Annotated in this window: 57 protein-coding genes and 3 pseudogenes (2 of these 60 running past the window's edge); 36 read left to right on the forward strand and 24 right to left on the reverse strand. The window is 46.9% G+C overall.

Annotated elements, in window-relative coordinates; genetic code table 11:
* The 4 genes from GA693_RS01295 to GA693_RS01310 all read left to right on the forward strand — a co-directional run.
* Positions 1 to 263, forward strand: partial view of a zinc ribbon domain-containing protein YjdM gene (locus GA693_RS01295; RefSeq protein ID WP_160241564.1) — the 3' portion only. Its footprint begins 82 nt before the window's first position; the window shows 263 of its 345 coding nt (coding positions 83-345); the start codon falls outside the window, past its left edge; its stop codon occupies positions 261 to 263.
* Between the two features lie 93 nt (positions 264 to 356).
* Complete coding sequence (locus GA693_RS01300) at positions 357 to 722, forward strand: 5-carboxymethyl-2-hydroxymuconate Delta-isomerase (protein WP_160241563.1); 366 nt, start codon at positions 357 to 359, stop codon at positions 720 to 722.
* A gap of 181 nt (positions 723 to 903) precedes the next feature.
* Positions 904 to 3,369, forward strand: coding sequence for an AI-2E family transporter (locus GA693_RS01305; protein ID WP_160241562.1), 2,466 nt, complete (start codon positions 904 to 906; stop codon positions 3,367 to 3,369).
* 78 nt (positions 3,370 to 3,447) lie between these two features.
* Positions 3,448 to 3,852, forward strand: a complete 405-nt coding sequence (locus GA693_RS01310; protein ID WP_005175886.1) for an NUDIX hydrolase — start codon at positions 3,448 to 3,450, stop codon at positions 3,850 to 3,852.
* A gap of 82 nt (positions 3,853 to 3,934) precedes the next feature.
* Here the strand turns inward: GA693_RS01310 and GA693_RS01315 are convergent, their stop codons facing one another.
* Positions 3,935 to 4,879, reverse strand: coding sequence for a tRNA dihydrouridine synthase (locus GA693_RS01315; protein WP_180036863.1), 945 nt, complete (start codon positions 4,877 to 4,879; stop codon positions 3,935 to 3,937).
* Between the two features lie 438 nt (positions 4,880 to 5,317).
* Between GA693_RS01315 and GA693_RS01320 the strand changes: the two genes are divergently transcribed.
* From GA693_RS01320 to GA693_RS01345, 6 genes and pseudogenes are all read left to right on the forward strand, one after another.
* Complete coding sequence (locus GA693_RS01320; RefSeq protein ID WP_000071892.1) at positions 5,318 to 5,533, forward strand: cold-shock protein; 216 nt, start codon at positions 5,318 to 5,320, stop codon at positions 5,531 to 5,533.
* Between the two features lie 97 nt (positions 5,534 to 5,630).
* Positions 5,631 to 5,858 carry a hypothetical protein gene (locus GA693_RS01325; RefSeq protein WP_004745640.1) on the forward strand — a complete coding sequence of 76 codons (228 nt, stop codon included), beginning with the start codon at positions 5,631 to 5,633 and terminating at the stop codon, positions 5,856 to 5,858.
* Positions 5,859 to 5,924: 66 nt separating this feature from the next.
* Positions 5,925 to 6,122: a hypothetical protein gene (locus GA693_RS01330; protein WP_160241561.1), complete on the forward strand. Its 198-nt coding sequence runs from the start codon at positions 5,925 to 5,927 to the stop codon at positions 6,120 to 6,122.
* A 186-nt stretch (positions 6,123 to 6,308) separates the two neighbouring features.
* Positions 6,309 to 6,629 (forward strand): annotated as a pseudogene (locus GA693_RS01335) (type II toxin-antitoxin system RelE/ParE family toxin).
* Positions 6,622 to 6,894 carry a NadS family protein gene (gene nadS / locus GA693_RS01340; RefSeq protein WP_005108769.1) on the forward strand — a complete coding sequence of 91 codons (273 nt, stop codon included), beginning with the start codon at positions 6,622 to 6,624 and terminating at the stop codon, positions 6,892 to 6,894. The pseudogene GA693_RS01335 and the gene nadS overlap by 8 nt, the downstream one beginning before the upstream one ends.
* A gap of 599 nt (positions 6,895 to 7,493) precedes the next feature.
* A complete protein-coding gene (locus tag GA693_RS01345) occupies positions 7,494 to 8,012 on the forward strand; it encodes a tetratricopeptide repeat protein (protein ID WP_160243721.1) in 519 nt (172 codons plus the stop codon).
* A gap of 196 nt (positions 8,013 to 8,208) precedes the next feature.
* Here the strand turns inward: GA693_RS01345 and GA693_RS01350 are convergent, their stop codons facing one another.
* Positions 8,209 to 9,018, reverse strand: a complete 810-nt coding sequence (locus GA693_RS01350; protein WP_016659852.1) for a cytochrome C assembly family protein — start codon at positions 9,016 to 9,018, stop codon at positions 8,209 to 8,211.
* Between the two features lie 138 nt (positions 9,019 to 9,156).
* Here GA693_RS01350 and ffh point away from each other — a divergent pair, with 138 nt between their 5' ends.
* Positions 9,157 to 10,566: a signal recognition particle protein gene (gene ffh / locus GA693_RS01355; RefSeq protein WP_005175901.1), complete on the forward strand. Its 1,410-nt coding sequence runs from the start codon at positions 9,157 to 9,159 to the stop codon at positions 10,564 to 10,566.
* A gap of 171 nt (positions 10,567 to 10,737) precedes the next feature.
* The gene (locus GA693_RS01360; RefSeq protein ID WP_160241560.1) at positions 10,738 to 11,304 is read left to right on the forward strand and encodes an RBBP9/YdeN family alpha/beta hydrolase; all 567 of its coding nucleotides are present in this window, start codon (positions 10,738 to 10,740) and stop codon (positions 11,302 to 11,304) included.
* Here GA693_RS01360 and GA693_RS01365 read toward each other — a convergent pair.
* Both GA693_RS01365 and GA693_RS01370 read right to left on the reverse strand, forming a co-directional pair.
* The gene (locus tag GA693_RS01365; protein WP_016659855.1) at positions 11,291 to 12,049 is read right to left on the reverse strand and encodes a type III pantothenate kinase; all 759 of its coding nucleotides are present in this window, start codon (positions 12,047 to 12,049) and stop codon (positions 11,291 to 11,293) included. The genes GA693_RS01360 and GA693_RS01365 overlap by 14 nt on opposite strands.
* Before the next feature lie 9 nt (positions 12,050 to 12,058).
* Entirely contained in the window at positions 12,059 to 12,817 is a 759-nt protein-coding gene (locus GA693_RS01370) for a biotin--[acetyl-CoA-carboxylase] ligase (RefSeq protein ID WP_104489319.1), read from the reverse strand.
* 29 nt (positions 12,818 to 12,846) lie between these two features.
* Between GA693_RS01370 and GA693_RS01375 the strand changes: the two genes are divergently transcribed.
* The 11 genes from GA693_RS01375 to bioD all read left to right on the forward strand — a co-directional run bounded on the left by GA693_RS01375 (position 12,847) and on the right by bioD (position 26,799).
* Positions 12,847 to 13,656 carry a sulfite exporter TauE/SafE family protein gene (locus GA693_RS01375; RefSeq protein WP_075167580.1) on the forward strand — a complete coding sequence of 270 codons (810 nt, stop codon included), beginning with the start codon at positions 12,847 to 12,849 and terminating at the stop codon, positions 13,654 to 13,656.
* 148 nt (positions 13,657 to 13,804) lie between these two features.
* Positions 13,805 to 14,500 carry a GntR family transcriptional regulator gene (locus GA693_RS01380; protein ID WP_005175922.1) on the forward strand — a complete coding sequence of 232 codons (696 nt, stop codon included), beginning with the start codon at positions 13,805 to 13,807 and terminating at the stop codon, positions 14,498 to 14,500.
* Positions 14,501 to 14,510: 10 nt separating this feature from the next.
* A complete protein-coding gene (smc, locus tag GA693_RS01385; RefSeq protein WP_160241559.1) occupies positions 14,511 to 17,963 on the forward strand; it encodes a chromosome segregation protein SMC in 3,453 nt (1,150 codons plus the stop codon).
* Position 17,964: 1 nt separating this feature from the next.
* The gene (locus GA693_RS01390) at positions 17,965 to 19,053 is read left to right on the forward strand and encodes a cell division protein ZipA C-terminal FtsZ-binding domain-containing protein (RefSeq protein ID WP_160241558.1); all 1,089 of its coding nucleotides are present in this window, start codon (positions 17,965 to 17,967) and stop codon (positions 19,051 to 19,053) included.
* Between the two features lie 93 nt (positions 19,054 to 19,146).
* Positions 19,147 to 21,186, forward strand: coding sequence for an NAD-dependent DNA ligase LigA (gene ligA / locus GA693_RS01395; RefSeq protein WP_005175932.1), 2,040 nt, complete (start codon positions 19,147 to 19,149; stop codon positions 21,184 to 21,186).
* A 346-nt stretch (positions 21,187 to 21,532) separates the two neighbouring features.
* Positions 21,533 to 21,997, forward strand: a complete 465-nt coding sequence (gene ftn / locus GA693_RS01400) for a heteropolymeric bacterioferritin subunit Ftn (protein WP_005175934.1) — start codon at positions 21,533 to 21,535, stop codon at positions 21,995 to 21,997.
* Positions 21,998 to 22,121: 124 nt separating this feature from the next.
* Complete coding sequence (locus GA693_RS01405) at positions 22,122 to 22,841, forward strand: alpha/beta fold hydrolase (RefSeq protein ID WP_016659861.1); 720 nt, start codon at positions 22,122 to 22,124, stop codon at positions 22,839 to 22,841.
* A 97-nt stretch (positions 22,842 to 22,938) separates the two neighbouring features.
* Complete coding sequence (gene bioA, locus GA693_RS01410; RefSeq protein WP_016659862.1) at positions 22,939 to 24,222, forward strand: adenosylmethionine--8-amino-7-oxononanoate transaminase; 1,284 nt, start codon at positions 22,939 to 22,941, stop codon at positions 24,220 to 24,222.
* Positions 24,219 to 25,373: an 8-amino-7-oxononanoate synthase gene (locus tag GA693_RS01415; protein WP_160241557.1), complete on the forward strand. Its 1,155-nt coding sequence runs from the start codon at positions 24,219 to 24,221 to the stop codon at positions 25,371 to 25,373. The genes bioA and GA693_RS01415 overlap by 4 nt, the downstream gene beginning before the upstream one ends.
* A 14-nt stretch (positions 25,374 to 25,387) precedes the next feature.
* Positions 25,388 to 26,158: a malonyl-ACP O-methyltransferase BioC gene (bioC, locus tag GA693_RS01420; protein ID WP_228718978.1), complete on the forward strand. Its 771-nt coding sequence runs from the start codon at positions 25,388 to 25,390 to the stop codon at positions 26,156 to 26,158.
* Positions 26,158 to 26,799 carry a dethiobiotin synthase gene (gene bioD / locus GA693_RS01425; protein WP_160241556.1) on the forward strand — a complete coding sequence of 214 codons (642 nt, stop codon included), beginning with the start codon at positions 26,158 to 26,160 and terminating at the stop codon, positions 26,797 to 26,799. Before bioC ends, bioD begins: the two co-directional genes overlap by 1 nt.
* 49 nt (positions 26,800 to 26,848) lie before the next feature.
* Here the strand turns inward: bioD and rluB are convergent, their stop codons facing one another.
* The 6 genes from rluB to GA693_RS01455 form a co-directional block, all read right to left on the reverse strand.
* Entirely contained in the window at positions 26,849 to 27,889 is a 1,041-nt protein-coding gene (gene rluB, locus GA693_RS01430) for a 23S rRNA pseudouridine(2605) synthase RluB (protein ID WP_005175954.1), read from the reverse strand.
* A 41-nt stretch (positions 27,890 to 27,930) separates the two neighbouring features.
* Complete coding sequence (scpB, locus tag GA693_RS01435) at positions 27,931 to 28,497, reverse strand: SMC-Scp complex subunit ScpB (RefSeq protein WP_373683643.1); 567 nt, start codon at positions 28,495 to 28,497, stop codon at positions 27,931 to 27,933.
* A gap of 20 nt (positions 28,498 to 28,517) precedes the next feature.
* On the reverse strand, positions 28,518 to 29,312 hold the full coding sequence (locus GA693_RS01440) for a segregation and condensation protein A (RefSeq protein ID WP_016659867.1): 795 nt from the start codon (positions 29,310 to 29,312) through the stop codon (positions 28,518 to 28,520).
* A 268-nt stretch (positions 29,313 to 29,580) separates the two neighbouring features.
* Positions 29,581 to 29,862, reverse strand: coding sequence for a hypothetical protein (locus GA693_RS01445; RefSeq protein WP_160241554.1), 282 nt, complete (start codon positions 29,860 to 29,862; stop codon positions 29,581 to 29,583).
* Positions 29,863 to 29,894: 32 nt separating this feature from the next.
* Entirely contained in the window at positions 29,895 to 30,512 is a 618-nt protein-coding gene (locus GA693_RS01450; protein WP_160241553.1) for an L-threonylcarbamoyladenylate synthase, read from the reverse strand.
* 84 nt (positions 30,513 to 30,596) lie between these two features.
* A complete protein-coding gene (locus GA693_RS01455) occupies positions 30,597 to 31,259 on the reverse strand; it encodes an elongation factor P hydroxylase (RefSeq protein ID WP_160241552.1) in 663 nt (220 codons plus the stop codon).
* A 97-nt stretch (positions 31,260 to 31,356) separates the two neighbouring features.
* Between GA693_RS01455 and GA693_RS01460 the strand changes: the two genes are divergently transcribed.
* The 6 genes from GA693_RS01460 (at position 31,357) to lysM (ending at position 35,071) form a co-directional block, all read left to right on the forward strand.
* Positions 31,357 to 31,914: a YceD family protein gene (locus GA693_RS01460; RefSeq protein WP_005175975.1), complete on the forward strand. Its 558-nt coding sequence runs from the start codon at positions 31,357 to 31,359 to the stop codon at positions 31,912 to 31,914.
* A 76-nt stretch (positions 31,915 to 31,990) separates the two neighbouring features.
* On the forward strand, positions 31,991 to 32,176 hold the full coding sequence (gene rpmF, locus GA693_RS01465; protein ID WP_005175977.1) for a 50S ribosomal protein L32: 186 nt from the start codon (positions 31,991 to 31,993) through the stop codon (positions 32,174 to 32,176).
* A 192-nt stretch (positions 32,177 to 32,368) separates the two neighbouring features.
* Positions 32,369 to 33,346, forward strand: coding sequence for an ACP S-malonyltransferase (gene fabD, locus GA693_RS01470; RefSeq protein WP_075167567.1), 978 nt, complete (start codon positions 32,369 to 32,371; stop codon positions 33,344 to 33,346).
* The gene (gene fabG, locus GA693_RS01475) at positions 33,343 to 34,077 is read left to right on the forward strand and encodes a 3-oxoacyl-ACP reductase FabG (RefSeq protein ID WP_045796367.1); all 735 of its coding nucleotides are present in this window, start codon (positions 33,343 to 33,345) and stop codon (positions 34,075 to 34,077) included. Before fabD ends, fabG begins: the two co-directional genes overlap by 4 nt.
* A gap of 83 nt (positions 34,078 to 34,160) precedes the next feature.
* Entirely contained in the window at positions 34,161 to 34,397 is a 237-nt protein-coding gene (gene acpP, locus GA693_RS01480) for an acyl carrier protein (protein WP_001279871.1), read from the forward strand.
* 197 nt (positions 34,398 to 34,594) lie between these two features.
* The gene (lysM, locus tag GA693_RS01485; protein ID WP_005175989.1) at positions 34,595 to 35,071 is read left to right on the forward strand and encodes a peptidoglycan-binding protein LysM; all 477 of its coding nucleotides are present in this window, start codon (positions 34,595 to 34,597) and stop codon (positions 35,069 to 35,071) included.
* A gap of 149 nt (positions 35,072 to 35,220) precedes the next feature.
* Here the strand turns inward: lysM and GA693_RS01490 are convergent, their stop codons facing one another.
* The 3 genes from GA693_RS01490 to GA693_RS01500 all read right to left on the reverse strand — a co-directional run bounded on the left by GA693_RS01490 (position 35,221) and on the right by GA693_RS01500 (position 39,757).
* Positions 35,221 to 36,504, reverse strand: a complete 1,284-nt coding sequence (locus tag GA693_RS01490) for a ribonucleotide-diphosphate reductase subunit beta (RefSeq protein WP_005175999.1) — start codon at positions 36,502 to 36,504, stop codon at positions 35,221 to 35,223.
* Between the two features lie 141 nt (positions 36,505 to 36,645).
* The gene (locus tag GA693_RS14860; protein ID WP_075167566.1) at positions 36,646 to 36,777 is read right to left on the reverse strand and encodes a preprotein translocase subunit YajC; all 132 of its coding nucleotides are present in this window, start codon (positions 36,775 to 36,777) and stop codon (positions 36,646 to 36,648) included.
* A 148-nt stretch (positions 36,778 to 36,925) separates the two neighbouring features.
* Positions 36,926 to 39,757, reverse strand: coding sequence for a ribonucleoside-diphosphate reductase subunit alpha (locus tag GA693_RS01500; protein WP_075167565.1), 2,832 nt, complete (start codon positions 39,755 to 39,757; stop codon positions 36,926 to 36,928).
* 598 nt (positions 39,758 to 40,355) lie between these two features.
* Here GA693_RS01500 and bfmR point away from each other — a divergent pair.
* Both bfmR and bfmS read left to right on the forward strand, forming a co-directional pair.
* Positions 40,356 to 41,072, forward strand: coding sequence for a response regulator transcription factor BfmR (bfmR, locus tag GA693_RS01505; protein WP_005176018.1), 717 nt, complete (start codon positions 40,356 to 40,358; stop codon positions 41,070 to 41,072).
* Positions 41,073 to 41,105: 33 nt separating this feature from the next.
* Complete coding sequence (gene bfmS / locus GA693_RS01510; RefSeq protein ID WP_045795835.1) at positions 41,106 to 42,761, forward strand: sensor histidine kinase BfmS; 1,656 nt, start codon at positions 41,106 to 41,108, stop codon at positions 42,759 to 42,761.
* Positions 42,762 to 42,968: 207 nt separating this feature from the next.
* Here bfmS and putP read toward each other — a convergent pair whose 3' ends face one another.
* The 5 genes from putP to GA693_RS01535 form a co-directional block, all read right to left on the reverse strand.
* A complete protein-coding gene (gene putP, locus GA693_RS01515) occupies positions 42,969 to 44,462 on the reverse strand; it encodes a sodium/proline symporter PutP (protein ID WP_160241551.1) in 1,494 nt (497 codons plus the stop codon).
* A gap of 205 nt (positions 44,463 to 44,667) precedes the next feature.
* Entirely contained in the window at positions 44,668 to 45,522 is an 855-nt protein-coding gene (locus tag GA693_RS01520) for an SPFH domain-containing protein (RefSeq protein ID WP_005176027.1), read from the reverse strand.
* A 10-nt stretch (positions 45,523 to 45,532) separates the two neighbouring features.
* A complete protein-coding gene (locus tag GA693_RS01525) occupies positions 45,533 to 46,012 on the reverse strand; it encodes an NfeD family protein (RefSeq protein ID WP_005176030.1) in 480 nt (159 codons plus the stop codon).
* Positions 46,013 to 46,122: 110 nt separating this feature from the next.
* Positions 46,123 to 47,040: a patatin-like phospholipase family protein gene (locus GA693_RS01530; RefSeq protein ID WP_005176032.1), complete on the reverse strand. Its 918-nt coding sequence runs from the start codon at positions 47,038 to 47,040 to the stop codon at positions 46,123 to 46,125.
* A gap of 63 nt (positions 47,041 to 47,103) precedes the next feature.
* Positions 47,104 to 47,730: a 1-acyl-sn-glycerol-3-phosphate acyltransferase gene (locus tag GA693_RS01535; protein WP_005176034.1), complete on the reverse strand. Its 627-nt coding sequence runs from the start codon at positions 47,728 to 47,730 to the stop codon at positions 47,104 to 47,106.
* 154 nt (positions 47,731 to 47,884) lie between these two features.
* On the opposite strand from GA693_RS01535, the gene GA693_RS01540 reads away from it, so the two are divergent.
* Both GA693_RS01540 and GA693_RS01545 read left to right on the forward strand, forming a co-directional pair.
* Positions 47,885 to 49,141 (forward strand): MFS transporter, encoded by a 1,257-nt coding sequence (locus GA693_RS01540; protein WP_104484518.1) that lies wholly within the window; start codon positions 47,885 to 47,887, stop codon positions 49,139 to 49,141.
* Positions 49,142 to 50,063: 922 nt separating this feature from the next.
* Positions 50,064 to 50,801 (forward strand): annotated as a pseudogene (locus GA693_RS01545) (carbonic anhydrase).
* Positions 50,802 to 50,866: 65 nt separating this feature from the next.
* Here GA693_RS01545 and GA693_RS01550 read toward each other — a convergent pair.
* The 4 genes from GA693_RS01550 to GA693_RS01565 all read right to left on the reverse strand — a co-directional run bounded on the left by GA693_RS01550 (position 50,867) and on the right by GA693_RS01565 (position 54,041).
* Entirely contained in the window at positions 50,867 to 51,592 is a 726-nt protein-coding gene (locus GA693_RS01550) for an amino acid ABC transporter ATP-binding protein (protein ID WP_171293328.1), read from the reverse strand.
* 14 nt (positions 51,593 to 51,606) lie between these two features.
* A complete protein-coding gene (locus tag GA693_RS01555; RefSeq protein ID WP_005176046.1) occupies positions 51,607 to 52,290 on the reverse strand; it encodes an ABC transporter permease subunit in 684 nt (227 codons plus the stop codon).
* Positions 52,290 to 53,033: an amino acid ABC transporter permease gene (locus GA693_RS01560; RefSeq protein WP_005176049.1), complete on the reverse strand. Its 744-nt coding sequence runs from the start codon at positions 53,031 to 53,033 to the stop codon at positions 52,290 to 52,292. The genes GA693_RS01555 and GA693_RS01560 overlap by 1 nt, the downstream gene beginning before the upstream one ends.
* A gap of 63 nt (positions 53,034 to 53,096) precedes the next feature.
* Positions 53,097 to 54,041 (reverse strand): transporter substrate-binding domain-containing protein, encoded by a 945-nt coding sequence (locus GA693_RS01565; protein ID WP_104470415.1) that lies wholly within the window; start codon positions 54,039 to 54,041, stop codon positions 53,097 to 53,099.
* Here GA693_RS01565 and GA693_RS01570 point away from each other — a divergent pair.
* Entirely contained in the window at positions 54,027 to 54,260 is a 234-nt protein-coding gene (locus tag GA693_RS01570; protein WP_127801117.1) for a hypothetical protein, read from the forward strand. The genes GA693_RS01565 and GA693_RS01570 overlap by 15 nt on opposite strands.
* Before the next feature lie 141 nt (positions 54,261 to 54,401).
* Here GA693_RS01570 and GA693_RS01575 read toward each other — a convergent pair whose 3' ends face one another.
* The gene (locus GA693_RS01575; protein WP_016659883.1) at positions 54,402 to 55,079 is read right to left on the reverse strand and encodes a DUF421 domain-containing protein; all 678 of its coding nucleotides are present in this window, start codon (positions 55,077 to 55,079) and stop codon (positions 54,402 to 54,404) included.
* Positions 55,080 to 55,451: 372 nt separating this feature from the next.
* The gene (gene tnpA, locus GA693_RS01580; RefSeq protein ID WP_016658435.1) at positions 55,452 to 55,901 is read right to left on the reverse strand and encodes an IS200/IS605 family transposase; all 450 of its coding nucleotides are present in this window, start codon (positions 55,899 to 55,901) and stop codon (positions 55,452 to 55,454) included.
* Positions 55,902 to 55,973: 72 nt separating this feature from the next.
* Between tnpA and GA693_RS01585 the strand changes: the two genes are divergently transcribed.
* Both GA693_RS01585 and GA693_RS01590 read left to right on the forward strand, forming a co-directional pair.
* Positions 55,974 to 57,365, forward strand: a complete 1,392-nt coding sequence (locus tag GA693_RS01585) for an RNA-guided endonuclease InsQ/TnpB family protein (protein WP_016658436.1) — start codon at positions 55,974 to 55,976, stop codon at positions 57,363 to 57,365.
* Positions 57,366 to 57,400: 35 nt separating this feature from the next.
* Positions 57,401 to 57,671 (forward strand): annotated as a pseudogene (locus GA693_RS01590) (molecular chaperone DnaJ); its annotated part runs 305 nt beyond the window's last position; the annotation flags it as partial.

Raw genomic sequence — 57,671 nt, forward strand, 5'->3', positions numbered from 1 at the left:
ATGAATGGAAAGAAGGGGAGCAGGTAGAAGCTGAGGCCGGTACCATCATTAAAGATGCCAATGGTAATGTACTGGCTGATGGCGATACCGTGACTGTGATTAAAGACCTGAAAATTAAAGGGTCATCTTCTGTGGTGAAAGTGGGGACTAAGGTTAAAAATATCCGCCTATTGCCAGAAGCATCAGATGGTCATGATATTGACTGTAAAGTGGATGGTATTGGCGCAATTAAACTGAAATCGGAATATGTGAAAAAAGCATAATCGCACTGTTTCTCTTGGGTTTTATCTTGCTTTGAAGCAGGGTAAAACCCTGAATTTTTAAGATCACATCTGCACCATATCGGGAGAAGGCTGATGCCACATATCCATCTTGAATATTCAGATCACCTGCACGCGCTTGAAATGAAGCCTTTGCTCAGTCGTATCAACCGGACGCTGGTCGAGAATGGCCTGTTTGGTAATGCCTCTGATATTAAAAGTCGCGCCATCTGCCAGCAGGACTATGTGATTGGACTGGATGAAAGCGCACAGGCCTATGTGCATGCCAAAATCTCGATTTTAAAAGGCCGTAGTACCGCCCTAAAGCAGGAAATTTCCCGGACCGTGCTGGAGGTGTTGCAGGATTATCTGCCGACACAGAATGAATTGACGTTGCAACTGTGTGTCGAAATTCTGGAAATGGACCCGGATATTTACAGCAAAGCCATCATTCATCCTTAATATTTTCCCCTTGCAATGGCACAGTTGTGTATGTGGCATTTTGCTGCTTTCAATACTTTCCCATCTTCATCTTCTGTGCTGTTTCTTGCTGAAATTAGGCGTTTTTTTTACAGGAATCTATTTGAAATAAATAACCGAAGCTCGTACATAATAAATAAAGAGCAACAGGATGTGCCCAGCCATGCGAAAACAGAACAATAAACCGGGTCTGCTCCAGCCAGAAGCGCAGCCGCCGCGTCCCCATCACTGGAAGCCGGAAAAATCTGCCGCCAGTTGGGTCAAGCGGGATATTGAAACCCAGAATATTGTCCGGGTGATGGCCGGTTTTGTGATTAGCGCGGTGATTATTGCGGCGCTGTATTTCGGTCAGGATGTGCTGATTCCGCTGGCACTGGCTATTTTGCTGGCATTTTTGCTGGAACCGCTGGTGTCACAGCTAAAAAAATGGGGACTGCCACAGCTGCCGTCGATTGCCATTGTCATGATTTTCACCATTAGTGTGCTGGCTGGACTGGGCAGTTATCTGGGTTTTCAGCTCAAAGATTTAAGTCAAGAATTACCGCAATATCAGGACACCATTCAGCAAAAACTGAATACGGTGAAATCGCTAACCTCTGGCCCTAGTGCCTGGGATGGGGCCAAAACCACTTTCGATACGGTGGAAAGCTCGTTTGAAGGCATCAATCAGGTCGAGCAGGAAAAGGGTGTGCAGAATGTCAAGGTGGTCGGACTGGAGCAAAGTCCTTCCGATGCCGCCATGGAGTGGGGCAGCAAGATTTTAAGCCCGATTGCCACCATTGGTATCGTATTTTTATTTGTGGTGCTGATTTTAATTAGCCGTAAAGATCTGCATGACCGCTTGTTGCGTCTGCTTGGCGGTAATTTGAATATTGGTACCGATGTGCTGGATGAAGCCGGCCAGCGCATTGGTACCTATTTGCGCATGCAATTGCTGGTCAATGTCACCTATGGCATTCCGATGGCAGCCGGACTGTGGTTTATTGGCGTGCCTGCGGCCATCATGTGGGGCATGCTGGCGGTGGTGCTGCGCTTTGTGCCTTATGTCGGCCCGATCATTTCTGCGGCGTTCCCGTTAACGCTGGCTTTTGCGGTGGATCCAGGCTGGAATATGTTCCTCTGGACGCTGGGCCTGATTCTGCTGCTGGAGCTGATCAGTAATAACATCATTGAGCCGTGGTTATATGGCGAAAGTACCGGCCTGACTACCTTGTCAATTATTCTGGCTGCCACCTTCTGGACCTTAATCTGGGGACCAATTGGTCTGATTTTATCAACACCGTTAACGGCCTGTTTGCTGGTGCTGTCGCACTATATTCCGGCGTTGGGCTTTGTCAAAGTATTAATTGGCAGTGCCCCGGTACTGTCACCGCCCGAACGTTTTTATCAGCGTTTGGTGGCCGATGAAGTACATGATGCGCTGGATGTGGCTAATGCATATATCCAGCAGGAGCTGCCGAAAAAAACGAATGAAGAAGCGCTGGTCCGGAAAATCAATAATTTCTATGATGAAGTGGCGATTCCTGCGATTTGCCTGTTTTCGCAGGTCCATAATACCGAGGCCAGCGCCGAACACCGTTTGCGCATGCATCAGGGTTTAAAACGGTTTAATCATGAATTTCAGCAGCAATATCCGCTACAGACCGAACTGAACAACCCCAAAGTCATGTGTCTGGGGGCACGTTGGGAGGTGGATGTGCTGGCCTCTGCCATGCTGGCCCATGGCCTGAACCTGAAAAAGATTGCTGCCTGTAGCCATGCCGATGCCTTGATTCAATCGCGCTCGGATGTGTTGAGTGCCGTGCCGGAATCGACCGACATCATCTGTATCACTATTTTCCATCAGCAACCGATGGCGCAAATCCGCCTGTTGAATCACCGGATACGTACACTAAAACCGCAGATCAAACTGGTGTTTGCTTTGCTGGGCAATCAGTCGACGCATTTGCGTGATGAGATTGAGCGTCTGTTTCAGCCTGAAGCTGTGGTGAATAGTGTGAATGAACTGATGCTGAATATGGATATGCTGCTGATGGCACAAGGGGAAAACCCGGCGGCGGCACTGATGCATGACAATGAGGCTGAACGTTTACAAGCTTTGCATGAACTGGATTTATTGCAGTCGGAATTGCTGCCAATTTACAGCCAGTATATTGAAGAAGCGCGGCAGGCCTTTGATGTGAAATATGCCCAGATTTCGCTGGTCGATGCCGGGCAGGTGCATACTCCGGCCAGTCCGCTGGCAGAAGCGGTAGAGTCGCCGATCCACGCAGCGCAGCGCCGTGAGGAATCGATTTGCACCCATCTGGTTTATCAGAATGAAGCGCTGGTTATTGAAGATATTCAGCGTGATCCACGCTTCCGGCAGTATTCTCATCTGGCCAGACAGAAAATCCGTTTTTATGCCGGGGTGCCAATTCAAAGTAAACAGGGCTTGGCCATAGGCAGCTTATGTATTCTGGACAAGCAGGTGCGGCAGATGTCTGAAGAAGATCTGGATTTGCTGAAAGCACTGGCGCTGGATTTACAGGAGACCTTAAGCAGTGAGCGATTACGCAAACAGAAGCTGGAGGAAATCCAGCGTTTGGGCCAGGCCGATTTAAGTCAGGCCGTGGTGACAGATTCCTAATGATTGCATCCTTGTCCACATACGGCTGTTTGCATCTGGCCGTTAGGTTATCGTTTAAAACTAGGGGAGAGCAGTTCGTTGGCCTTTCATGATTTTTATCGCTTAAGTTCGCATGCGGTAATTTGTAATGCCCAGCAGCAGGTGCTGTTACTTAAAGCTACCTATGCCGATCAGGCCTGGGGCTTACCGGGTGGCGCGCTGGATATGGGGGAAACCATCCACGAGGCCTTAATTCGGGAATGTCAGGAAGAAATTGGCTGTCAGGTGCAGGTGGGGTATTTGTCGGGTGTGTATTTTCATGCAGCGGTGCAATCCCATGCTTTTATTTTTCGCTGTCATGTACCGGAAGATGCACAGATTCAGCTAAGCGATGAACATGCCGAATATCGCTGGTTTGATCTGGCGCAACTGGCGCCGGTTCAGCGGACTCGGGTAGAAGATTGTCTGAATTTTCAGGGCAATGTCATCAGCCGGAGTTTTTAAACTGCGGCTTGCAAGATGATTACACAAAAGTGATCAAACAGTTGTTAGACAAGCCCTGTAAACAGCCGCGACAATGTTTGGTTTAGAGTGCTGTGTGTTGCGAGGCTTGCAGGGTGGCAATAATTTCATCCAGCTTTTTGATGCGTTTAACCTCATCCCACAGCGCTTTGGCTTCCGGATAATGCTTTGACATCATGCCCAGCCATTGTTTATAACGCCCCAGCATACCAATTTCGGTTTTGGCCGGACCGTGAATAAAGCGGATTTGCAAATCAAGCAGATCTTGCCAGCTCAGTAAGGGTGCATCAGAGTTCTGGCGGATACATTGGGTGAGGTCAGGGGTGGTGACGGCACCACGACCAATCATTAAATCTTCACAGCCCGATTCTAACTGGCATTGTTTGGCATCGGCATTGGTCCAGATTTCCCCATTGGCAATCACATTAATCTTCAAGGCTTCACGAATCGGGGCCAGCTGATCCCAAAAGGCTGGTGGGGTATAACCATCGGCTTTGGTGCGCGCATGGACCGTGACCCAGGAGGCGCCTGCATCTTCAATGGCATGGGCATTGTCCAGCATGAAGTTGCGATCCATATAGCCTAAGCGCATTTTGGCAGAAACCGGAATATGTGCCGGCACGGCATCGCGCACGGCTTTGACCAGTTCATGTACCACTTCCGGTTCATCTAGCAGAACCGAACCGCCACGATGACGGTTTACGGTTTTGGCCGGACAACCAAAGTTCAGGTCAATCGCTGGTGCGCCCATGGCTGCAACTTTGACCGCATTGGCGGCCAGCATGTCCGGATTGTTGCCCAGAAACTGCACATGTACCGGAGTGCCAGCCACAGTTTTACCGCCGTGCAATAATTCCGGGCAATAGCTGTGATAGATATGATCGGGCAGGATTGAGTCGGTGACCCGAATAAACTCAGTCACACACCAGTCGAAGCTGCCGACAGACGTGAGGACATCACGCATGATCGGATCGGTTAAGCCTTCCATGGGTGCAAGCACAAGTTTCAACGCGTTCACCTGTTAATTTGAAAAACGGTGTTATACGTTTTTTTTACTAAGATGTCTAGGAAAAGGTCTTTGAAGTATTGTGGAGTGAGATAAAGCTTAGCCTTTATTGTTATATTGCGTATAAGAGATTTTATGTTAAAGAAAATATTAAATAATATAATAAATAAGTTATTGAATTTAATTAATTTTTAAAGAAAAAATATAGATTTTATAAGAAAAATTAATATTTATATCAAAAAAACTTGATTATTTTTATTTTTACTGTATATTTAACTTAACTAGAAAAAAGTCTTGTTTCGGTAAATCTTCCTTAAGTATCGCAGTTTTAGTCATAATCCTTCGTTTTTTAGATTTTAAGTCTCATTCTTTATTATTTTCAAAGTTATTAATCAGTCAATAAAATGACTAAAAAATTATTAAAAATTAGTAGGATATATTATGTCAAACTCAAATGTTGTTAAAGGTACTGTTAAGTGGTTTAACGAAACTAAAGGTTTTGGTTTCATTCAACAAGAATCAGGTCCAGACGTTTTTGCTCATTTCAGCGAAATCGCGAGTTCAGGTTTCAAGACCTTATTTGAAGGCCAGCAAGTTGAATTCAGTGTAGCTCAAGGTCAAAAAGGACCGAATGCTGTAAATATTGTTGCTATCTAAGTAATAATAAGCAGTAATAAAAAGCACTCATAAGTGCTTTTTTTATGCTTTAAAATGTTTTCAAAATTGAAAAAATCTCTAAAAAATAGGATATAAGTTGTTAAAAGTAAATGATTTAATTGCAAAATCTAAAAATGGTACTGAAATTATTGTTTCATTAATTCCTCTACATAAAATGCAAAATACACGTCAAGGTTTAAAACAAGTCGAAGTAGGTAAAAGAGTTCTACTGGAATCTGGAATAGAAGTTGATTTAAATTTGGATGGCCGTACATTTTACACTTCTCTAAATCAGCTATTTAAATTAAATCATAAAGTTGCTTAGCGATAAATTTTTAAACATCAATAATTTATGTGGGATTTCCACTGCAATTTTTTTAAGGAAATATATATGTTTAAACAGACTCTCAGCGTAAAAGACCAGTTTGGCGTTAAACACGCTATTCAAGCCACAGTGGATCATGAGTCTGCCAACACGCAATCTGATTTGAATATAAAACATATCACCGTTGATGGTGAAGATATTCGACCTAGTTTTGAAATGCTTTTTCAAAGTACCTTAAGTGGAAAAATATTTAAAATCATCTAGAAATATAGTTTTTATAAAATCTATAGTCTGAATGAAATATCAGGACCTACTCGCTATCATGCGGGTTTTTTATACCTAATATTTATATTTGTAAGCCTTTGCTTATGCGAAACGAGAGTTCACAGCTCTCGTTTTTTTATTCTAAAACTGCTAAAATTCTTATACGCCATTGACGTACTTAAACCTATGTTATTCATTGAAACCAGTATTTTTACTAAGCAAATCAAAGAGCTTGTGAGTGATGAAGAGTATCGTCAGCTCCAGCAAGATCTCTTGGTGCAGCCTGATAAGGGCGACTTAATCAAGAATGGTGGTGGAATTCGTAAAGTACGTTGTGCTTAGGGCAATAAAGGCAAAAGTGGCGGTATCCGTGTGATCTATTATTGGGTTACAGAAGATGATCAGATCTTTTTCCTGGTGGCTTATCCAAAGTCTGTGAAAGATAATCTGACAGACAAAGAAACCTCGATTCTACGTCAATTAGTAAAGGAGCAATTTCATGGATAACAACTTATTTGATGACCTGGTTGCTTCAATCAAAGAAGCTGGTGCCATAAAACGCAATGAAATAAAAGCAAGCCGAGTCACAGCGCTTGAATTACCAGATATTAAAGAAGTACGTGAGAAAACAGGCTTAACCCAGGCTGAATTTGCTGCACGTTTGCATATCAGCGCGAGAACCCTGCAAAACTGGGAACAAGGCCGTCGCTATCCGACTGGTCCTGCAGCGACTTTAATTCGTATTTTAGATGCTCATCCAACTTTAATTTAAGAAGTTTAGATAATAAAAAACCCCGGCATCCTGCCGGGGTTTTTCATCGTTGCTGATTGTGTTGTTGTACCCTCTGGTCCATGTGCAATAACTTATAATTTTTGTTTTATGTTATGGAACATCCTGTTCCTGATGACTTGATCATAGGAAAATTCCACTGTTCCAGGTAGTAGCAAAGGGCCGAGATTAATGTGCGCCAAAGCGTACAAAATAGCCTAAATTTCATCCACAGTAATTGGGGATAGTTTTCGCCCTGGAAGAGCTGAGAACATTGGGAAAATGCCAAAATTGATTACTTTTTAAACAAGATTATTGGCAAGAACTATCAAAAACGATCATAAAAAAGCCGACTTGTTTCAAAATCGGCTTTTCGGTCATTTTTAGATTTTTCTGGTTTTATTAAGTGTTTGATAATTATATTAATATACAAGTGTACTTCGTATAATCGCCATTATGTTAAATAGAGATAAGACATACTCTAATTTTAGAGTTTTCTTTTAGGTATGATATAAAAATATACAAGCCTAACAGTTTAGCTTAAAGGTTAAAAATTGAATAAATTAACAAATATTTTTATGGCTTTAGGAGTTTGCCTTTCAATGGAAACATTTGCAGAACCTGTTTTTTCTAATGATTTATTAGCGAAAGCAGAAAATGGAGATACTTCTGCTCAGTTAGAATTAGCCGAGATTTATCTATATGGTCATGGTGTTGATTCAGATGAAAATCAAGCTGAAGTTTGGGCTCTTAAATCAGCAGAAAATGGAAATGTAGCAGCAATGTTTTGGTTAGCTGATGGATATGTTACCTATGCTAGATTAATGGAAGATGATGACAAAAACGATTCTTTAGAACATTTCCAAAAAGCTTTTAAGTGGTTTCAGAAAGCCTCAGAAAATGGCCATTCTGAATCAATGGTTGAGTTAGCTGATCTATATACTCGTGCAGATAGCGGAATAGAAGTTAATATTAATAAAGCTTTTGAACTTCGTGAAAAGGCTGCAAAGTTAGGTAATAAGAAAGCAATGCGAAGTCTTTCCGCTATGTATCGTGATGGTATAGGTATTCCTAAAAATACTGATTTAGCTCAAAGTTGGTGGGATAAGTCTGAAAATTAGTTTTAATATTTCCTAAAATTAACATAATACACCTTATACGAAATACTATTTTTTATTCCATATAAATCATAATCTTATCGTGTGGTGAAAAGCTCAGGTACGGCTACTTGGGCTTTTTTAATAATTTATCATGTTCCACGCTTATTATTTAATCACTGTTCCACGCTTTTAATGTGGCAAACTGAACAAAAGAATCTTACTTGCCCAAAATCATCTGTAACACAAACTTGGAACCAATAAAGCCAAGCGCCAGCAAGAAGAAGCCAATAATGGTAAAGCGAATGGCTTTTTGGCCACGCCAGCCAAATTTATAACGGCCCAACAGCAGCGCGCCATAGATAAACCAGGAAATAATACTAAAGGCAGTCTTATGCGCTAAGTGCTGGGCAAAGAAGTTATCAATGGTTAGGAAACCAAAACCCAATGCCAGCGTCAGCAGGATAAAGCCGGCAATCAGCATATCAAACAGCAGCTCTTCCATGGCTTGAAACGGTGGCAGCAAATTCACCCAAATCCGGCGTTTCTGTTTGTTTTTCAGCTCCCGGTTCTGAAACCAGAGCAAGACCGCATGAATGGTGGCCATCAGCAAGACCGCATAGGCCGATAACGACAGCAGGATATGAATATCCAGACCTAAAGAATTGTTTTCGACAAACAGGTTTAAACCGCTAAAGGAATGCCCCAGAATCAGGCCCGTTGCGGCCACTGGAATCCCAATCAGGTTTAGCGCAATCACCGGCCGGTAAGTACTAAACAGTACACTTAATAACAGCATTAAGCCTGAGGTAAAGGACATCAGGTTAAACACGTTATAGTTAATGCCCATCGGCAGCAGCATGTCGTTATACAGCACAGCGGCGTGCAAACATAAACCCAAGCCCAGCACAATACCAATAAACCAATGGTTTGGAGCACGCTTGGACATTAAATGCATAAATAAATACCAGAACGAAGTGGTATAAGCGATTAATGCCAGAATCGTGTAAACCAAGGGGAGACTGCTCATGTCAAACCTTTTTCAGGATGATGAATATTCATTTATATAAATTCGATGCGAACTACAGTATCCTATAGCATCTTATGCATAAATTTTCTATTTTAAGAAACATTTTTTTGCTGATGGCTATTTTAAGCGGATTTTGCAATGTTTGATACCTTAACAGAACGACTCACGCAGAGTTTAAGAAATGTTACTGGCTCAGGGCAGCTAACCGAAGACAATATTAAAGATACGTTACGTGAAGTACGTATGGCACTTCTTGAAGCCGATGTGGCGTTACCTGTAACTCGTGAATTCATCGCGAAAGTTAAGGAAGAGGCATTAGGTCAGGAAGTGATGACACAGTTATCACCGGGTCAGGCATTCGTTAAAATCGTTTATGACGAATTAACCAAAATGATGGGCGAGGCCAACGAGAGCCTTGACCTTGCAGCAAAACCACCAGTGGTGGTGCTTCTGGCCGGTTTGCAGGGTGCGGGTAAAACCACCACGGCAGCCAAGCTGGCACGTTTCTTACAGGAACGTCAAAAGAAAAAAGTGGCGATGGTGTCTGCCGACGTTTATCGTCCAGCGGCAATTAAACAGCTGCAAACAGTGGCCGGGGATGTCGGTGCGATTTTCCTGGAATCGAATGCCAATGAACGCCCGATTGATATTGCCAATCGTGCCATTGAGCAGGCAAAAATCCAGTTTGCCGATGTGTTAATTGTCGATACCGCCGGTCGTCTGCATGTCGATGATGACATGATGGACGAAATTAAAGCGCTGCATGCAGCGATTAACCCGACTGAAACCCTGTTCGTGGTTGATGCCATGACCGGTCAGGATGCGGCCAATACTGCCAAAGCCTTTAATGATGCCTTGCCATTAACCGGTGTCATTCTCACCAAAACGGATGGTGATGCGCGTGGTGGTGCGGCGCTGTCGGTGCGTGCCATTACTGGCAAGCCAATCAAATTCCTGGGGATGGGTGAAAAACTCGATGCCCTCGAGCCATTCCATCCGGAACGTGTGGCACAGCGTATTCTGGGCATGGGTGATGTGCTTTCTCTGGTCGAAGAAGTTGAACGCAAAATCGACAAAGAAAAAGCCGAAAAAATGGCGAAAAAACTGCAAAAAGGCGGCAGCTTCAACTTTGAAGACATGCTGATGCAGTTTGAGCAAATGAATAAAATGGGCGGTATGATGGGCTTCCTGGACAAGCTGCCGGGCATGAGTAACTCTGGTATTCAGGATGCGATTGCACAGGCGAACCCAGAGAAGCAGGTGAAAAAGATGGAAGCCATCATCCAGTCGATGACCGTCAAAGAACGCCGTAATCCGGACCTGATGAACCCAAGCCGTAAAAAACGTATTGCGGCCGGTTGTGGTATGGATGTGTCTGAAGTCAATAAACTGATTAAACAGCATGCGCAAATGGCCAAAATGATGAAGAAATTTGCCAATCCATCAGGTATGGCAAAAATGATGAAATCATTGGGCAATCTGCAAAAGCAGTTTGGCGGTGGTGGCGGTATGGGTCCGCTGTTCGGTGGTAAAGAACCGAAAAAATAAGGGATTCAAAACAACAAGGCGCCGGGTGCGCCTTTTTGTTGCTCTCCATTTTTAAGTCATTCAAGCGAACGTGCTGCGGTGATCTTTAAGAAAACCCAACAGACGCTTACCCGAAAGCCGCGCTGTTTCGGGCACACTGATGTGCATCAGGAACGAACAGCGAGCACAACAATGGCACAAATTTATGTGGTACATGGTTATACCGCCAGTCCGGATGAAAACTGGTTTCCCTGGATTCAGGAATATGCCGACCAGCAAAAAGCCAGTCTGAAAGTGTTAAGACTCGATCCATCGCCAACGCCAACTCTGGAAGTGTGGAAGCGGCAAATGGATGAGCAGATCGATGAGATTGACGAAAATACCATTTTCATTGCCCATAGTCTGGGCTGTATTGTCACTTTGCACTTTCTGACCAAGAAACTGAAAACCCAGAAAATTAAACAGGTGGTGCTGGTGGCCGGCTTTAATGGCCGTTTGGGCCGGCTGGACGAGGTCAATCCTTTTATTGATGCCTGTAAAATTGATTTTGACTTGCTAAAACGCCAGATTGCGCATCGGGTGGTGATTTACTCAGCTGGCGATGACCGGGTGCTGCCAAAATTTAGTCTGGAGCAGGCACGTAGCCTGGATGCCAAAGCCATTGAGGCACAGCATCAAGGACATTTTATTGACTCTCAAGGCTGTACCGAACTGGTGGAAGTCTGGCAGGCAATTCTGCCTCATATTATTGTGGAATAAGCGGTGTAGACTCATTTGCTGTGGAGTAATGCTGGATATAGCGCTGCAAACCTTTCAGCAATAAGTCCTGCTCCACTAGTGGTTGGTAATGTTGCAGGAATTTGGCAAACAGCGGCGCATCACCCCCAGTCAGCACTAGTTGCCGCGGGGATTGCTGCATGACATATTCAATACTGCTGAGCAGCCCCAGTAAAATGCCATGATGTACGGCATCCAGGGTATTGGTGCCGGGGCTTAGGTCATCAAAGGCTGCTTCCGGAATCCGGATGCCTTTGGTGTGCTGAATTAACGAATCACGCTGCAAATATAGGTTGGGCAGAATATAACCTCCCAGATGCTGATGGCCTTGGGTCAGATCAATGGTCAACGCGGTACCGCAGCTAATCACACATAAATCTTTGTCGGCTTCAGCTACGGCCAGTACCTGTAACCAGCGGTCAATCCCCAGCTGCTGAATATCATAGCCACAGCTCAGGCCGGCATATTCAGCCTGTACCCGCGCAAAAATCACGGGAATATTCAGGAATTTTAAAATTTGCTGAATCCGTTCATTGTTTTTCTGGTCCTGTACCGAAGATACCCCGACATGGGTCAGGTTCAGGCTTTTAAAATGCTGGATCAGGCCCAGCAGTAAATCGGCCGGAGATTGCAGATGCAGTTCAGCGGCATGTTCTACAATCTGCTGATGTTCGGTAATCCAGTATTTGAGCCGGGTATTGCCAATATCTAACCATAAATTTTTCATGTGCTGCGCTCACTGTCCCGGCATTTGCGGGCGTAAACGGCCCTGATAAAACACTTCAACGCCAGAGGCGGTTTCAATCTGAATTGCGCCATCATCCTGAATGCCTAAAAACAGCCCCTGAGCCACACCGCCATGATGTTCAAATTCTACCGGCTGCTGCTGGAAGGCGGCATGATGATTAAAACGTGAGGCCAGTTGATAGCTGTTATGGTTAAACCATTCTTGTGCCTGCTGAATGGCCAGATACAGCTCGGCAATCAGCTGAATTCGGGAAATATCATTTAGGCCCAATTCGGCCAGGGAAGTGGCGTGCTGATCAATCTGCTCGGCCGGAATTGGCGCCAGATTAATCCCCACCCCGACAATGACCTGCTGGGTCGATAGGGGCTCAATCAGAATACCGCCCCATTTGCCTTGCGGGCTATATAAATCATTCGGCCATTTTACCTGCAGGTTCAGCTGGCGCAGGCTGGGCATCTGCAAAATATTTAAGGCAATTTCCAGGGCTAAACGGCCATCTACGGGTGTTCGTAAATTTAGCAATGTGCTTAAATAGACGTTTCCTTCTGGGGACACCCATTGCCGTTGGCGTTGTCCTCTGCCTTGTGTTTGTCGGGCGCTACAGACCAGAACGCTCTGTATTCCTTTTTGAGCAATCTCGCGTACATCATCATTGGTTGATGTAGTCACAGGTTTTAAAATGAGGACTTCAGGAAGCTGTCCGGCTTCGCTGAGCTGTTGTTGTAACTGTCGAGTCTCTACATCCATATGAATCTGAGAATAGTGGAATATAATTTATGGAGTTAATCATATATTTACTGATTGGCGCAATTGCCGGATTTGCTGCGGGTCTGTTCGGGGTGGGCGGTGGCTTAATTATTGTGCCAATTTTGTACATTGTATTTACCCAGCTGAATTATGATCCTAGCGTGATTATGCATATGGCGGTCGGGACTTCACTGGCGACCATTATCGTAACTTCCATCAGTTCGGTCACGGCGCACCATAAAAAAGGTGCGGTGATGTGGAATGTGTTTCGCAATTTGGCACCCGGCCTAATTCTGGGTGCATTTTTTGGCGCCGGGATTGCCGATTTAATGTCGGGGCAGGGCTTGCAGCTGGTAATCGGGTTCTTTGCGGTGTGGGTGGCCTATCGCATGTTCCGCGGTTCAAATACCCCGGTTGATCCTTCACGTCAGTTGCCTTCAACCGGTGCGCAAATGCTGGCCGGTGGCGGAATTGGGATTGCCTCGGCCATTTTCGGGATTGGCGGCGGCAGCTTAACCGTACCGTTCCTGAACCGTTGTGGTGTGGTGATGCAAAAAGCAGTTGCCACTTCGGCGGCCTGCGGTTTGCCGATTGCTATTGCTGGTGCATTAGGTTTTGTCTGGTTTGGCCAGCAGTCTGAGGTGAGCGTGCCGAATACCTGGGGCTATGTACATTTATATGCCTTTATTGGCATTAGCGTGATGAGCTTTATTACCGCCAAGCTTGGCGCAAAAGTTGCACATATTTTGTCACCGGCCATGCTAAAAAAATGTTTTTCAGGTTTGTTGACCACCGTCGGTCTGTATTTTATTTACCAGGGCTTTAGCGCTTATTTTTAAGCGCTTGATGGTGTGGTTGAAAATTGGCTATAGCGACAGAAAATTGTCGGACAATGTCATGGAAATTTGGTCGCTAAGCCAGTAAAAAAGACAATAAGAAAGACCCGCTGCAACTGCGCGCATGGTATAAAAATAACACAGGAACAGTATGCAACAACAAGAAACAGACAGTCTATCTGAACAGATTGCAAAACATATCGGCGAGCAGATTATTAGTGGCGAGCTGGTAGAGGGCGAGCGCATTCAGGAACTGCGTATTGCCAAAGAGCTGGATGTCAGTCGCGGTTCGGTGCGTGAGGCACTGCTGCTGTTGGAACGCACCCATCTGATTGAAATTTTTCCGCGGCGCGGCGCGATTGTGTCGGAAATGTCGGCCCAGCAGGTGCGTGCCCTGTTTGATACCTGCAGCCTGCTGCTGGGGCAGATAGTACAGCGCATTGCAGAAACCTGGCGTCATCATGAAATTGAGCAGCTGCAAAAGCTGATGGAGCAGATTGAGGCCGAATACCGGCAGGGTCATACCGAAAAATTTTATGACCTAATTTTCCAAACCCTGGCCCAGCAGCAGGATATGGTGGCCAATCTGTACCTGATGAAATTCTATCAAGAGTTGCTGCCGTCGTTACGGCGCAGCTATTTTTTAACCCTGAATACGTCACGTCGGGAGTTACAGGAATCGTTTGATCTATTTAAACTGGTAATTGATGCAATTTTAATCCGAAAATCACAACAAGCCTCTTTATTTATGGATGATTTTTGTCGACACTTGCGCAATCTTGTGTTGGAATCTCTGACCCGTATGAAACAAATTGAACTGGCCTGGGCACGCCGCTCACGCCGTTGATCGGGACATTATGCGTTTAAGCAGCTTAAAACTTTCCGGCTTTAAATCTTTTGCCGATAGTACCACCTTACATTTTAAAGCCAACCGGACGGCCGTGGTCGGCCCCAATGGCTGTGGCAAGTCTAATGTGATTGATGCCATTCGCTGGGTCATGGGTGAATCCAGCGCGCGTCAGCTGCGTGGCGGCAGCATGCAGGATGTGATTTTTACCGGGACCGCCAAGCGTAAACCGGTGGGCATGGCCAGTGTCGAACTGCGCTTTGACAATACCTATGGCAAGCTGGGTGGCGCTTATAACGCCTATACCGAACTGGCGGTGCGTCGTCAGGTCAACCGCGATGGCAAGTCAGAATATTTTTTAAATGGCACCAAATGCCGGCGCCGTGATATTACCGATATTTTCCTTGGCACCGGTCTGGGGCCACGCTCCTATGCCATTATCGAACAGGGCATGATTAACCGTCTGGTCGATGCCAAACCGGAAGAAATGCGGGTATTTATTGAAGAAGCGGCCGGGGTATCGCGTTATCAGGCCCGTCGCCGTGAAACTATGCTGCATCTGGACCATACCAGCCAGAATTTATCGCGGCTGGAAGATATTGCTAGTGAACTGAAAGGCCAGCTCAAAACCCTAAAACGCCAGTCGGAAACTGCGCTGCAGTACAAGACTTTAGAAAGCCAGATTCGCAGCATCAAAATTGAAATTTTATCGTTCCAGTGCGAGCAGAGCAGCCGTTTGCAGCAGGAATATACTGTGCAGATGACCGAACTGGGCGAACAGTTCAAGCTGACCCGTTCCGAACTGAGCACGCTGGAACATGATTTGGGCAATACCAGTGAGCTGTTCCAGCGTCTGATTCAGCAATCGACACCATTACAGAATGAATGGCAGCAGGCTGAAAAGAAACTGGCTGAGCTGAAAATGACTCTGGAGCAGAAACAGTCGCTGGTCCAGCAAAACAGCAGTACGCTGGCTCAGTTGCAGGAACAGAAAGCCCAGACCAAAGAACGTCTGCAGCTGATTGATCTGCAGCTAGAAACAGTACTCAGCCAGCAGGAACAGTATACCGAGCAGCTGCAACAGGCCGAGCAAAGCACGCAAGAGCAGGCACAGGCTGTGCAGCAGCTCAAAGCCCAGCAGCAACAGGTGCAGCAGCAGTTTGAGCAGATTAAGGCGCAGGTGGAAAAACAGCAGCAGCAAAAACTGCAAATGCTGGCCCAAAGTGAACAGCTGCTAAAAAATATCAGCCGGATTGAACAGCAAAAAGACACCTTGCAGCAGCAGAGCAGCTCGCTGCAAAGTCAGGCCCAGCAAGATGAAGTCGAGCAGCTGAGCCAGGACAAAGCCCAGTTAAGCCAGCAGCTGGCCGAGCTGGAGCAGCAGATTCAGGCGCAACAGCAGCAGTTGCAACAGGCGCACAGCCTGCTGAATCAGCATAAAAATAGCAGTACTGAACTGAAATCGGAAATTCAGGTGCTCCAGGCCGAGCAGAAAAACCTGAATCAGCTACTGATTAAAAACAGCCCCAAACAGCAGTTACAGCACACCGCCTTAATGCAGGTGCTAACCCTGAACGATGCTGCCAAACCGCATGCGGCATTAATTGAGAAGTTTCTGGCCAAATGGCTGAATGCGCAGATGCTCGAGGCAGATGACAACTTTCAGGACAGTCTGGCGCGTCAGTTAAAACCTGCTGCCCAGCACGCACCGATTCAGCTGGCAAATTTAAGCTGTCTGGCGGACTGGATTGAATCGCCATCTTCTTCTTTATGGCAACAGGTGGCACTGGCTGATGATTTGGCACAGGCATTGCAATTACAGCCAAAGTTACAGGCCGGGCAGAGCATTCTAACTCTAGATGGCTATCAGGTCGGGCCGGACTGGGTCATTGGTTTACTGTTTGATGAAGCCTCACAATCGGCGCAGGGGGCTTTAAGCCATCGCATCCGTCTGGAAGAAATTGATGGGCTACTGAGCCAGAAACAGGCCGAGTTACAGCAGGCTGAACAGGACTTTAACATCAGCCAACAGCAGTGCCAGCAGTTGCAGCAACAGCTTACTGAACAACAGGCGCAGCTGAAACAGCAGCAGCAGGCATTGCAGGCACTGGATTTACAGATTGCCAAAATCCAGAGCGCTGCGCAGGCCTTTGCCGTGCAGAAGCAGCAATTACAGCATCAGCTGCAGCAACTGGAGGAGCAGCTGGAAGAAGATGCCATGCAAAAAGATGATCTGGAAATTGATCTGCATGCGCTGAGTCTCAAGCTGGAACAGGCGCTGCCAAACTATAAAACCCTGCAATTCCAGCTGGAAGAATTAACGGCACAGCTGGAGCAGGCGCAGCAGCTGTATCAGCAACAGCAGCAGGAACTGGAACTGTTAAGACGCCAATCGGTGCAGGCCACACAGCAGTTGGAACTGCTGGAAAAAGATGGCGGCTTTTTAAAGACCCAGCATCAGCAGATTGCAGCGCAAATGGAGCAGGCGAAAAAGTTTGTCGATCCGGTGCAGCTGGAATTGCCGGCACTGGCCAGCCAGTTTGCCGAGCAGCAGCAGCAGACGGAAAAACTGCAACAGACCTGGAATGAATGGCAGCTGGAACTGAACCAGATTCAGAGCAAACAGCAGCAGCTGACCGAGCAGCGCCATCAACAGCAGCAGCAGGATGAAAAACTGCGTAGCCAGCTGGAAGAAAAACGTCTGGCTTGGCAAGCGGCCAAATCTGACTTGCAGCATTATTCCGAACAGCTGAAAGCCTTAAACAGCGAGCTGATTCCGGGGCTGAACATTGATGTAACGGCCCATCAGCAGCAGCTGGAAAAAGCCCAGGCGCAGTTTGATAAATTGGGTGCGGTGAATCTGGCGGCTTCAGAAGAATATGAAGAAGTTTCAGCCCGTTATGCCGAACTGAGCCATCAGATTGAAGATCTGGAAAAAACCGTGGCCCAGTTACAGGCGGCCATGAAAAGTATTGATCAGGAAACGCGCAAGCTGTTTATGACCACCTTTGACCAGATTAATACCGAACTGCAGGCGCTGTTTCCCAAAGTGTTTAATGGTGGTGAAGCCAGTTTAAGTCTTGAAGATGACTGGCAATCGGGTGTAAAACTAATGGCAAGACCACCGGGTAAACGCAACAGCTCACTGGCGCTGTTGTCGGGTGGAGAAAAAGCACTGACCGCACTGGCACTGGTCTTTGCCATTTTCCGTTTAAATCCGGCACCGTTTTGTGTGCTGGATGAAGTCGATGCACCGCTGGATGATGCCAATGTCGGACGTTTCTGTAACCTGGTCCAGGAACTGTCCGAACAGGTGCAATTTATATATATCACACATAACAAGCTGGCAATGACGATGGCAACCGATTTATTAGGTGTTACTATGCCTGAACCGGGAACATCAAAATTAGTCAGCGTAAATCTAGAAGATGCTACAGAATACGGTCTAGTCGCGGAGGCATAACATGGAAATCACCACAATCATTGGGATTATTATCGCGCTCATTATTATGGGTTTCGGTTTAAGAATGATCCTGAAAAAACCGGCCGATGCAGCACCTTCGCTGGACTCCGAGCTGCAGGTCAATGCCGATAGCCAGCAGCCGATCATTCCGCGTCATGTCCGTCATCAGTTACAGACTGAACCGGCCCAGCGCGTAGAACCGACGTTAGGCGATGCCGATCTTGCTGCCGTCGAGCCAAACAGCAAAATTGAGCCACAGGCCATGACTGAAACGCAGCTGACTGAGCCGAACGAAACAGCGCAGGCGAAAACTGAAGCGCAGGCCGTAGCATCTGTAGATGCTGAACCTGCAGCCAAAAATGAGGTAGAAGCAAAGGCAGAAAATCTGGCAGAACAGGCTTCTACCGAAACCACCCAGACTGATGCATCTACTACCGCTGCCGTGACTGCTGTAGCTCATGCTGCTGCATCTGTGCCTGAATCAGCATCGACTGAACAGACTCAAGCTGTGGTAGATACCGAAAAAGCGGAAACTGTGCCGGCTGAATTTAGCCTCAACAGCCAGATTGAAAAAGCCGATATTCGTGAATTTGAAGAAGAAAGCAGTATTCTGGATGCGCATCTGCATGAACAGCAACTGGTAGATGATGAAAGCGCCCTGGCCACTGCAGAATCATTTATTGCCCTGAATATTTTTCCGGAACGCCGGATTTTATCGGGGGAGAAAACCCTGAAAGTGCTGCTTAAATACGGTCTGCGCTTTGGTGAAATGTCCTGCTTCCACCGTTATAACGAAGATGGTTCCAAGTTGCTGTTTTCGGTGTTGCAAATTACCGACAATGGTGCCGATGGTTTTGATCTGGAAACCCTGTCAAATGAACAGGTCAAAGGTCTGGCTTTTTTCCTGGCCCTGCCACATAGCGATGTGCAAAATGCCTTTGATACCATGATCAGCATTTCCGGTCTGATTGCCCGTGAAATTGATGGCACCGTGTATGACCAGAACCATCTGGAACTAACCCCGCAATTACGTGAACACTGGCGTCATCAGGCGATTGATTATCGCGCAGGTCAGGCTTCGCTGGCATAACTGAATTGAAACCACAGCCTCCGGTTTCTATAATACGGCCAAGCGACAAAATTTTTTAAGGGCGGGATCACCGCCCTTTTTTATGGTGAACATATGACTCAACATGCAGATGTGGTGGCGCAAATGCGCCAATTGATCCAGATTTTAGCCCAGCATAATCATGCCTATTATGTCTTGGATCAGCCCGTTATTGCAGACAGTGAGTATGATCAGCTGTTTCATCAACTTAAAGCCTTAGAACAACAATATCCCGATCTGATTCAGGCCGATACCCCAACCAATAAAGTCGGTGGACAGCCATTAAGCAAATTTGAAAGCGTCACCCATGCGGTACCAATGCTGTCATTAGGTAACGTATTTAACCAGGATGAACTGTTTGCCTTTGCCCGCCGCGCCGAAGAGCGTTTACCCAATCAGACCATTCAATATGATGTCGAGCTGAAATTTGATGGGCTGGCGATTTCCTTGTGGTATGCCAATGGCGTGCTGGTGCGCGGCGTGACCCGCGGTGATGGCGAAACCGGTGAAGATATTACTCACAATGTTAAAACCATTCGCAACCTGCCGAAAATCTTATCTTCAGCGGAGTACAGCATTCCGGAGTTTCTGGAAGTGCGCGGTGAAGTGCTGATGCCCAAATCGGGTTTTGAAAAACTCAATGCCGCTAATCTAGCCAAAGGCGAAAAGACCTTTGCCAATCCGCGTAATGCTGCGGCCGGCAGCTTGCGCCAGCTGGATCCGAAAATTGCGGCCTCACGTCCACTGGCGTTTTATGCCTATGGCATTGCCCAGTGCGTGCCGCATCATGGCCTGAACACCATGTCCGAAAGCCTGGACTGGTTACATCAGCTTGGTTTTGCCGTCGGGGAACGCCATTTTGTTTGTGACAGCATTCAGGCCGTGCAAGAAGTCTATGAGCAGATCAATCAGGAACGCTCGCAGCTGAGTGTTGAAATTGACGGCATGGTAATTAAAGTCAATGACCTGAAACAGCAGCAGCAGCTTGGCTTTTTAAGCCGCGAACCGCGCTGGGCCACTGCTTATAAATTCCCGGCAGTCGCCGCGCTGACTACAGTTGAAAATATTCACTGGCAGGTAGGCCGTACCGGTACTTTGACCCCGGTGGCGCGCCTGAATCCGGTGGCAGTGGGTGGGGTGACAGTGTCTAATGTCACCTTGCACAATATTGGTGAAATCCATCGTCTAGATGTGCGGATTGGCGATACGGTCAGTGTCTATCGCAGCGGCGATGTGATTCCGAAAGTTGAAAAAGTCTGGCCGGAATTTCGTCCGGCGGAGGCTGAAACCGTACAGCTACCTGCCTGCTGTCCGGTGTGTGATTCGCCGGTGGTGATGCCGGAAGGCGAAGCGTTGGCACGCTGTTCCGGTGGCCTGTACTGTGCAGCGCAGCGGATTGAGGCCATCCGTCACTTTGTTTCGCGTAAGGCCATGGATATTGAAGGTCTGGGTGATCGTTGGGTGGAATCATTACTGCATCTGAATCTGCTCAAAGATGTTTCGGACATTTACCATCTGCATGAACATCGTGAGGCCTTGCTCAATATTGAAAAGATGGGCGAGAAGTCGGTACAAAACCTGCTCGATGCAATTGAACGCAGTAAAAAAACCACGCTGGGCGCCTTTATTTATGCCTTGGGGATTCGAGGTGTCGGCGAAACTACCGCGCGAATGCTGGCCAATACCTTCCAGACGCTGGATGCCTTACGTGTTGCCAATCTGGAAGCGCTCAAGAAAACCCCGGATGTCGGCGATATTACTGCAGAATGGATTTTAGACTTTTTCCAGGCACCGCATAACCTGGAAGTGCTGGACCGTTTACTGGCGGCCGGTATTCACTGGGATGCACCGCTGGCGCCGACCCGTCAGCCTTTAAATGGTGAAAGCTGGGTGATTACTGGCACCTTAAGTAAAATGGGCCGTGATGAAGCCACTCAAATGCTACAGGCGCTCGGCGCCCGGGTAAGTGGCAGTGTCTCCAGTAAAACCAAATGTCTGGTGGCGGGTGAAAAAGCCGGTTCCAAACTGGAGAAGGCGGAGAAACTTGGTATTCCAGTCATGAATGAAGACCAGTTCCTGAGCCTGATGGCTGAATATGGCCAGACCCAGGGCTAACAGAACAGCAGGCAACCGCTCTCTAGATTGAGCGGTTGCTGTCTGAATCTGGTGATAGGTCAAAACAGAGAAAGCACAGCAGTAAAATCGTAAAAACCGCAGAAATAAGAACCGTTTTTGATAGTTACAAAATTCTAAATTTGCTGCTTTGTGTGTTTGGGCTGCAGAAAAGTGAGATAAATGTACGCAAGCAATTCTTTTTTATGTGGAAAAGTTTGAATCCAGAACTGTAAATGCACATGCTTCTCATTTTAATTATATAAAAATCATATATTTACACAAATTATCTTTTGCAACTTGGCTTGGCTTTCGCCATAATGAGCGTATTCGTAAGGGAGTAATGAAAATGCGTGGCAATCCAGAAGTCGTAGACTATTTAAATATGTTGATCGGTGGCGAACTGGCTGCTCGTGATCAATACCTGATTCACTCGCGTATGTATGAAGATTGGGGCCTGAGCAAGATTTATGAACGCATCGACCATGAGATGCAGGAAGAATCACAACATGCCGATGCCTTGATTCGCCGGGTTCTGTTCCTTGAAGGCACTCCGAATATGCAACGTGATGATATTGACGTTGGTACCGACGTGCTGTCCTGCTTAAAAGCCGATTTAAAGCTAGAGTATGAGGTACGTGAAAAACTGGCCCAAGGTGTTAAGCTGGCAGAAGACAAGGGCGATTACATCACCCGTGACATGCTGCGTCAGCAAATGTCAGATACCGAAGAAGACCATACTTACTGGCTGGAAAAACAGTTGCGTTTAATTGAACTCATTGGTTTGCAGAACTACATTCAATCGCAAATGTAAGCCCAACCCAACATTGACCCGGCACTGGCCGGGTTTTTTTATGGCCAAGATTTGGCGATTTTGATGCAGTGCAGGCGTCGCTATTTTTACTATACTGCGACTAGATGGAAACAAGGACAGCACAATGCAGCAGCGTATACTTTTGATCACCGGATGGGGCGGAGGAACCGGCCTGTTACAGCCTGTACAACATAGCCTAATGCAACACGGCATTCAGGTCGATGTCCTGAACATTTTTAATGCGGCGGATCCGGTACAGTTCCAGCAGCAGCTGGAACGGGCCAAAGGCTATAGCGTGCTGATGGGCTGGTCTCTGGGTGGGCAGCTGGCAACCTTACTGGCCGATGCACTGGCGCAATCCGGACAGGCGCCGCAAGCGCTCATTACTTTGGCTTCGAATCCGTGTTTTGTTGCGCAAGACGCGTGGCCCCACGGGATGGTTCCCGAGACTTTTCAGCAGTTTAAACAGGGCTTTGCCAAAGATGCGGCCGCGACCTTAAAACGTTTTGGTTATCTGGTCTGTCAGGGTAGTGCCCAGAGCCGGCAGGATTTACAGAAATTACAAAGTTTAATCCAGCCGCAATCTCTAACCTTGTTAAAACAGGGATTAGCTTTGCTGGAACAGCTTAATCTGGTGACCATCTTAAAAAATTATCCGGCTCCACAATATCATTTGCTGGCACATGAAGATCAGCTGGTTCCTTGCCAAGTTGCAGAAGATTTACAGAATTTAGCTGCAACAAATCTTCAGGTGGAAGTGATTTCTGGCTCGCATGGCATCCCGTTGTTTGAAACAGATGTGGTTACACAGAAAATTATTGACTATTTAAAGCAACTCTCCTGACCCTTCAGCGGAAATGATAATTCCCGCAATTTCTTTTTCTGTGTGGCGGGAGTAAGATCGAGCTCATGTAGATTTTAAACCAGACAGGGAGTCCGGGATGACCGATTTATTTGACCAGCAACATCTTTGGCATCCTTATACTTCCATGACCCAGCCGCTGCCGACCTTCAAGGTAAAGCGGGCTTATGGTGCGACCATTGAACTCGCAGATGGCCGCTGTCTGATTGATGGCATGTCATCGTGGTGGTGTGCTATTCATGGCTATAACCATCCTGAACTGAATCAGGCCGTGACCGACCAGTTACAGCAGATGTCGCATATCATGTTTGGCGGTCTGACCCATGATCCGGCCATTGAGCTGGGCAAATTACTGCTGCAAATTACTCCGCCGAGTCTGGATAAGATTTTCTATGCCGATTCCGGTTCCGTGGCGGTTGAAGTCGCGTTAAAAATGGCGGTGCAGTACTGGACTGCGCAAGGCCAGCCACAAAAAACCAATTTTATTACTCCACGTTCCGGCTACCATGGCGATACCTGGAATGCGATGTCGGTCTGCGATCCGGTCACTGGCATGCATCAGATTTTTGGTTCAAGTCTGCCGAATCGCTTATTTGTACAGGCACCACAAACCCGCTTTGATGAAGACTGGAACCCAGATGATATTGCCGATCTGGAGCAGGCTTTGGCCCAGCATCAGCATACACTGGCCGCACTGATTCTAGAGCCGATTGTACAGGGCGCGGGCGGTATGCGCTTTTATCATCCTGAATATTTGCGTCAGGCCAAGCGTTTATGCGAGCAGTATGGTCTGCTGCTGATTTTTGATGAAATTGCCACCGGCTTTGGTCGTACCGGCAAGTTATTTGCTTGGGAACATGCCGGAGTCGAGCCGGATATCATGTGTATTGGCAAAGGACTGACGGGTGGTTATATGACCCTGTCGGCAACTTTAACCAGCAAGCAGGTGGCAGACACCATCAGTCAGGGGGAAGCTGGCGTGTTTATGCATGGCCCAACTTTTATGGCCAATCCGCTGGCTTGTGCGGTGGCACTGAAAAGTACTCAAGTCTTGCTGGCACAGGACTGGCAGGCCAAGATTCAGCAGATTGAACAGCAATTGAAACAGGCTTTAACGCCACTGGCTCAGCTGAGCCATGTACAGGATGTGCGGGTGCTGGGCGCAATTGGGGTGGTTGAACTGACTACGCCAGTCGATATGCAAAGCCTGCAGCAGCAGTTTGTACAGCGGGGCATTTGGGTGAGGCCATTTGGCAAACTGGTTTATGTGATGCCGCCGTATGTGATTTCAGCAGATGAACTGCACTACTTGCTGACCCAGTTGACCGAGGTGGTCCGCCAGATGCAGGAGAATGCCGCATGAGTTTGCTCGACCATTATGCCCAGCAGCTGGAGCAGTTAAAAAGCACTGCCAATTTGCGTCAGTTTCAGTCCAATCTGCAACATGGCCGCACGATTCAGATTCACGGGCAGCGCATGCTGAATCTGTCCAGTAATGATTATCTGGGGCTGGCCAGCGATGTCAGCTTGCGTGAAGAATTTTTTGACTTAACCCCCGCAGCCGAGCGCCGTATGAGCGCCTCATCGTCGCGTTTGCTGACCGGGAACTTCCGGGAATATGAGCAGCTGGAAACGAGTCTGAGTCAGGCCTTTGGCCGTGCCGCCTTGCTGTTTAACAGTGGCTACCATATGAATATCGGGATTTTACCGGCACTGGCCGACAGTAAAACCCTGATTCTGGCCGACAAGCTGGTCCATGCTAGCATGATTGATGGTATCCGTTTATCTTCTGCCAAGGCGGTGCGCTACCGGCATAATGATCTGGCGCATCTGGCCCGGCTGCTGGAACAGTATCATGACGATGCGCAAATTGAACGGATTATAGTCGTGACCGAATCCATTTTTAGTATGGATGGTGATGAAACCGATCTGGCGGCACTGGTGCAGTTAAAGCAGCGTTATCCGAAAGTGATGCTGTATGTTGATGAAGCACATGCTATTGGTGTACGTGGAGAGCAGGGACTGGGCTGTGCGGAGCAGTATGCGGTGCTGGAGCAGGTTGATTTTCTGGTGGGGACCTTTGGTAAGGCCTTGGCCTCGGTCGGTGGATATCTGATTAGCCATCCGCTAATCCGTGACTATTTAATTAACCGCATGCGCCCGTTGATTTTCAGTACCGCGCAGCCACCGCTGAATATGGCCTGGACCCGGTTTATGTTCCAGAAGATGTTGCAGATGCAAGCTCAGCGCCAGCATTTACAGCAGATCAGCCAGGAATTAAAAGCGCAGGTTGAAGCCAAAGGCTATGCCTGTCCATCGACCTCGCAGATTGTGCCGGTAATTCTGGGCGAATCGGAAAAAGCCGTACAAAAGGCACAGCAGCTACAGCAGGCTGGGTTTTATATCATGCCGGTACGTCCGCCGACCGTACCGCAAAACAGTTCACGGCTGCGGATTTGCCTGACCGCGCAGATTCAGTCCAGTGAGCTGGCGCAATGCGTGGCGCTGTTATGATGGACAAGTCAGCGATGTCTGTAAATAAATCACAAGTGGCACGGCGTTTTGCCCAGGCGCATCACAGCTATTTGCAGCATGCGGTGATTCAGCAGCAGATTTGCCAGCAACTGGTTCGGCTGATGCAGTCACATCTAACCAGTCGAAAACTGGGACGGGTGTTTGAAATTGGCTGTGGTACGGGGGCTTTAACCCGTGCGCTGGAGCAGCACTTTCAGGTGCAGCAGTTGCTGCTCAATGATCTGTATCCGGAAGTCCAGCAGCAACTGTTTTCTACTTCCCGAACCGAATGGTGGATTGGCGATGCCGAGCAGATCGCTTTTCCAGAACAGCTGGATGTGCTGATCTCGAGTTCAGCCTTGCAATGGATGCAGAATCTGCAGCAGCTGTTTGCCAAAATCGCCCATGCTTTAAAGCCTTCGGGTTATTTATGTTTTTCTAGTTTTGGTCCGGACAATCTCAAGGAAATTAAAGCCCTGACCGGGCAGGGGCTGGATTATTTCAGCCTGCCGGAACTGCGCCGCTGTCTGGAGTCACAAGGCTTCGAAATTGTGTATTTGTCTGAAACTGTCAAAACCCTGGCTTTTGAACATCCTCGCCAGGTGTTGCAGCATTTAAAAGCCACCGGGGTCACGGGTACCGCTTCCGGGCACCGCTGGACCAAACACAGTTTGCAGCAGTTTTATCAGGCCTATCGGCAGTTTTCCCGGCTGAATGTGGCCGGCCAGCAGGAATATCTGCTCAGTTATCATCCGATTTATTGTATTGCACGGAGCACAGGCTAATGGCACAGATCTATTTTGTCAGTGGAATTGATACCGGAATTGGCAAAACCTATACCACCGGTTATCTGGCCAAGGTCTGGAGTGCTGAAGGACAGCGAACCATCACCCAAAAGCTGATTCAGACTGGCAATACTGATATTTCGGAAGATATCCAGCAACATCGGGAGATGATGGGCTGTGGCTGGTTGCCTGAAGATGACAGCAAACTGACCATGCCCGAAATTTTCACTTATCCGGCATCGCCGCATCTGGCCACCAAAATTGATGGCCGTGAGATTGATTTCAATAACATCCGCCAGGCGACAGAGCAACTGGCAGCGCGTTTTGATGTGGTACTACTGGAAGGCGCTGGTGGCCTGATGGTGCCGCTCACCACGGAAATGTTAACGATTGATTATATTGCCGAGCAGCACTATCCGGTGATTCTGGTCAGTTCAGGACGTCTGGGTAGCATTAACCATACCTTATTAAGTCTGGAAGCGTTGAAGGCACGAGGGCTATCGCTGTATGCGCTGGCCTATAACCTGCAAGATGAATCACAAGATCCGCTGATTTCTAAAGATACTGCTGAGTATTTAAAAACCTATTTGGCCCGGCATTTTCCAGAGGCAAAATGGATTGAGATTCCGGTTCTAGATTAAAACCGTGATAAAAAAAGCCACTCAATTGAGTGGCTTTTTGCTGGGCAGCTTAAAACTTTCTAAAGCTTTTGTTGCCAAATGGTTTGCGTGGCGCATGTTCATCACGCTCTTGACGGCCAAAGCTGTTGCCATTTGGGTTATCACGACGGGCAAAGTGTGTGCCATTCTGGTTTTCACGACGTTCGCGATTACCAAAGTTATCATCACGCGGGCCGCGGGTTGAAGACGTTGGCGCTGCTTCATTGTCACGGCGCTGCTGACGCAAGAAACCACCGCGACGTGCTGCCATCGGTTTTTCCTGCATACGTTCATTACGGCGTTTAGCCATACCGTACAGACCGGTTCCCTGACGTGGTTTCAGCTCAACCGCTTTGGTCAGGTTGTCGATGTCGTTCTTGTCCAGTTCCATCCAGCGGCCGGTACGCAGTTCACGTGGCAGAATTACGGTGCCATAACGGGTACGTAGCAGGCGGCTAACTTTTAAGCCCTGAGATTCGAAAATACGACGTACTTCGCGGTTACGACCTTCTTTTACCACCACCTGATACCAGCGGTTGATACCATCACCACCAATTTCAGAGAAGGATTCAAATTTGGCCGGGCCATCATCCAGTACCACGCCACGTAGCATGTTGTTACGGATTTGTGGTGTGACTTCACCCATTACACGGACCGCATATTCACGCTCAATTTCATTGGATGGGTGCATCAGGCGGTTTGCCAGTTCGCCATCATTGGTGAACAGTAACAGACCGGTCGAGTTGATATCCAGACGGCCGACCATCACCCAGCGATCATTGGCGATTGATGGTAAATGATCAAACACGGTCGGGCGTTGTTCCGGATCGTTACGTGAACAGATTTCACCTTCCGGTTTGTAGTAAATCAGCACACGGCGACGGATTTCATCTTCAATCTGGAAGCTGACTTTACGACCATCGATACGAAGCTCATCGCCTGGTTCAATACGCTCACCCACCTGGGCCACTTGGCCATTGACACTTACACGACCAGCGGCAATGACTTCTTCCATATAACGGCGAGAACCCAAACCAACGCGTGCCAGTACCTTTTGCAATTTTTCACTCATGACAGCATAACCTTAGAAATTATCATCAACAGTTCACCTATTCACGATCTCGGTGCCTGGGCATCGAGGTGCATGAAAGCTTCCTTGGCATCCTGCAGGGGAGGCAATTGACCGACAGAGGTCAGGCCAAATGCATTTAAAAATTGTGGCGTTGTGACTAACAACGCGGGTCTTCCAGGGAGTTCCCGGAAACCGGATTCCTTAATCCAGTTCCAGTCAAACAACGTTCTGAGAATCTGACTGTTGTTTGATACTCCGCGAATCTGTTCAATATCTGCTCGGGTCACCGGTTGATGGTAAGCAATCACAGCCAGTGTTTCGAGTAAAGACGGGGATAAACGGGTTGGTCGCTCCGGCCAGGCCTGTGCAATCAGGGGACGATATTTGGCCCGTACCTGAAAACGGAAACCTTGCGCAGTTTCAACCAGTTCAATAGACCGGCCATGTTGCAGCATGGCCAGTTGTTGTAAAAAGACTTTTAATTCTGCCTTGCTATAACGTGCCTGAAATGCTTCTTTCAGACGTGCCAGCGATACCGGTGCATCACTGGCAAAAATAATGGCTTCTAGCTGCATCAGCACTTCATGATGCTGTTCATCACTGGACATGTTAAGGGTTTGCTCTGACATTAGGCCTGTGCTCCCTGAATGGCCAGCGGTGCTTCGACACCACTGGCAACAATTGCCACTTTTTGCTGACGGGTCAGTTCCAGAATCGCCATAAAGGTCACGACCATGCCCATACGGCCCTGGCTCGGCTTGAGCAGCTCGGCAAACGCTAGCACTTCACCGCTTTGCAGCTTTGCTTCAATATAGGCAATCCGTTCTTCCAGTAACACCGGTTCCTGCTGAATCTGGTGAATCACCGGTTCAGGGCGATTAAATACACAAAATAGCGCATCACGTAACAGGCTGGCCTCATGGCCCTCATTACTATACGCCACTTGGCCCAGGCTGACATGGGTATTAAAGGTATCACGCTCTAACACCGGCATTTGCCCCAGACGTTCAGCCGCCTGTTTAATACGTAAATAATTTTCCAGCCGGTCAATCAGTTCCTGCTTCGGATCTTTTTCCAGCTCGCTGATGGCTTTGGGTTTCGGCAGCAGCAAACGCGATTTTAAATCGGCCAGCAGGGCAGCCATCACCATATAATCTGCGGTCAGCTCAATATTCAGGGATTTCATCGCATCCATATAAGCCAAATACTGAGAGGCAATCGGTGCGATATCAACCTGTAGCAGGTCAAAGCCGTTTTTTTGAATCAGGTAAATCAGAAAGTCGAGCGGGCCTTCGAAATGCTCTAACAGAATTTCAAATGCTGCAGGAGGAATATATAAATCCTCAGGAATCGTCTCTTGCCACTCATCCAAAACGCGGATGTGCGGGACTTGGTCCATAGCAGGATGCACAGATTGATTCATTACAGTTTTAGGCCACGCGAATTTTCAAAGGCATGAAAAGAGCTTTACATTCGATCTCACATCGAAAAGAAAGCATGGGGTTAATTGCGCGTAGTTTAATGGAAATTGACCATGAAATAAATTACCCAAATGACTAAAAGCGAAAAAAAGCAAAAGTAGATGGCAATTCTGCAGCGAAAAAGCAGGAAAAATCACGTTCAATACAGTAGAAGATATGGCCTAAAAGCGCATACAGATAAGGGTTTTAGCAAGAAAAACTCACCTCAGATCAAACACGTGATAAAGCGGACTGCTCAAGCTGTTCCAGCAGTTGCTGACACATTTCACGGCTGCACAGGTTCTGGTGGCCTAATCTTAAGGACAGGATATAGGCCTCTTCAACACTCGACAGCAGATGATACACCTGCTGTCCGATAGAGAGCACGGCAGCCGGGTTGGGTATTGCATCCAGCAGTAGAACCTCAGCTTCCAGAGACCAGGGCTGAGTCGCATAGATTAGCTGGCTTTTTGGAAACTCGCGCAGATTCAGCAACAGATAAAATAAATCCATACCGTTTCCTCCTGAGGTGGCGCTGAGCGCCGTTATTCAAACGAACTCACATCACCAATACCACGACGGATAATTTCCGGCTGATCACCAGATAAATCGACAATACTGGTGGTGGTTAAAGTCCCCAGGCCACTATCAATAAATACATCAATACGTTTACCAAGCTGCATTTCAATATCATAAGGATCATCCAGTGGATCATCCTGCCCCGGTAAAATCAGGGTGGAGGTCAAGAGCGGTTCATCCAGCTCTTTCAGTAACATTTGGCAAACCGGATTGCTCGGAATACGCAGGCCAATGGTTTTCTTTTTCGGGTGCATCAGACGGCGCGGCACTTCACTGGTGGCCGGTAAAATAAAAGTGGTTACTGCCGGGGTATTGTTTTTTAGCAGGCGATACATGGCATTATCGACCTTGGCATAAGTGGCAATATCGGACAGGTCACAACATAAAATTGCATATTGATGTTTAGGGCTAAGACCACGAATCTGGGCAATCCGTTCCATGGCTGCTTTATTCCCGATCTGGCAGCCAATGGCATAGGCTGCATCGGTAGGATAGACCACCACATCGCCGGCACGAATCCGTTCTACTGCCTGGCTAATTAAACGGGGCTGAGGATTTTCAGGATGAACTCTTAAATGCAGCATATTCTTTTCTCCTGATCTGATGATGATTCGCTTTTCAGACCATTGTACAAAGCTCTGTGTATCCAGAGCGTTGATTTATGTAATTTAATCAAGCATTTCTCTTGCAAATTCATCGCTATGTAAGCTTTTGCCATGCCGGGTACATAAACAGATACAGTCAATAAAGCGTTTGGCATCGCGTGGCAGTTTGGCTTCACCACGAAAATAACGCTGCACCTGGGCATAGACATTGTCTTTAAAGCAGGCACCATCGCCGCCTTCACCGGTCAGGTTATCTAAAGAAACCTGGAATTTGCGTCCAAATGCAGTGGCAAACATCCATTCAATGGCTTGCGGCTTGATTTCGACCTGCTCAAACAGGGCCTGCTGCTCAGCCGTGCGGCCATCCGGGGCATACCAGTAGCCTAAATCGGGCTGTTTACGGCGTTCCTCACCGGCAATGGTCCAGTGACTGATTTCATGCAGGGCACTGTTAAAGAAACCATGCGCAAACTGGATGCGGGCAGGGGTGTCTGCGGTGGCGGGAAAATACTCCGGTTCAAAATCACCACGCACCAGGTTGACATTGTGGTGGGAAAACCAGTGATTAAAGTGTAAGATGAGCCAATCGACGTATTCTGATTCTGTCGATAATTTCAACCAGTCCGAGAGTTGCACTTGGTCAGGTGAAATGTCAGAATCGAGCGTTGAAAGTGTGCTAACGAGTGATGAAACATTCACTTCTGTTTGCGGCTGCAACAGATGCATGACTTAATTTACCCAATTGGTCTGTCTAAATAAGTACAAAATTGTATCTTAATCTTTGACAGAGTACTGATGAATTTGTAGAATTGCCGCCTTAATTATGTCAGCAAATACCTTTCCGGCACAGATTGAGCCGTTTAAATGGGCTGAACAGGGCTTTACATGGTCAGGTACCCTGCCATTGTCTCGCTTTGCTCGTATTGCTCGTGAAGCTGTTGGATCAATTGATGATCAATTGATTAACATAGACTGTAAGCTATCAATGGATGCCTATCATCGCATTGCATGGCTAGATGGTCACGTTGAAACACAAGTTCCAATGGAATGCCAGCGCTGTCTGGATACCGTGGAAATTGACCTTGTTTTAGACTTCCATTTAGCGCTTGTAGATGATGAGTCACTGATAGAGCGCTTGGATGAGGATGCTGATTTCATTGTTCTGGGTGAAAGTGAAGCAACTAGCAAAGGTGATTATGATTCACCGGCGACGGCTGATTTACTCGCACTTATAGAAGATGAACTGTTATTGTTGCTGCCTTTGTCGCCTAAGCATGACGCTTGCGAACACAAGCATCAACCTGCCGTTCAGAACGATGTCGAAGAAAAACGGGATAATCCGTTTGATGTTTTGGCAAGTTTGAAGGGTAAACTTAACTAAAAATTATGTTATAATTTTGCGTTAAGACAACTGAATTTGTTCTGATCCATTTTTTCGATCTTTGTAAGGAGCCATCATGGCCGTTCAGCAAAACCGTAAAAGTCGCTCTCGCCGTGACATGCGCCGTTCACATGACGCTTTAACCGAGAATGCATTAACTGTAGACCAAGCTACTGGTGAAACTCATCGTCGTCACCACGTATCTAAAGATGGTATCTACCGTGGTCGTCAATTATTCGCTAAAGCAGCTGATGCTGAATAATTGTTGACAAGCATTAAGCGTCAAGCTTAGTGGAAAAAATGGGAGCGTAAGCTCCCTTTTTTTGTTGTTTTTCGCAATTACTTCACCCGAAAAATAGTGTTAAATTTTCGCACCAACGATCAGCTTACATAAAAAAGAACTGTTGAAGGGGCGTACCCTGTTTAAAACAGCTCTACACGAAAGGATTTTTATATGTCTGCTACACGATTCGAGCAAGCGACAAAAACTGCATTTGTGTTTCCTGGACAAGGTTCACAAAAAGTCGGCATGCTGGCAGAACTTGCAGAACAGTTTGCTGGTGTGCGTGAAACTTTTGCGGAAGCATCGGCCGCAATCGGTTTTGATTTATGGCACATTGCGCAAAGTGGTGAGGGTTTAGATCAAACAGAATTTACCCAGCCGGTTTTATTAACCGCCAGTATTGCATTATGGCGTGTCTGGCTGGAGCTGGGTGGTGTAGCACCCAAATATCTGGCAGGCCACTCTCTGGGCGAATACAGCGCGCTGGTGGCGGCTGGTGCGTTATCACTGGGTGATGCCGTGAAGCTGGTGAATTTGCGTGGCAAACTCATGCAGTCAGCTGTGCCACAAGGCCAGGGCGCTATGGCGGCCATTTTGGGTCTGGAAGATGCCAAAGTGATTGAACTGTGTGCGCAAGCTACCGCACAAGGCACCGGTTCTGTTGAAGCAGCCAACTACAATGCCCAAGGTCAGGTGGTAGTTGCTGGTGATAAAGCAGCGGTAGATGCAGTCATCGCACTCGCCAAAGAAAATTCAGCCAAAGCTATTGCGCTTCCGGTGTCAGTGCCATCGCACTGTTCACTGATGAAACCGGCTGCAGAACAGTTCGCACAAGCTTTGGAACAAACTGCCATTGAGCTACCAAGCATTCCTGTAATACAAAATGTGGGCGCAGCTGTAGCAACTGATGTTGCTCAATTGCGTCAGGCTTTGACTGCTCAATTGTATCAGTCTGTGCAATGGACAAACACTATGCAGTACCTGCAAGACCAGGGCATTCAGTACATTGTTGAATGTGGTCCAGGGAATGTATTGGCGAACCTTGCAAAACGCTTACCTCACATAGAAAAAGCATTCCCGATTGACAGTAACAGTCGTCTGGAGGATGCCTTAAATGCCATTTTAGTGGCTGAAGGGAAAATTGCATGACACAAGAACGCAAAGTCGCATTGGTGACAGGTGCAAGCCGAGGGATTGGTGCAGCCATCGCTCAGCAGCTTATTCAAGACGGTTATTTTGTGGTTGGGACAGCAACTTCTGAAGCAGGTGCAGAAAAACTAAGCACAGGCTTTGGTGAACAGGGTGCGGGTAAAGTCCTGGATGTTCGTAATGGCGAGGCAATTGATGCGCTCATTTCGGACATCGAACAAAACTATGGTCCGGTATTGGTCTTGGTGAACAACGCTGGTATTACCAAAGATAATTTGTTACTGCGTATGTCTGAAGATGACTGGGATGATATCCTCAACATTCATCTGAAAGCCGTTTACCGTTTGTCTAAACGTGTACTGAAAGGCATGACCAAAGCGCGTTTCGGTCGCATTATTAATATTAGTTCAGTGGTGGCACACTTTGCCAATCCGGGACAGGCCAACTACTCTGCGGCCAAAGCAGGGATTGAGGCATTTAGCCGCAGCCTGGCCAAGGAAATGGGCAGCCGTCAAATTACGGTTAACTCTGTTGCACCCGGTTTTATTGCAACAGAAATGACCGAACAGTTAAGTGAAGAAATTCGCAAAAAAATGAGTGAGCAAGTGGCATTAAACCGTTTAGGTGATCCACAAGATATCGCCAATGCAGTGAGTTTCTTGGCTTCTGACAAAGCAAGTTACATCACTGGTACAGTGTTACATGTAAATGGTGGTTTATACATGAATTAAGCTCATGTATAAACTTTCAAAAACTTATAGATTCAATTAAACTAACGGCATTAAAAACGCCACAAGCAATGAGGAGAATTCCTGTGAGCGATATCGAACAACGCGTTAAACAAGCGGTTGCTGAACAACTTGGTCTTAAAGCTGAAGAGATTAAAAACGAAGCATCTTTCATGGATGACTTAGGTGCAGACTCTCTGGACCTGGTTGAACTTGTAATGTCTTTCGAAAATGATTTCGACATCACAATTCCTGATGAAGATTCAAACGAAATTACAACTGTTCAATCTGCAATTGACTATGTGACTAAAAAACTTGGTTAATTAAAGATTTTTAGCAGATGCTAAGAAAAGCCACCCTTTTGGGTGGTTTTTTTATGGCCGGCCGAAATTACATAAGCTTACTTTTATCTAACCAAGCGCAACGCTCTCCTGTGTATTTTTTCGTTATAAAAAGAAAGCACGCAATTCCAAATGATTGATAAAAATCAATTGCATCAAATAAAAGCTGGAGAATAACAATGGGACTTTTTGATTTTGTAAAAGGTATTGGTAAGAAAAACACTGCCCCGGCAGAGCAACAACCGGCAGCACCGGCGGCGCCAGCAGAACCGTCTGCACAGGAAATGGCCAATAAATTATTGGGACATATTAAATCTTTAGGCTTACCAATTACGGGCCTTTCTGTGAACTACAATGGCAAGACCGATTTAGCCACGATTAAAGGGCAGGTACAAAGCCAGGCCGATCGTGAGAAAATTGTACTAGCGGTGGGAAATATTGATCATGTCGCGCAAGTGGATGATCAGATGACTGTGGCAACGCCAGAACCAGAAAGTAAATTCTATACAGTTAAATCAGGCGATACCCTGTCTAAAATCTCAAAAGAGTTTTATGGTGATGCCAATCAGTACAATAAAATCTTTGAAGCCAACCGTCCTTTGTTAAAAGATGCGGATGATATTTTCCCTGGACAGGTGTTACGTATTCCGGCTTAAAGATCCAGCATTTTTATAAAAAGACGCGTATCGCGTCTTTTTTGTATTCAAGAGGGTGCGAATTTATATTTTTTTATTCGCAGATGAATTCAGCTTATTTATAGTGCTGAAAAAATTAAACCCTCTTCGGAGGGTTTAATCATAAACTTTTACCAGCTCAACGCGCCGCCCGTCTGATAATCCGTCACACGCGTCTCGAAGAAATTCTTCTCTTTACGCAGATCCATCATCTCAGACATCCAGGCAAACGGGTTGGTCACACCGCTAAACTGCTCAGGTAAGCCCAACTGGCTTAAACGGCGGTTACAGATGAACTTCAGATATTCTTCCATCATGCCGGCGTTCATGCCCAATACGCCACGTGGCATGGTGTCACGCGCATATTCAATCTCAAGCATGGTGCCTTCAAGAATCATTTGAATCACTTCTTGCTGGAACTCGGCGGTCCACAGGTGCGGGTTCTCGATCTTGATCTGGTTGATCATGTCGATACCGAAGTTCAAGTGCATTGATTCATCACGCAGGATGTACTGGAACTGTTCCGCCACACCATTCATCTTGTTACGACGGCCCATTGACAGGATTTGCGTGAAACCGCAGTAGAAGAAGATGCCTTCAAGTACGCAGTAGAATGCAATCAGGTTACGCAGCAAAATCTGGTCGTTTTCAGGGGTACCGGTTTTGAAAGTCGGGTCGCTTAAAGATTGGGTGTATTTCAGGCCCCAAGCTGCTTTACGTGCGACTGATGGTACTTCACGGTACATGTTGAAGACTTCGCCTTCATCCATGCCTAAAGATTCGATACAGTACTGATAAGCATGCGTGTGAATCGCTTCTTCAAACGATTGACGCAAGATGTACTGACGGCATTCCGGGTTAGTGATGTGACGGTAGATCGCCAGAACCAGGTTATTGGCCACCAGTGAGTCAGCAGTTGAGAAGAAGCCCAGTGAGCGCATCACGATGGTACGTTCATCTTCAGTCAAGCCATTTTCAGACTTCCACAACGCGATGTCGTGGTTCATGTTGATTTCTTGTGGCATCCAGTGGTTGGCACAACCATCCAGATATTTTTGCCAAGCCCATTCGTATTTGAACGGCACCAGCTGGTTTAAGTCAGCGCGGCAGTTGATCATACGTTTGTCATCAACCTGTACGCGTCCTGCACCCATTTCCAGCTCTTCCAGGCCAGGCGCCACGTCAAGCTGTTCTAGGGAAGCAGATGCTCTTGCCAGCGAATCGGTTGAATTTGCTGATCCGCTTCGAGGGGTTGCAGCGGGTTGTGCAGCTGCCACATGCGTCTGTGGTTGCTCTGCAGCAGGTACCACTTGCGGATTAGCCGCTTTTTGCGGTTCGACGGGCGTAGGCTGGTGTTCAGGAGCAGCCGGTTTTTGCGAATCATCTTCGAAATCGTCCCAACTTAGGATAGACATATCAATTCTCTCTTCGTTGCTTTATATCTTTTATTGGACATCTCACGACGAAGGGGAGATGTCTTACTATACGCTTAATTTGTGAAAGCAAAATTAAGTTTTGCCGATGCTTGTTCTAAAAATGTACGTAGAACACGATCCTCAAGACTTATTTTGCTTTCGCTTCTGTTTGCGAATGGCCAAAAAGGCATAGACCATCGGCGTGTAAAAGAAAATAAAGGAAAAGACCAGAACCGCGAGTCCTAACATATAGTTATGAGTCATAGGAGGCATGATCTTTTCCTGTGTTATTTTCAAATACTTTGGAATCCGCCCCAAACCCCTCCTTTAATAAAGAACGGGCTTCCCGCATATCGAATCTGATTTTGGGAAGTCCCCCTTTGGAAAAGGGGGATTTAGGGGGACTTTTATCAAGCGAAGCTTACTGACAAGCCTCACAATCTGGGTTGTCAATTGAACATGCCATTGGCACTGGTGCCGCCTGTTCAAAACCTTCTTCCGCTGCTGGAGCTGCTGCAGGTGCAGTTTCCTGTGCCACTGCTGCAACCGGCGCCGCAACTGTGGTTGGTTTTACTGCATTCAGTGCGCCCGTGTTAATGGTTGATTTCTCAGCCGATGTTGCACCTAAAGCACGTAGATAATACGTCGTTTTCAGACCACGTAACCAAGCCATCTTATAAGTGATGTCCAGTTTCTTACCATTTGCACCAGAGATGTAAAGGTTCAGTGATTGTGCCTGATCAATCCATTTTTGACGACGTGACGCAGCATCCACAATCCAGCGTGGCTCAACTTCAAACGCAGTCGCGAAGATCGCTTTCAGCTCTTCAGGAATACGCGAAATCTTTTGTACCGAACCTTCGAAGTGTTTCAGGTCGTTGACCATTACCGCATCCCATAGGCCGCGTTCTTTCAAGGCACGTACCAGGTAAGGGTTGATTACAGTGAACTCACCAGACAGATTTGATTTCACATACAGGTTCTGGAAGGTTGGCTCAATCGATTGAGACACGCCACAGATGTTAGAAATAGTTGCTGTTGGTGCAATGGCCATCACGTTCGAGTTACGCATACCGTCTTTTTGAACTTTGGCACGTAAAGTGTCCCAGTCCAGACGTTGGGTACGATCAACTTCAAACATGCGCTCAGGACGGGTTTTCGCTACCAGCTCTAAAGAGTCGATTGGTAAAATACCCTGATCCCATAATGAACCTTTGAAGGTTTCATAGGTGCCACGTTCAACCGCCAGATCACTTGAAGTTTGAATTGCGTAGTAAGAAATCACTTCCATTGATTCATCAGCAAAATCAACTGCTGCATCAGAACCGTAGGCAATACCCATTTCGTACAGTGCATCCTGGAAGCCCATGATCCCCATACCTACCGGACGGTGACGCAGGTTCGAGTTTTTCGCCTGTGGTACCGCGTAGTAGTTGATGTCAATCACGTTGTCGAGCATACGTACCGCAGTTTTGATGGTACGTGCCAGTTTTTCATGATCCAGCTTGCCACCTTGAACGTGCTGTACCAGGTTAATTGAACCCAGGTTACAGACCGCGATTTCATCTTTGCTGGTGTTCAGGGTAATTTCTGTACACAGGTTAGATGAGTGCACCACGCCCACATGTTGTTGTGGTGAACGCAGGTTACATACGTCTTTGAATGTAATCCACGGGTGGCCGGTTTCGAACAGCATCGACAGCATTTTGCGCCATAAGTCTTTGGCACGTACTTTCTTATGCAGCAGGTTCTGCTCTTTCGCTACCGCTTCGTAATGCGTATAGCGCTCAGTGAAGGCCTGTCCAGTCAGATCATGCAGGTCTGGTGTTTCAGATGGCGTGAACAGGGTCCATTCTGCATCTTCAAACACACGTTGCATGAATAAGTCAGGGACCCAGTTCGCTGTGTTCATGTCATGGGTACGACGACGGTCATCACCGGTGTTCTTACGCAGTTCCAGGAATTCTTCAATGTCTAAGTGCCAGGTTTCAAGATAGGCACAGACCGCACCTTTACGCTTACCACCCTGGTTCACCGCAACCGCAGTATCGTTCGCGACTTTCAGGAACGGTACCACACCTTGTGATTTACCGTTGGTCCCTTTGATGTAAGAGTTCAGGGCACGAACTGGAGTCCAGTCATTACCTAAACCGCCTGCCCATTTAGACAGCATTGCGTTATCACGCATTGCGCCATAAATATCGTACAGGTCATCACCAATGGTGGTGAGGTAACAGCTAGATAACTGCGGACGTAGCGTACCTGAGTTAAACAGGGTAGGCGTAGAAGCCATGTAGTCGAAGCTCGACAACAAGTTATAGAACTCAATTGCACGTTCTTCTTTGTTGTCTTCGTTCAGCGCCAGACCCATAGAAACGCGCATGAAGAACAATTGCGGCAATTCGAAACGGATACCATCTTTATGGATGAAGTAACGGTCGAATAACGTCTGTAAACCAAGATACGTAAACTGGTTAGAACGTTCTGGCTGAATGGCAGCGGCCAGTTTTGCCAGATCGAAGTTCAGTAGGTCTTCTGACAGCAGCTCCAGCTCGATACCTTTTTTCAGGAAGGTTTCCAGAGCTTCACCTTCAGGGGTTTCTACTGGTAGACCCAGGAACTCCAGGCCTGTTGCCACTAAGTCATTACACAGCAGGCGTGCAGTAACATAAGTATAGTTTGGTTCCTGTTCAATACGGGTACGCGTCGCCATCATCATGGTGGTTGAGATGTCTGACTCTTTTACGCCGTTGTACAGGTTTTTCACGGTTTCATCGACAATGGCCTGAACATCAATGCCTTCAAGACCTTCAGCTGCAGTGGTGACGGTTGCTGTCAATGCACTTAAATCCAGTGGCTTTAACTGGCCCTGGCTGTCAGTGATCTGTAAGGTCGGGTGATGGTTGGCACCCATCTGCTTACGTGCTTCAGAACGTTGTTCGCGATAGATGACATAAGCACGAGCAACTTTCTGTTCGCCTGTACGCATAAGCGCAAGCTCAACCTGGTCCTGAATTTCTTCAATGTGAATGGTGCCGCCTGATGGTAAACGACGCTTAAACGTGTTCAGAACCATTTCAGTCAGTTGTTCGATACGGTCATGAATACGGCTGGAATCGGCGCTTTGCTGACCTTCAACCGCCAGGAAAGCTTTACCAATCGCTACAGAGATTTTTTCTGCATCGAAAGGGGCCACTTCACCGGTGCGTTTAATCACCTGAAGTTGACCGGGTGTGGATGTGATTACGCTCATGTCAGCATAGCTCCATTGTCATCTATTGTTATGTTTATAGACCATTGAACCGGGCAAAAAATAGGCCACAGTGTTTGAGGAATAAACACAAGACTTAGTGGTTTAAAATTGAATTGAACACAAGATACGGGAAATTTTAGGGTAGATCAATATTGACTTTTCTTTAAAATTTTTGGCGTTTTTTGGATAAAATCTTTTGCAAAAAAAATCCCCGATTTGTCCATTCGGCTATAAGCCTTATCGGACACGGGCATAGCATAACAAAGCCGGCATAATCTGCTTATAGATAAACTTGTGGATAACTAAAAATCTCTTTGAACAGTCAGTCACATTCTGATCAATGGCCAAAAGCTGCAAAAAAATTGTACATTTTAAAAAAGATTTATGTTGTTGAATTCATGGAATTCAGTTAAAAAAGAGAAAAGTATAAGGAATTCAATAATTAATAAAAATATAACAAAAAGCTACTTTGATGTATCAGTTTAGTGAATAGCATCTTGTTTACAATGTAAACGTGTGTATATTGCAGAATATATTTCGACGTATCTCCCGGATTTTAAAAGGATAGAATACGTTTAATCAAATAAAGGGGCAGTTCATGAGCCAAGAAGAAAAGTTACCAAAAATTTTAATTGTTGAAGATGATGAGCGTCTGGCACGTTTAACCCAGGAATACCTGATCCGTAACGGACTGGAAGTGGGTGTTGAGCCAGATGGGAACCGTGCCATCCGCCGTATTATCGCGGAGCAGCCAGATTTAGTGGTGCTGGATGTAATGCTGCCGGGTGCAGACGGTTTGACCATTTGCCGCGAGGTTCGTCCACATTATCATCAACCGATTCTGATGCTCACTGCACGTACCGAAGATATGGACCAGGTTCTGGGTCTGGAAATGGGTGCAGATGACTATGTCGCCAAGCCGGTTCAGCCACGTGTTCTGCTGGCGCGTATTCGTGCCTTGCTGCGCCGTACTGACAAAGCCCCTGAAGATGAAGTGGCACAGCGTATCGAATTTGATGACCTGGTCATCGACAATGGTGGCCGCTCAGTAACCTTGAATGGTGAACTGGTCGATTTCACCAGCGCAGAATATGACCTGCTCTGGTTACTGGCTTCGAATGCTGGCCGTATCCTGTCGCGTGAAGATATTTTCGAGCGCCTGCGCGGGATTGAATATGACGGTCAGGACCGTTCAATTGACGTACGTATTTCGCGCATCCGTCCAAAAATTGGCGATGACCCGGAAAATCCAAAGCGTATTAAAACTGTACGCAGCAAAGGATACTTATTTGTCAAAGAAACGAATGGTATATAATCGTCGCGCGTATCTGATATAGGACGGTTTTTCGTGTTCAAACACAGCATATTCTTGCGGATTTATGCAGGATTGGTGATTCTGGTGGCATTGGTGGCCGTGTTTGGCTATCTGCTGGTTCAGATCATTAACTATCAGCGCGCGCAAGAATATCGTGAATCCCTGACCGATGGTATGGCTTATATCATTAGTGAAGGGGTGGCGCGACAACCCAATGAGCAGCAAAAGCAGGACTGGATTTCAGATGCCTCGGATTTGCTGGAACTGCCAATCTATTATATTGCTGCCGATAAGGTCGAGCTGTCACGGGCCGAACTGAAACGGATTAAAGAGCGCAAGGCTGCGGTACGTTACGATGCAGAAACGACCACAGCCTATATTATTATGGGCCTGAAAAATGACCCGGAACATTATCTGTATATCAAGGCCGATGAAATTACCGAACGGCAAATGAAGGCATTGCCGATCTTTATTCTGGATTATCTGGTCTATTTCCCGGGACAGGAAAAAGAGTATCTGGCCCGTATCCAGGATCAGTTTTCTTATCCTATCGACATTCAGAACATTGCCGATTTACCACTCGACTCCGAGCAAATTGGCCGTTTAAGGCTGGACCACAGCATTATCCTGTATCGGGATAATGCCAGCGTACGTGGCACCACCATCTCCATTATTTCGCCAATGCCGAACTCACCGTCCGAGGTGCTGGTACTTGGTCCGGTACCGCTGTTTAACTGGATGCCATTCCAGCTGGCGGCCGGGATTACCTTGCTAAGTCTGTTTATTCTGAGTCTGGGCATTTATGGCCTGATTCTGCCGATGCAGCGCAAAATCCGTGAAGTAAATTTCGCCCTGAACCGCATGAAAACCGGCGATTTAAACCTGCGTTTACCCATTGACGGTTCAGATGAAATGGCCAGTCTGGCCTCCAGCTATAACAGCATGTCCGATCATATCCAGCGTCTGATTGAAGCCCAGCGCGAGCTGATGCGCGCGGTATCGCATGAACTGCGTACCCCGGTGGCGCGGATTCGTTTTGGGATGGAAATGCTGGCCGAAGAAGATGATTACGAATACCGGATTCAGCAGCTGGACATGATTGATAAAGACATTGAAGCACTGAATACCCTGATTGACGAGATCATGACCTATGCCAAACTGGAGCAGGGCATGCCATCCTTGGAAATTGAAAAAGTGGTGCTGTTTGATGTGCTGGATCAGGTGGTCAATGAAACCGACGCACTGAAAACCGGTAAGGACATTCAGCTGCAAACCATGTCGACCAGTCTGGAAGTTGATGCCGAGCGCCGTTATTTACACCGCGTGGTGCAGAACTTGGTCGGGAATGCGGTGCGTTATTGTGACCACAAGGTACTGGTCAGTGGTGGCGTGACTGCACAAGGCGTGGCTTATGTCTGTGTGGAAGATGATGGGCCGGGCATTCCAGAAGAAGACCGGAGCCGCGTATTTGAAGCCTTTGCCCGTTTAGATGATAGCCGTACCCGTGCCTCTGGGGGGTATGGTCTGGGCCTGTCGATTGTCAGCCGGATTGCCTACTGGTTTGGCGGCAAGATTGAGGTGGATCAGAGCACCACTTTGGGCGGTGCACGTTTTATTATGTCCTGGCCGGCGCAGCGCTTTAGTAAGTCGCGTAAAAAGCAGGGCAATAAAGAAGGGCTGGAATCTTAAACGCTGCTTCAAAGATTCAGCTAAAGAACAGCAGCAAGGGGCGTTTGCTGTTCTTTGGTGGGATGGTTGGGGCAGAGGTTATCAGCCATTGTCACCATCCAAAATGGTCCGCGTACTCTCTTACTGTCCAGTCTTTGAATTGATCAATTAAGTTGCTAAAAAATAGCCAGTGATGTCACTGGCTATTTTGTTTTTTGCATGGAGCAATTATTGAGTCTGTTGTTTGTACAAGCGGTTTGCTTCATCAAAACGCTCAGTAATGCTGCTACTTGGCGCTTTGCCCAGCAAGCTCACCACAATAATGGCAATGAATGAGCAGACAAAGCCCGGAATAATTTCATAGATACCGGTATCGCCCCAGACATTTTTCCAGAGAATCACCATCAACGCACCCACGATCATGCCGGCGAGTGCGCCATTTAAAGTCATGCGTTTCCAGAATAAAGACAAAATAATCAGTGGACCAAAGGCGGCACCAAAACCAGCCCATGCATAAGCCACCAGGCCCAGCACTTTCGACTCAGGATTACCGGCCATCCATATTGCCAGCAGGGCAATCAGTAATACCATTAAACGGCCAACCCAGACCAGCTCTTTTTGTGAGGCAGATTTTCGCAGGAACGATTTATAAAAGTCTTCAGTTAGGGTACTTGAACAGACCAGCAGCTGACAGCTTAGGGTACTCATCACCGCAGCCAGAATTGCCGCCAGTACAATACCAGCCACCCACGGGTTAAACAGGATTTTGGTCAGCTCCATAAACACGGTTTCAGGGTTGGCATTCACCACCCCGGCCAGTTCCGGATGTTGCTGGAAGTAGGCAATACCAAAGAAACCGGCCGCCACCGCACCACCTAAACACAGGATCATCCAGGTCATGCCAATACGGCGTGCATTTGGAATTGACTTCACCGAATCTGCCGCCATGAAGCGCACCAGAATGTGGGGCTGACCGAAATAACCAAGGCCCCAGGCCAGTAACGAGATAATCGCAACAATACTTAAATCACCGACCAGATTCATGGCTTGCGGACGCGCAGCTTCCAGTGCCAGCGTCACTTGAGATAAATCAGAAAAGGTCAGCAGGGTGACAATAGGCGTCAGGATTAAGGCAAAGATCATCAGGCCAGCCTGAATGGTGTCTGTCCAGGACACCGCCAAGAAGCCGCCAATAAAAACATAGCTGATGGTGGCAATGGCACTGATCCATAAGGCCGTGCTATACGACATTTCAAACATACTTTCGAACAAGCGCGCACCGGCCACCATGCCAGAGGCACAGTAAATCGCAAAGAAAATCAGAATCACAAAGGCCGATACAATACGCAGCACTTTTTTCTGGTCATTAAAGCGATTGGAGAAATAATCCGGTAAGGTCAGGGCATTGTGCTGTACTTCGGTATGTACCCGTAAGCGGCCCGCAACCAGTAACCAGTTTAGCCAGGCACCAATAATCAGACCAATGGCAATCCACACCTCAGATAAACCGGACAGATAAATTGCCCCCGGTAAACCCATCAATAACCAGCCACTCATATCCGATGCGCCAGCAGACAGGGCCGTGACAAAGCTGCCTAAACGGCGGCCACCCAGAATATAGTCTGAAAAGTTGGTGGTTGCGCGATAGGCCATCAGACCAATCGCGATCATGGCGACAATATAAAACAGAAAGGTGATTAAGGTCGGATTTAGGGAGCTCATACGGTATCCATATAGTATGTTGGACAGTAAAGGACTTATGGCCTCAATGCGTTCCATGCAAATTCTTGATGGATACTCACAAGTCCTGAAAGATTCAAAAAATGAAGGCGAAATTTAACCATAATTTTGCATGAAATACTGATTTTTCTTTCAGGCAATAAAAATAGACAGCATCCAGGCTGTCTATTTTTGGCTAAAAAGGTGCTTAGTTTTGTCGGCCCATGACCCCACGAATGGTATTCAGAATATCGGCCGGTAATACCACCGTCTTGGCATTTGGCGACTTCGACATATCCTGCATGGCTTTCACATATTGTTCACCAAGCAGATAGGCCACCGGAATTTCTTTATCGCCGACTGCTGTCGTGACCATTTCAATAGCACGTTGCGAAGCTTCGGCCAGCACCACTTGTGCTTCGGCATCACGGCGTGAAGCTTCAAGACGGCCTTCGGCTTCCAGAATGGCTGCCTGTTTTTCACCATCGGCTTTGGTTACGGTGGCACGACGCTGACGTTCTGCTGCCGCCTGTTCTTCCATTGCTGACTGCATTGTGTTGGATGGTTTAATATCTTGAATTTCAACGGTTTTAAGGGTAATACCCCAGTCCGCAATATCATCTGAAATCGAGGCTTTTAAACGTGCCTTAATATGGTCACGTGAGGACAGCGCATCATCCAGATCCATTTCACCGACAATAGAACGCAACGAGGTTTGTACCAGGTTCTGAATGGCCCAAGAATAGTTTTCAATCCCGTACACCGCTTTTTCTGGCGTGGTCAGGTTAATGTAGGCCACCGCGTTCATGAGCAGAACGGCGTTATCGCGGCTGATGACTTCCTGAGATGGAATGTCCAGTACAATGTCTTTGGTGGTGACTTTATAGGCCACTTCATCGACATAGGGAATTACGAAGTTCAGACCCGGACTTAGGGTGGTGTGGTATTTACCCAAACGTTGCACAATCCATTTATAGCCTTGTGGAACAATACGCACCCCTTTAAAAATGGTGATGGCCACAAAGGCCAGCAGGGCTAAAACAATAATGGAGCCAGCATTCATTTTATATTACTCACTGTTTTTCGTTGTCATTCTGCAGGCTATGCAACTGCACAACCAGATCATTGCCAAGAATATCGACCACACGCACACGATCACCGACCTGCACCGGACTTAGAGTGCGGCAGTTCCATTCATCAGAACCGAGCACCGGCATCGGAAAACGGACTTTCACTTCGTCATGCTCCAGATTGGTCTGGATGACCATACCAATCTGGCCGATGGTGGCTTCCCGTGACAGGCCGGCTTTGGTTTTATCAATCGACAGTGGTTTAATAAATTTAAACCAGAGCAGGGTACACAGCACCGATAAAATGATCCACATCACCAGCTGCGTGGTGGTGCCCATCATCGGGAACAGCAGATATAAAACGCCCACCATCAGCGCGCCCACGCCAAACCAGAGCGCAGCAAAAGCCGGCAGCAGCAGCTCGGAAAGAATCAGCAAAATGCCTAAAACAAACCAGTGCCAAGGTTCAAGAACAAATTCCATACATCGACTCGTCGCGAATGATTGTAAAAAGAATCATTGATATAGATCAATCTGTATGCTGTTCAATGTAGCAGATGAGAACCGACTTGGATATGAAAAAATCCCCGATGTTAAAATTTGGCTTTGGGTGGTGGTGCCAAAGCGGCCGGAGATTTTTTAAAGTCGCTGATGGCTTTTTCAATGGCGCGGATTTTCAGCTGGGCAGCTTTTTCACCTTCTAAAATGGTCTGGTTGCTGGCTTTTAAATCCAGTGTGCCAATATGACCAACTTTAGGCTGAATCACCACATTGGCCTGGCGCAGTTCTTCATGAATACTCTGCTGGCCCATAATGTTGATGGTCTGATCGAGCAGGCCCCACATATTCATAGGCGTATTGCCGGTTGGGCGCGCGGAAATATCCACTGCAATGACCAGATCGGCGCCCATATCTTTGGCGGTTTTGACCGGAATCGGGCTGACCAGACCGCCATCGACATATTTGGTGCCGCCAATAGTCGCCGGCACAAACACATTCGGAATACTGCAGGAGGCACGTACCGCCTGACCGGCATTGCCTTTAATAAAGTCGGCTTTACGGCCATTGTCCAGACGGGTGGCGACCGCAGCAAAACGAATCGGGAACTGCTGGATGGCTTTGTTACCCACCTGCTGATTGACATAGTCCTGTAGTTTCTGGCCCAGTACAAAGCCCTGACGGTTCAGGGTTAAATCGCGAATATCGGATTCTTTAAAGTTCAGGGCCAGTTGCTGTAACTGATACGGTGATTTACCGCTGGCATACAGACTGCCGACAAAACTGCCGGCACTGGTGCCGGTTACAATTTTCGGTTTAATGCCGTGTGATTCTAAAACTTTCAGTACGCCAATATGGGCAAAACCTTTGGCACCACCACCCCCTAAGGCAATGGCCACCACCGGTTCACGCGCCTGAATGGGTGTCGGAGTCACTGGGGTTTGTACCGCCCGATCACAGCCGGAAAGTGCCAGCAATAACAGGCCGGCGGTCGAAAATTGCAGTAATTTCATGATTCGATAGGAGATTAATTCAACAAAATATGCGCACATCTCAGCAAAAAAATACGGTTTTGGCTAGTCTTTGGGCCAGCGTTTTTGTAACGGCTTGGCCAGCCAGTGCGGATTTTTGGCAGAAAACTTGCCTTCATAATGCTGATAAATCGCGTCTAAATCCTGTTCATAATGCCCAGTCGGATGAAACACACCAAGAATATGAATGGTCTTATGCGCATAATCAAAAGAGAACATCACAATCGGAATTTGTGCGCCATAGGCAATATGATAAAAACCGCTGCGAATCTGCTCGGCCTGTTTGCGCGTGCCTTCCGGCGCCATCCCGACCCAGATCTGTTCACGTTGCCGGATAATTTCAATAATCTGCTGGGTATGGCCCTGCGGCGCATGGCGAATTACCGGCACCACCCCAATCCACTCCAGCAGCGGTTTTAACGGTGTATTAAACAGGGTATGTTTGCCAAAAATAGTGACTTTTAGCCCCAGTCCGAGCAAAGCAGCGAAGCCATGCCAGGCATCAATATTGGAGGTATGCGGGGATATAATTGCCACCGCTTTGGGAAGGTTGGGAAATTCGCCTTTCAGCTGCCAGCCTTGGGCCAAAAAGAGCGATTTAAAAAAGCCTCGACTCAGGGCGCTGCCGCGGCCAGGCACCTGATCAGGTAAAACAGGAAATTGCTTGGTCATTGTTTTTATGTATTATCCTACTGAAACTCAGCCAAGTTTTACAAAATATTGCGACTTTATTCAATGGGGAAGCAGAGCAAAAATACGCTTTTGTTTGAGCAGTTTTGCCTGGAGCCATCCGCTTGGCCTGAAATAAAAAGGAATGTCCGCTGCTATGCCGAATCTTTATCTGTTGCTGTTTTCCCTGTATTGGGCGCAAGGTCTGCCGGTGGGCTTTATGACCCATGCCTTGCCGGTGATCTTACGGGCGCAAGGGGTATCGCTGGCGCATATTGGCGGTTTTGGCCTGTTAATGTTGCCCTGGTCGATTAAAATTTTCTGGGCGCCGTGGGTGGATCGCTTTGGCCGCAGCGCTCAGGGCCATTACCGTTCTTGGATTATTCCGACTCAGTTGCTGAGTGTCGTGGTGTTAATCGGGCTGTCATTTATCCCGATTCAGGCCCTGAATGAACCGCTGTATTTGTTTGGCTTTTTTGTCGGGCTGTTGCTGATGAATCTGGTTGGGGCCACGCAGGATATCGCCACCGATGGACTGGCGGTGAATATTTTAACTGGCCAGCAGCAGCACTGGGGCAATACCTTTCAGGTGATTGGTTCACGGCTGGGCTTTATTGTTGGTGGGGGCGCCATGCTCTGGGCTTTGGACTGGCTGCACTGGCAGGCCACGTTTCTGATGCTGGCACTGCTGGTATTTTTAAATACCTTGCCAATTTTACTGTATCGAGAACCGCAACATGCAGCCAAAACAGCGCAGAAGACCACGCCTTTTTCCTGGCAGGTCGTGCGCCAGTATCTGGGTTATTTTCGCCAGAGCCGCAGCTTGGCACTGTGGTTATGGGTGCTGCTCAGTTTTAAAATTGCCGATGGTCTGTCTGGCCCATTACTCAAACCGTTAATGGTCGATTTGGGCCTGAGCTTTTCCCAGATTGGTATTTATGTGACCATGCTGGGGGCGTTTGCCGCGTTACTGGGTGCAGGTGTGGCAGGCTTATTGCTCAGGGTGATGTCACGTGCTCGGGCTTTAGTGCTGTTTTCAGTGTTGAAAGTTCTGGCTTTAGCCGCCTATAGCTGGCTGGCCTATCAGTATGAACAGCAGCAGGCGGTAGCGCTGTGGCTGATTTATCTGATTAATGCGCTGGAAGATGGTATTTCGGCGATGCTGCTGGTGGTGATGCTCACTTTGGTGATGCACTATAGCCGCAAACAGCTGGCCGGTACCGATTTTACTTTTCAGGTGGCGCTGATGGCTACCGTCAGTGGTGGGCTGTATAGCCTCAGCGGCATACTGGGCGATCAGCTTGGTTATGCACGCTATTTAATGATGATTAGCGGGATTGCGCTGCTGTGTCTGCTTCCGATTCTGGTCTGGGCCAGAAGCCTGCCCAAAGATGAGGCGGTTCAGCACAAATAAACCCTTAAAAAAGAAAAAAAGCGATCCTGGAGGGAATCGCTGGAGTCGTAACTGGTTTATAAAAAATAATGGCCTTCCACCTTGACCCACAGCCGTTTGCTGGATGAATAGTGGCTGTGCTGATGTTATGCAGTGAGGAGGGCACTTTCTTGGAATTGACCCTGAATATGGGCAGGGAGTGGTGTGCGATCCCGATGACAAGCAGTGTAGTGGCTGTTTATGACATATTTAAGACAGATGCAGGCGCTGACGTGCAGACTGTCGAATTCCTGTTCAATCAATTCATAGATCGATGCTCCTGATCAGAAAGACTGACTTTTGAATAAGCAAGATACTCATCAGCTGGTTTGGTTTAGATATTCCATTTTTAGTGATGAATCCTGTGATCAACTCGTCAATGACAAGTGGCGTTGGCTAAATCACAACGTCAATCATGCTTCATGCTGGTGCAGCTAAAATTCGAGGCCAATCCATCCCGGTAGAAAACTTAACATACCTAGTAAGACCGCGAAAATTCCATGCTAAAGCTGAGCTAAAAAATCGGCCAGCGCCAGCAGAATCGCTGATCTACTTCTTCAATACCTCATGTTGTTGCCGGTTGATTCCAGCAAAGCGTCATCAGTTTTATAAGTCGCTGATCCAGCAGCCAGAAAACTGTTAGTACCGGACTTATAAAAAAGCATCACCATCGAACTGGAAACCAAGGTGGGTTTGGGCGGCAACGTCGTGATTGATCAGTACAACTTGATAAGTCGATGCACCGGACAAGTCATTATCAGGCCATCAGGCTGAATTATAACGCTCAAAAACCGCTCCAATCAGATACAAAAGCAATAAACAGTTGGAAGATTTGGTTTTGTCCTGCCGGCGCAGGTTACGGATGATCAAGGCTCTTTTGATGATGTGTTTTCAAGGTTGAAGAATGAAACGGAGTATTTTTGCAGCGACTGCACTTTTGAGTATGAATATGGCTTTTGCTGCCGAGGGCAGTCATTTTGACTGGAGCTATGCGGCACAGACTGCGCCGGATAAATGGAGCCAGTTAAAACCGGAATATCAGGCCTGCGCGGGCATGAATCAGGCGCCCATTAATATTGCCCAGACCACACCGGCACAGTTGCCGCCGTTAAAACTGAACTATGCGGCCAAGGCCAAAACCATTGTGAATAACCAGCGCACGGTTCAGGTCAATTTTGAGCAGGGTAGCCATTTAGAACTGGACCAGAAAATCTTTGAACTCAAGCAGTTCCATTTGCATAGTCCAAGTGAAAACACCATTCAGGGGTAAAGTTTTGCGATAGAGATGCATCTGGTACATGCCACACCTGCGGGTGAACTGGCGGTGCTGGCAATTATGTTTCAGGAAGGTCAGGAAAATCCGAAGCTGAAACAGCTGTGGCAGGAATTACCGCAGCAACCCGGTGAGGCCATTATTTTAAACCATCAGGATGTAGCCGCGGCATTTTTACCGGAGCAACGGGATTATTATCGTTTTAACGGCTCTTTAACCACGCCGCCGTGTACCGAAGGCGTGCGCTGGATTATCTTCAAACAGATTCAGCAGGCCTCGAGACAGCAGATTCAGGCTTTTTCACAGCTGATGGAACATCCGAATAACCGGCCGGTACAGCCGACCAATGCGCGTCTGGTGCTGGAGTAATCGAATACGAAAAAAAAGCAGATCGTTTGATCTGCTTCTTAATTTGGGATGTTTGGTTGTATGGATTAATGCAGGATTTTATCTAGGAACTGCTGGGCACGTTCACCGCGCTGGGTATTAAAGAATTCATCTTTGGTGCAGTCTTCGACAATCTTGCCCTGATCCATAAAAATCACCCGGTTGGCGACCTGGCGGGCAAAGCCCATTTCATGGGTCACACACATCATGGTCATGCCTTCACGCGCCAGCTCGACCATCACGTCCAGTACTTCGGTAATCATTTCCGGGTCTAGCGCCGAGGTTGGTTCATCAAACAGCATGGCAATCGGGTCCATACTTAAGGCCCGGGCAATGGCAACCCGCTGCTGCTGCCCACCAGAGAGTTGCGCCGGAAACTTATTCGCCTGCGAACTTAAACCAACCCGATCCAGATAGGCCAGTCCTTTCTGTTTGGCTTCAGTTTCCGAGCGGCCTAGTACTTTGATCTGGGCAATGGTCAGGTTTTCGGTAATGCTTAAATGCGGAAACAGCTCGAAATGCTGGAACACCATGCCAACACGGCTACGCAGTTTGTTCAGATTGGTTTTCGGGTCGCTAATCGAAATCCCATCGACCAGAATCTGGCCTTTTTGAAACGGTTCCAGACCATTTACGGTTTTAATCAAGGTCGATTTTCCCGAACCCGATGGTCCACATACCACCACCACTTCTCCCTGACGAATCTGGGTGCTGCAATCAGTCAGGACTTTAAAATCCTTATACCATTTGCTGACATTCTGGAGGTCAATCATAATCTTGGGTTCGGTCATACCGTCAGCCTCCTTTGTAGTTTTTTCACTGCATAGGTGGCGATTAAACTCACGCTAAAATACACCAGCCCGGCAAATAGAATATATTGGGTCAGCAGCGCCATTAAATCGCCGCGGACATAATTGGTACGGAAGAAATCCAGCAGGCCAATGGCATAAACCATGGTGGAGTCCTGAAACAGGATGATGGTCTGCTGTAACAGCAGCGGGGTCATTTTGCGAAAGGCCTGCGGTAAGATAATCAGCCGCATCGACTGGCCATAAGTCATGCCCAGCGCATAGGCAGCCGCAGTCTGGCCTTTGGGAATGGACTGAATCCCGGCACGGACAATTTCGGAAAAGTAAGCTGCTTCAAACAGCATAAAGGCCACGATACTCGACACCAGCGCGGTATCAATGGTCAGGTAATTCCCGGTGAGGGCGGTATAGAAAAACGGTACCGCAAAATAGAACCACATTAGCACCAGCAGCAGGGGAATCGAGCGGAACAGATTGACATAGCCTTGTGCAAACAGGTTTAGCACGCGAATAGAAGACAGGCGCATTAACGCCAGCAGGGTGCCAATTAGAATACCGCCAATGGTCGCCATGACCAGCACTTTTAAGGTAATGGTAAAACCATGCCATAGCGCTGGCCCCGACAGTTGTAAATCATTTAAAAATGCAGTGAGCCATTCCATTATTTTTCTCCTGCAATCAGGCCGGGAACACGTAAACGTTTTTCCAGCAGGTTCATGCCCTGAATCAGGCAAATATTAATCACAATAAAAATAACGGTGACAATGGTATAAATTTCAATGGTGTTTTGCGTGTACTCACTGATGGTTTTCATTTGCGAGATAATTTCAGCCACCCCGACCAGAGAGGCGACTGAGGTATTCTTAACGCAGTTGGTCAGCTCCGAGCTTAACGGCGGCAAAATGGTGCGAAATGACTGCGGCAAAATTACATAGCGATATAACTGCGCGGTACTAAAACCCATGGCATAACCGGCATTGATCTGTCCGCGTGGCAGGGCTTCAATACCGGTGCGCACCTGTTCACAGACCCGTGCCGCGGTAAACAGTCCCAGTCCAATACTGGCTGAAATCAGCGCTGAAGTATGCGCGCCTAGATCATTCATCCACCAGCTTTTGATGGGCGCTGGCAGGAAATTGGGCACCACATAGAACCAGATAAACAGCTGGATCAGCAGCGGTACATTACGAAAAATGGTGACATAGGCGGTGCCAATCGTGCGGGCGGTTTTGCTGGGCAGGGTTCGCATAATCCCCAAAATGCTGCCCAGTAGCATGGCAATACTCCAGGCCACAATGGCAATCACCAGCAGCCAGCCCAGACCGGCGAGAATCCAGTGCAGATAGGTACTGTCGCCAATGCCGGTCGACTGAAACAGGACACCCCAGTTCCAACTATAATTCATACGTCCTCCTCAAAAACTCAGGTAAAGCATCCATGTTTACCTGAGCCGGTTTATGTTGGAGTGTTACTGATCACGATCGTGTGGATTGGCAATCAGGTCTTTCAGCTGATCGGACATCTCAAAGTTCAGGTTGATGTTTTTCGGTGGAATTGGCTGCTGGAACCATTTGTTATACATCTGGTTGATTTCACCGGAGCTATAGGTGGCTTTAATGGCATCATCTACCACCTGTTTAAATTCAGCATCGCCTTTACGCAGCATACAGCCGTAAATTTCCTGAATTGGTGCCGTGCCGACAATTACCCATTTGTCTGGATCGGTGGCTTTGGATTTTTCACCGGCCAGCAGAATATCATCCATCATAAAGGCAGCGGCGCGGCCACTTTGTAGCATCAGGAACGATTCGGCATGGTCTTTGGCTGAAATAATTTCGCCAATACCGAGTTCTTTTTCATGCTGGCGGATATAACGCTCAGAGGTGGTGCCGGCGGTGGTGACCAGTTTCTTGCCTTTTAAGTCAGCAAAATCCTGAATGCCGGAATCTTTGGCCGTCAGTAAACGTGAACCTACCTGGAAGAAACCGACCGAGAAAGCGACTTGCTGCTGGCGTTCCTGATTGTTGGTGGTCGAGCCACACTCTAAATCGACTGTCCCGTTAGAAACCAGTGGAATCCGGTTCTGGCTGGTGACCAGGTTGTAGCGGATTTTCAGATCTGGCATCTCCAGTTTCTGTTTTAGCGCTTCCACCACTTTCAGTTGCAGGTCATGCGCATAACCGACCGGCTGATTTGGCGTATCGGCAATATAGGAGAAGGGAATGGATGAGTCACGATAACCCAGCACAATGGTGCCGGACTTTTTGATTTTGTCTAAGGTGCCCGAACTCGAGGCAGCGGCATTGGTGTTGCTATTGGCATCAGCTGGAGCTTTATTGTCACTACAAGCACTGAGGCCAAGCATGAATGCGCTGGCACAAAACAGGGAGGTGAGGGTGTGTTTAGAGGTCATGTACAAAACTCCTTTTGTATTGATTATTGGTCATTTGCTGTTATTCATGGCAATTCCAATCCTGGAACTAATTTATCAGGTAATGAAGCAAATGAGATTGTTTTAATTATCTCTGCACAACGGCATAGCTTCATCTTAAGCGAGATTTTCAGCATTGCTCAAGCGAAATTTTTAACCGTTTTGTTAATGATAAATCGTTATGAAATAACCACTTTTTAGATAAATAGCAGCAAAAAGCATGAATAAAATACAGCAGGAACTGTGCCAGTCTTGGGCCATTAAAGACCAAGATATGACCAAAGTTGAGATAAGAAGTTAGGCGAAGGTAGATGAACCGGCACAGAGATTTAAAACACGCGATTAATCTACCCGCAGGGTATTGATGGCTTCAGTCCAGTGACAGCTGTCACAACGCGGGCAGATCTGCTCGGCACTTTGCAAAAAATCGGTATAGCCACAGTATACGCAGGCGTAATGGGTATGCGGTTTGACTTCGGTAATTTCCTGACAGGCTTTGGGAAACAGGGGCAAACCGTAACGCACCTGATCATTGGAAAAAAACAGGATGCTAAACTTGCCATCATTTTCGAGTAAACCGACCCGTACCTGTCCCAGATGTTCGACCCCTTGCTGGCGCATTTCGGCAAAGAATTCATCATGCGACATTTTACCGCGCTTAATCTTTTCTAAGACCAGCTCACCATCTTCGACAATATACAGTGACTTACCTTCCAGCAGATCTTCAAAGGGTTGGTATTTCATCATTAACCAGGTCACCAGACGATACAGGAAAATCACGATGCTCATGATTAGCAGGGCCTGAATCAGCGGCAGATCTTCGGTGAACATCGGGTCGCCGGCAATTGAACCCAGCGATAGAATAATCGCCAGTTCAAAAATTGACAGCTGGCGCACACCACGTTTTCCAGTCAGACGTAAAAAGATAATGATCATGCTGAACATGAGGATGGCACGCACGCTAATTTCAGCAGCAAAAGCCCAGGTGGTGTCATGAATAAAAATACTGGCCCAATCCATGTGAATGTCCTTTTTATAATGTGTTGGTCTTTGCTGATACTATGCATGAATTGTGGCGGCTGAATGTTTATAGTTGCGTAATGAACTGCAATGATCTGAGTGACTTGGTTAATTCAAAAAATTACCTGATCTGAAGCCATGTAATGTTAAGGCTTATTTGCTCAGGATTTTGCTTTGCTTCAGTTTTACTGAGATGAGTCAAAAAATACTTTCACATAAATCAGGTATAATTTCTCTTTTGCTTTTATCTTCCCTATGCCTTTTGCGCTGAAAACCATGCCAAACATAGTGCTTGAAGCTAAAATAACCTCAACACCTAGAGGTTTTTCAACGCTCTCACTAAGAGCGCATTCTCGCTCTTTTAAGGGCGAGTTAGCTCTTTTTTAATGACATGGACTTTTTAGCATTTTTTTCTGACGTTGGTGTTCTTTGTTCTTCAATGTATTTTTTCACTACATCCAAACTTGTGCCACCACAGGATACAGCGCAGTAACTAGGCGACCAAAAGTGATTGCCCCATAGTTTTTCCTTAACTTCATCCCAAAATGAACGCCTTAAAACATAAGAACTTTTCCCTTTCAGTTTTCCAACTAGGTTGGAAACTGAGTGCTTTGGATGAACACTTACAAGCAGGTGGATGTGATCATCTTCACCATTAAACTCAATAAGCTCACAATCCATTTGCAAACAGGTTTCTTCCATAATCTCTTTTAGGGAGGAAAGCATGTCTTTTGTTAATACATCTCTTCTGTATTTCGTAACAAATACTAAATGAACAATGTTTTTATAAATGCATGATCTACCTGTTCTCCACTCGTACATCTTATCCTCATACTAGATTTACTTTAACCTTATTTTAAGCTAAAATAACCTCAACACCTAGAGGTTTTTCAATTGCTAACAGGCATCCAATTAAGAGCATACCCAACACAACATCAAAAGCTGATTTTAAGTCAGTGGATGGGTTGTGCTCGTTTCGTTTGGAATGCCAAATGCGATGAGGATAAATACTTTCGAGGATTTGCCCGTAAGTTTGCAACTTTTGATCACTATTATGAAACCCAAGATCAAAAATACGCTCACTTTAAATCAGATGAGATTAGTTCATGGCTTGCAAACTGCCCTAGTACAATACAAAAGAACTCAACCGTTAATTGGTACAACACACTCAAAAAATCTATTAAAGGTTTATGTGGGCGACCAAAACGTAAAAAGAAGACAGATAAAGGTTCGATTCATTTAACCTCTGATTTATTCGAGTTTCGCACGGAAAGAAATAAGCGCAAGCTATATATCGGTGGTAAAAAATTTAATATAGGCTCATTAAGTTTTAAGGCTCATGCTAACTTCAAAGAACCGAAATCCCTTTATATTCGCAAAGAGCGTGGTCAATATTTCGTTTCTTTCTGCTATGAAGATGGTGTTGAGATTCAAGAGTTTGACGGTAAGAAATTCGATGCTAAAAAATACGCCAAAAGACAGTTAGATCATTTGCAGGGCATGGACGAAGAACAACTACAAAAAATAGTGGTTGGTATAGATCGTGGTGTCACCATTCCTGTTCATGCAGGCTATGAAGAATTTGATTTCTCTAAAGAACAAAAGAATCATTTAACAAAAGCAGATCGCTACATTAAGCGACTACAAAGAAAACTCGCTCGACAAGTAAAAGGCTCAAACCGAAGAGCTAAGACTAAACATCGAATTGCGGTGCATCACTCTAAGAAAGCCAATATTCGCAAGGACTTTGCTCATAAGACAAGTCATAGCCTAGTTAATGGTTTAGCTAAGGTATTTATCTTTGAAAAATTAAATACCAAGAGCATGACTAAAAAGCCTTTACCAAAGATCGATGAATCAGGTCGATTTATTCCTAATAAGGCTAAAGCCAAAGCAGGCTTAAACAAATCTATCCTGAACGTGGGTTGGCATAGAATTGCATCATTCCTAGCTTACAAAGCAGTTAAGCTAGGTAAAGCGGTATTTACCATCAATGCTTCTTATACAAGTCAAGAGTGCGCTTTATGCGGTCACACTCACCCCGACAATCGCAAAAGCCAAGACAAGTTTAAATGCGTGAGTTGTGGACACATTGACAATGCAGATCACAATGCATCAGTTGTTATTAAGAACAGGGCGATTAATTTAATTTTAGACAGTGGAACGCTGTTGGATGACAATCATTTGTCATCTAGTGGGCGCAGAGGTGTTCGTAAGACGACTAAGGGTGTTAAAGCCCTTTTTCGCAGTACCAATGAAGCGTCAAAAGAGATGTGTGCAACTTAGGTTGCACTACGGAAACTCGGTTGCTTTAGCTCCGAGTAGTTCATGATTGGAATAATGATCAATACCAACAAGCACGTGAGCAAGCCAAGTTAAAACGTCAGCAAGAAAAACAAGCGCAAGCTGAAAAGATGGTGAATCAATCACTCAAAACTGTGTATCTCAAGATTGCTTCCATCATTCACCCTGATCGTGAGCCCGATGAAGCTAAAAAAGAGGAAAAGACCGAGCTTTTACAACGTGCCAATGAAGCATACGAACAGGAAGATTTATTCTTTTTACTGAAACTTCAGCTTGAAGTTGAGCAAA

Source organism: Acinetobacter indicus, from assembly GCF_009914475.1.
GTDB lineage: Bacteria > Pseudomonadota > Gammaproteobacteria > Pseudomonadales > Moraxellaceae > Acinetobacter > Acinetobacter indicus.

Coding starts and splice junctions, on each gene's coding strand:
- bioA (WP_016659862.1), top strand. CDS start 22,939: ATGACCGATTTATTTGACCAGCAACATCTTTGGCATCCTTATACTTCC.
- putP (WP_160241551.1), bottom strand. CDS start 44,462: ATGAGCTCCCTAAATCCGACCTTAATCACCTTTCTGTTTTATATTGTC.
- fabG (WP_045796367.1), top strand. CDS start 33,343: ATGACACAAGAACGCAAAGTCGCATTGGTGACAGGTGCAAGCCGAGGG.
- scpB (WP_373683643.1), bottom strand. CDS start 28,497: ATGTCCAGTGATGAACAGCATCATGAAGTGCTGATGCAGCTAGAAGCC.
- rpmF (WP_005175977.1), top strand. CDS start 31,991: ATGGCCGTTCAGCAAAACCGTAAAAGTCGCTCTCGCCGTGACATGCGC.
- GA693_RS01500 (WP_075167565.1), bottom strand. CDS start 39,757: ATGAGCGTAATCACATCCACACCCGGTCAACTTCAGGTGATTAAACGC.
- GA693_RS01460 (WP_005175975.1), top strand. CDS start 31,357: ATGTCAGCAAATACCTTTCCGGCACAGATTGAGCCGTTTAAATGGGCT.
- GA693_RS01445 (WP_160241554.1), bottom strand. CDS start 29,862: ATGGATTTATTTTATCTGTTGCTGAATCTGCGCGAGTTTCCAAAAAGC.
- GA693_RS01550 (WP_171293328.1), bottom strand. CDS start 51,592: ATGATTGACCTCCAGAATGTCAGCAAATGGTATAAGGATTTTAAAGTC.
- tnpA (WP_016658435.1), bottom strand. CDS start 55,901: ATGTACGAGTGGAGAACAGGTAGATCATGCATTTATAAAAACATTGTT.
- GA693_RS01370 (WP_104489319.1), bottom strand. CDS start 12,817: ATGGATGTAGAGACTCGACAGTTACAACAACAGCTCAGCGAAGCCGGA.
- ligA (WP_005175932.1), top strand. CDS start 19,147: ATGACTCAACATGCAGATGTGGTGGCGCAAATGCGCCAATTGATCCAG.
- GA693_RS01300 (WP_160241563.1), top strand. CDS start 357: ATGCCACATATCCATCTTGAATATTCAGATCACCTGCACGCGCTTGAA.
- GA693_RS01450 (WP_160241553.1), bottom strand. CDS start 30,512: ATGCTGCATTTAAGAGTTCATCCTGAAAATCCTCAGCCCCGTTTAATT.
- fabD (WP_075167567.1), top strand. CDS start 32,369: ATGTCTGCTACACGATTCGAGCAAGCGACAAAAACTGCATTTGTGTTT.
- smc (WP_160241559.1), top strand. CDS start 14,511: ATGCGTTTAAGCAGCTTAAAACTTTCCGGCTTTAAATCTTTTGCCGAT.
- lysM (WP_005175989.1), top strand. CDS start 34,595: ATGGGACTTTTTGATTTTGTAAAAGGTATTGGTAAGAAAAACACTGCC.
- GA693_RS01575 (WP_016659883.1), bottom strand. CDS start 55,079: ATGGATTGGGCCAGTATTTTTATTCATGACACCACCTGGGCTTTTGCT.
- GA693_RS01560 (WP_005176049.1), bottom strand. CDS start 53,033: ATGAATTATAGTTGGAACTGGGGTGTCCTGTTTCAGTCGACCGGCATT.
- ftn (WP_005175934.1), top strand. CDS start 21,533: ATGCGTGGCAATCCAGAAGTCGTAGACTATTTAAATATGTTGATCGGT.
- GA693_RS01415 (WP_160241557.1), top strand. CDS start 24,219: ATGAGTTTGCTCGACCATTATGCCCAGCAGCTGGAGCAGTTAAAAAGC.
- nadS (WP_005108769.1), top strand. CDS start 6,622: ATGGATAACAACTTATTTGATGACCTGGTTGCTTCAATCAAAGAAGCT.
- GA693_RS01360 (WP_160241560.1), top strand. CDS start 10,738: ATGGCACAAATTTATGTGGTACATGGTTATACCGCCAGTCCGGATGAA.
- GA693_RS01530 (WP_005176032.1), bottom strand. CDS start 47,040: ATGAAATTACTGCAATTTTCGACCGCCGGCCTGTTATTGCTGGCACTT.
- bioC (WP_228718978.1), top strand. CDS start 25,388: ATGTCTGTAAATAAATCACAAGTGGCACGGCGTTTTGCCCAGGCGCAT.
- GA693_RS01525 (WP_005176030.1), bottom strand. CDS start 46,012: ATGGAATTTGTTCTTGAACCTTGGCACTGGTTTGTTTTAGGCATTTTG.
- GA693_RS01305 (WP_160241562.1), top strand. CDS start 904: ATGCGAAAACAGAACAATAAACCGGGTCTGCTCCAGCCAGAAGCGCAG.
- GA693_RS01455 (WP_160241552.1), bottom strand. CDS start 31,259: ATGCATCTGTTGCAGCCGCAAACAGAAGTGAATGTTTCATCACTCGTT.
- GA693_RS01390 (WP_160241558.1), top strand. CDS start 17,965: ATGGAAATCACCACAATCATTGGGATTATTATCGCGCTCATTATTATG.
- GA693_RS01405 (WP_016659861.1), top strand. CDS start 22,122: ATGCAGCAGCGTATACTTTTGATCACCGGATGGGGCGGAGGAACCGGC.
- GA693_RS01320 (WP_000071892.1), top strand. CDS start 5,318: ATGTCAAACTCAAATGTTGTTAAAGGTACTGTTAAGTGGTTTAACGAA.
- GA693_RS01375 (WP_075167580.1), top strand. CDS start 12,847: ATGGAGTTAATCATATATTTACTGATTGGCGCAATTGCCGGATTTGCT.
- bioD (WP_160241556.1), top strand. CDS start 26,158: ATGGCACAGATCTATTTTGTCAGTGGAATTGATACCGGAATTGGCAAA.
- GA693_RS01345 (WP_160243721.1), top strand. CDS start 7,494: ATGGAAACATTTGCAGAACCTGTTTTTTCTAATGATTTATTAGCGAAA.
- GA693_RS01350 (WP_016659852.1), bottom strand. CDS start 9,018: ATGAGCAGTCTCCCCTTGGTTTACACGATTCTGGCATTAATCGCTTAT.
- GA693_RS01535 (WP_005176034.1), bottom strand. CDS start 47,730: ATGACCAAGCAATTTCCTGTTTTACCTGATCAGGTGCCTGGCCGCGGC.
- GA693_RS01380 (WP_005175922.1), top strand. CDS start 13,805: ATGCAACAACAAGAAACAGACAGTCTATCTGAACAGATTGCAAAACAT.
- GA693_RS01440 (WP_016659867.1), bottom strand. CDS start 29,312: ATGAATCAATCTGTGCATCCTGCTATGGACCAAGTCCCGCACATCCGC.
- GA693_RS01490 (WP_005175999.1), bottom strand. CDS start 36,504: ATGTCTATCCTAAGTTGGGACGATTTCGAAGATGATTCGCAAAAACCG.
- GA693_RS01330 (WP_160241561.1), top strand. CDS start 5,925: ATGTTTAAACAGACTCTCAGCGTAAAAGACCAGTTTGGCGTTAAACAC.
- ffh (WP_005175901.1), top strand. CDS start 9,157: ATGTTTGATACCTTAACAGAACGACTCACGCAGAGTTTAAGAAATGTT.
- rluB (WP_005175954.1), bottom strand. CDS start 27,889: ATGAGTGAAAAATTGCAAAAGGTACTGGCACGCGTTGGTTTGGGTTCT.
- bfmR (WP_005176018.1), top strand. CDS start 40,356: ATGAGCCAAGAAGAAAAGTTACCAAAAATTTTAATTGTTGAAGATGAT.
- GA693_RS01555 (WP_005176046.1), bottom strand. CDS start 52,290: ATGGAATGGCTCACTGCATTTTTAAATGATTTACAACTGTCGGGGCCA.
- GA693_RS01565 (WP_104470415.1), bottom strand. CDS start 54,041: ATGACCTCTAAACACACCCTCACCTCCCTGTTTTGTGCCAGCGCATTC.
- GA693_RS01540 (WP_104484518.1), top strand. CDS start 47,885: ATGCCGAATCTTTATCTGTTGCTGTTTTCCCTGTATTGGGCGCAAGGT.
- GA693_RS01365 (WP_016659855.1), bottom strand. CDS start 12,049: ATGAAAAATTTATGGTTAGATATTGGCAATACCCGGCTCAAATACTGG.
- GA693_RS01520 (WP_005176027.1), bottom strand. CDS start 45,522: ATGAATGCTGGCTCCATTATTGTTTTAGCCCTGCTGGCCTTTGTGGCC.
- GA693_RS14860 (WP_075167566.1), bottom strand. CDS start 36,777: ATGCCTCCTATGACTCATAACTATATGTTAGGACTCGCGGTTCTGGTC.